Raw genomic sequence first — 57,671 nt, forward strand, 5'->3', positions numbered from 1 at the left:
CAATCTCTTCATAATTAAATTTTATCGACTTCACAAGATTATCTTTATCAGGGTATATATTTTCAAATGTTATTCCTAAATGGATAGTATTCAAGATTCAATAAAGAAAATAAAATTTAATAGACCTTTAGTCTCTGTACAAGATATAGTCGAATTCATAAAAAAGGGCGAAAAATATTTGAAGTCTGATGGACTAATAATTTCTGAGGAAGAAGAATTTGAGTTCCTTCAAGGTATAGTGTTAAGCCCAGATTATCAGAGAACATATAAATCAAATTCTACTGAAGAAAGCTCAATAATAGAATCTTTAATAGTAGGAATACCTATTCCAGAGGTTTTCTTGGTCGTTTCAAGTAGAAATGAAATGCAAATTAGGCATGTAATGGATGGTCAGCACAGGTTAAATTCTATTTTTAGATATGTAAATAATGAATTTCCTCTAAAAAATTTAGAAATACTCAAAGATGATGATCGTTATTTAAATAAAAGATTTAATGATTTGGAAAAGAAGGATAAAATAAAAATTTTAAGTAGTCATTTATCTATACTTGAATTTGAATCTTTTGAAAATCCTCAGGTAGAAATTGAGTTATTTAAAAGATATAACCGAAACACAAAACCTCTTGAAAATCAAGAAATTGAGATGGCGACCTATTTTTCAGATTCAAGTAAATATATAAGTAATTTTATAAATAGATTAATTTCCCACACAAATGAAACTAAAATGTCTAAAAGAATAGAAGATGAAAAAGACATATTACATAAGATCTATAATATTACAAAATCGAGAAGTGATAAACAAAAAAATCATCAAGAAATTTGTGTAATAATGTATATTTTGGAGAATGGGTTAAAAGAGGGATTAAGAGATGGATCTATGATATCTAAGATATTCTTGGAAGAAAAAGCATTATTGTATAAAAGGGGTGAAGGCGAAAACTTAGATATGTTAGTAGATAAATTTGATGAATTCAACAAAATGTTGCTTATTTTGAGTAGGGAAGTAGAATATCCCTTTTCATCAGAAATGATAGATAATAAGGAGGAAAAGAAAGTAATCAAATTTTTAATGGGAGTTGCTATAGTTTTGGCAGCTATTCAATATTATTATGACATGGATATAAAAAATCCTAACATGATATCGGAAGTAATGTCGATAGTACAAATTTCTCCTATTGCAAATCCTGAATATAAAGCATCCACTACAAATCTAAAAAATGTAATGACTTATCTGTTTAGCAATCATCAAATTCATTTGAGAGAATTTGAGTCATTAAGGCTAAAGGATGGCTCTTTAAATAGTATAGGTGAATTTCTTGGAGGAATTCAATATAACCTCATTTAGATAGAATACGGTGAACCGTATCAAAAATAACGGGGAAACTCATAAACCCAAAATATATTTATTTGATAATAATGATAAAATTTGGTGACTATAATAGAATAGAAATAATTTGAGGGGATGATCTTTTGGCCTTAGTTACAAAACTAGAAAAGGCAGAAATAAATGCTAGAGTTCATGGCGAAGTAGAAGCTGATTATAATATTGTTATTAAAGATGGTAAAAAGTATTTGCAAATTAATACTTATGGTTCAGAACACCGAAAGGAAAACAAGGTAAGTCAAACTATCCAATTTAATGAGGAATCTGCAAATCAATTAATGAGAATTATTAAGAAAGAATTAGGAATTAGTATATTTTAATTATTTGATTTGACTATTTCTTAACCAACTTTCATCAGAATAAGCAATATATTATTTAATCCTTTAAAAAATATCAACGAAACAATGTTGGTATTTTTTTTTCATTTCTTTTTTCTGAATCAGGTTTGTTATAATTATTATAGGAAAATTTTATGAAACGGAGTTTTACTATGAATGTAGTTATAACAGAACCTTCAGCAGCGCCAGTTATTAATGCGTTAAGATCAATTGGCTACAATGCGAGAACAGCGGTTGCAGATTTAGTGGATAACTGTCTTGATGCGAAAGCATCAACCATTAATATTAATTTTGAATATGGTGACTCGGATGGAACGATTACCATAAAAGATAATGGAAGCGGTATGAATGAGGAAATGATACAGACAGCAATGAATATCGGTTCAAAAGACCCTAGGGCGAAAAGAGGGGCCGATGAACTTGGCAGATTTGGGATGGGCTTAAAGACAGCATCGTTCTCAATGGGAAAGCGATTAAGTGTACTTACAAAATCTTCAGGTGTCTATCATGAAAGGTGCTGGGATTTGGATCATGTTTCAGAGTGCAACGAGTGGCAGCTATTCACTTCTATTCCTAAAGAAGTAAGATCGAAGATGGGAACAGTAGAAGGTGAAAGCGGGACAATCGCCTGTATTGATAAACTAGACAGATTCATGGGAGCTGGCGGCAAACGTACACTAAAGGAAATTAGTTTCTTTAAAAAGGTTTCCCGAATTAACAAGCACTTGGAATTTGTTTTCCATTCCATTTTAGAAAAAAATAAGGTCAATATGTTTATTAATGGGAAAGAAATTACCCCTTGGGATCCATTTTTGAAATCTCACCAGCATACTATTGAAGGTGAATTGCAAGTCTTAAGAATAAATGAAAATAGAATTAGAGTACAATATTTCATTTTGCCGCATGCCTCCCATTTAACTGAACCTGAATATAAACAAGCAGGCGGTTATAAAGGTTGGAGAGACCATCAGGGATTTTATATATACAGGGAAAATAGACTGCTGTATTTTGGAGATTGGATGGGGCTGTTTCCAAAGGATGCAGCATCGCAGCTTGCAAGGGTAAGAATTGATCTTCCGAATGAAGCTGATACCGATTGGCAGGTAGACATAAAAAAGTCTGGAATCAACTTGCCCGAAGAGGCAAAAAAAAGGCTCGAGACTATTTCTGCAATTGCTAGGAAGGTCTCTAAGGAAATATTCTACTTTCGTACCCAGGGTAAGACTCCAGACCAAACATTTAAAGGGAGTTTAAATACATGGGAGCAGTCAGGAAGAGAGGATGGCCCCCAATTTGTGTTAAATAGAAACCATCCAATTTTAGCAGAATTATTTAATAGGATGGATGATGAATCAGCCAAGCTTTTTAATTTATATCTAAAGTTCGTCCAACTTGGTTCTCCCAGTAATATTATCGATTCTCCGAAGGTACCGGAGGAATTTGTTCAAGAGGTATCTGACGCTCAGAAAGCGTTGGTCATCCAGTTTGCATCAACTATTGTAAAACTAAATGTGGCTAATAATGAAGAGCAGCTGCTTAATGTATTAATTACACAGCCAGCATTTGATGGACTTAACAGGGCTACCTTGAAAAAGATTGTAACGGAGGCAGATATAATTGAATGATATGGAATTTAAAACTCTTTTTGAAAAAACCTTCGCAACAAATTATTATAACGTTAAATCAGTTTCTAAAAGTCAGCAGGAAGCTGCTGAGAAGGCATTTGAATTAGCTAGAGTAATGGTTTCGGGTTTTGGAAACTTAGATGATAGCACATTTGAAATGTGGTCATTGGAAATGTTCAAAAAGTATAAAATTGGGGCAGATATTCCAAAGATAAATATTATGCATCTAAATAAAGGGAAAAGCTGGTATAAACCTGAAATGGTATCTAACAGTTTTTTTTGGACAAGATACCGCCAATATTTGACTCAAATAAAAGGCTGGCCTATGGAATCTGTTGAAGCTATTGATGATACTACTAATGAAATTATGAAGTCTCTTGGGAACCCAGAGTCAATGGAACCATTTGATAATCGTGGAATAGTTTTAGGCTTTGTACAATCTGGTAAAACAGCCAATTTTACGGGATTGATTAATAAAGCTTACGATGTTGGGTACAAATTAATTATTGTATTATCAGGGATTCATAATGATTTAAGAGCCCAAACACAGATTAGATTAAATCAAGAGGTCATTGGCACAATGGATAAGGAAGGCATGCCAATAGGAGTTGCGCAAATTTATCAAAATACTGCCAATCATATTATCACTTCCTGGACAACAGAAGAAAACGATATTAGTTCACAGCATGGCGGGATTAGGAATTTAAATTCTCCTACATTGATGGTAGTAAAGAAAAATAAAACTGTGTTAGAGTCATTGCGTGACCAGTTAATTTACCATCGTAATTTATATGATTTGGATATTCCAGTCTTAATCGTGGATGATGAAGCAGATCAGGCTTCAGTTGATACTTCTGATCCCAATAAAAATGAGGATCCAAAAACAATTAATAGGCTAATAAGACAAATATTAGAGATTTTTAACCGAAAAGCTTATGTGGGTTATACTGCGACTCCATTTGCTAATTTGCTTATAAGTACAGAAGCAAAAACCGATGAAGAGGGGCAAGACCTTTATCCGAAAGATTTTTTGGTAGGACTCCCAAAACCAAAAGGTTATTGCGGTCCGGAGGAGTTTTTTAATGTTGAGGAAGATGCGGAAGATAAAAGGCCTAGTTTAATACGCCATCTAAGAGTAGAAGATACTCAGATATTTACAACCATTAAGAAAAAAACGGATGCTGAAAAATTTGAAGAGGTTCCTCCTCAAATGCGAGAGGCGATCATGGCATTTCTGCTTACAATAGCCATCAGAAATTTAAGAGGGCAGAGGAATAATCATAATTCCATGCTTATCCACACGTCACGTTTCAAAGATGTACAGTCAAACGTTAAGGATGAAGTGGCGAGGACATTTGAGGCTATTTCTCATCAAATCCAATATAATCCCAAAAGTAAGGTGTTAACAGAAGTTAAATCACTATTTGAAGAAGATTTCCAGCTTACAACAAAGGAATGGCCGAAAGAAAATCCAATGTTCAGTTGGGATGAAGTGTATGAAGAACTAAAAAGAGTGGTTGATCTTATTCAAGTGTTCGAAATTAACGGGAACAGTAAAGATGCGTTGGCTTACAATCAATATAAAGAAAATGGATTAAATGTCATTGCAGTCGGCGGGGATAAATTATCTCGAGGATTAACACTTGAGGGATTGAGCATTACTTATTATTTCAGAAATACTTTAATGTATGACACACTTATGCAGATGGGACGCTGGTTTGGCTATAGAAATGGGTATATGGACTTATGCAGGATTTATACTTCAGAGGAGATCGCTTCCAACTTTGAGCATTTAGCTATTGCAATGGTGGAATTAAGGGAAGAATTTGACCGACTTGCACAAATGGGTAAGACCCCCTCCGAGTATGCAGTCAAAATGTTGAGTCATCCTTCCATGACCTTAACAAGTCCATTAAAGATGAAAAATGCAATTTCTTCAAATATTATCTATGGAGGGACACTGCAACAGACAAGGCTATTTGATACTAGTGAACAGTTCTATAGAACAAATATGCAGGCAACTGTAAGGTTGGTTGATAATCTTTCTTTATCAAAAACTAATTTTGGAAAAGGGAAGACCAGCTATTATGTAGATTCAAATGTTAAAGCTGAGATTGTTAAAGACTATCTTTCAAATTATGAGACTAGAGGGGATAAAGCGGATTCCCATTTGATGATGAATTATATCCAGCTTGCTAATGAAAATAGGGAGCTGCTTAACTGGACGGTAGCTGTTGTAGAAGGGGACCCTGCAGACAGATCGCAATTAGGAGAATATCCAGTTAATCTGGGGAGTCTATTTTTGGAATCAGCTGTAGGCCGTGGTAAAAATGTAGATGCACCAATAGATAAGAGTAATAATATTGATATAAAGGCCATCGTTGCGCCTAATCAAGAGTTTATTGATATTGATCCTGATAAAATAAAGGGCATAAGGAAAAGGGAGGAGAAACGGAAACTTCGTCCAAGAGAAAGAGGTTTACTGTTAATCTATCCGTTAAATCCGAATGTGGATGTTTTTAAGAGTCTGAATGTCCCCTTTTCAGACAACTTGGTCCCGATCGGTTTATCCATTTCATTTCCTTTTACTGATATAGATGAAACAGATGTTTACCAGATAAATAAGACTGTCCAATAATATTTTTATAAGGAGAATAGTTGTGGTAAACCTTAAAATAGAGTTTGAACAAATGCTTTCTGAGCTTGAAAAACAAGTAGATAATGAATTTTATAAACTAAATGTTCTTACCTATGAGGCTCCAGTGATATTCGCTGGGATTGATGCAGGAAATTTAAACAGGCTACTTTATATTGATTTGGGTCAATCCCCTTGGGATGAAGAACAACTAAAGGCCCTTCCTAAATGGAGGGGATTAACGTTAAAAACGGAGTACTTTGAGAAAATTTTCTCTTTGAAAAATCATCATTTTTTAATTATTCGGCAGGAAGATGAGCAAAGCACTGACATTTTTGACTCAGTGCTTCAGAATTTAGTTGATCATCTCGTAAGTAATAAGGATGAATCTTTATTTTCAAATATTTATAGTGTCCTCGACAGGTGGAGAGTCTTTTTCCAAAGGGGAGGATATCGAAAACTGTCAGATGAGCAGCAGAGAGGTTTATTTGGCGAGCTTTGGTTTATGAATGAATGGCTTGATAGGTTTCCTGGCCAGCCACCACTAGTAGTGGAACAATGGTATGGGCCTACTAAGGGAAGAATTGATTTTAAAAGTAAGAAATGTGGTTTAGAAATAAAGACAGTGGCAGAGAAATTATCAAAAACGATTAAAATTTCTAATGAGGAACAATTGAAACTAAGTGAAGCTATTTCAACGATTTATTTGTATGTGTGTTTCTTAGAGCAAAGTAAAACACATGGTATGTCTTTAGAAGAACTTGCAATTCAAGTAAGAAGTAAGATAGCTGACAGATCTGAAAGAATAGCCCTTATTTATAACGATTTTTTGACCGATCTTGGTTTTCGGGAAGAGGAATACGCGGATACATTATACTTTGTCGAAAAAATAGAGGTTTATGAAGCAAGAGAAAACTTCCCAAGGCTTCTAAAAGAAGATCTCCCAAGAGGCATATCTCATGTAACATATAATATAGATCTTACTCATTGTTCAGACTTTGAAATGGACCTGGAGAACATATATCAATACTTTAGAGTGGATGGGGAACGATGATTGAAAATAGGCAGCGAAAAGAATTTCTTATAGATTTTATGGAGGAATTGGAAGAAAAGGCTATAAAGGCAGGCAGCTATCAAATCCCTTTTTTAGATAAGATGCTTGGTTTTATGGATCGACCGGATGAACCTGAAATATTATTTCCTCCGTATTTAGATACAGCAAAAAATATTGCTATTAATGCTTATTCCTTTGATGAAGATAGCAATATCTTGGATTTATATATCGTAGATTACAATTTCGAGCAAAACGAAGATGATTTGCTTACCATCACAATGACAGCAATACAAGAATTTGCTACTAAAGCAAAACGATTTTTTACAAATGCTTCTGCATTAATCCAATCAATTGATCCCTCTTTACAATCGTTTGATTTAGCAAAATTGATAACAGATAAAATTGAAGTAATAAATGAAATAAATATATTTGTGATAACAAATTTATTTTATACCTCCAACAAACCTGTTGATCTTTCTATACCTGGGATTGAAACTGTTAATGTGCAAGTTTGGGATATTGACAGGGTTCAACAGTTGATTACTGCTGAGCAGGCTATCGAGACGGAATATATTGATTTTGAACGTGATTATGGAGAGTCGTTTAATATGATACTTGTCCCCGATCCAGTCAGTGGAGTTAAGAATTTTGATTGTTATGTTGGTTATATTTCAGCTGAATTATTATCAAAAGCATATGATGAATGGGGTCAGAAACTGGTTGAGCGAAATGTAAGATCGTTCCTCCAAGCCCGAGGTGGTACAAATAAAGGCATACGTGATACATTAAAGGATCCTTTTCAGAGGAAAATGTTTGTAGCTTATAATAATGGGATATCAACTGTTGCACGTTCAGGCGATATTGAGAAGATAGATGGTGGAGAAAACTTATATAAAATAAAGGCATTAAGTGGCTGGCAAATCGTTAATGGAGGTCAAACTACAGCTTCTATTCATCAAGCCTATAAAGACGGGATTAATTTAAAGGATGTCTTTGTACAAGCTAAATTAACCATTCTTCAGTCAAGTGAGTTCATGACACAGGATCAGCACCTATTAGAGGATGAAATGATTTCGCGAATATCACAATATGCCAATACTCAAAACAAAATAAATAAATCGGATCTTCTCGCGAATACTCGATTTATGTCTGACTTAGAAAAGTTTTCCCGTAATATATGGATTCCAGTATTTGATGGAAGGAAACCGGAGAGTAAATGGTATTTTGAACGCGCTCGAGGTCAATACATGGTGGATATAAACAGGCGGAAACGCGGCAAAGAACAAACTGAGTTTAAGAAACAATATCCAAAGGATAAGGTTTTGACGAAAGTAGATATTGCAAAACACTTTATGTCTTGGGATGGTTATCCACATGTATCCAGTAAAGGTGGGGAGGAAGCTTTTAAAAAGTTTATGGATTTAAATAAGAGTTTCTGGAATAACGAAGGAAATAATCAATCCAAAATAACTTTATCTTTCTATCAAAAGCTCATAGCAAGATCGATTATAAATAAGCTGGTTCAAGAAATTGTTGAGGATATGAATCTTCGAGGATATAAGGCGAATGTAATTTATTATACGGCAGCAATGCTAAATCATTTATATGGAGAACAAATTGATTTGGTACAGGTTTGGGAAGCTCAGTCTTTGTCCGACAAATGGGATGAAATAATTCGAATTATGGCTGATAAAACCCTATCCTTCCTTAGAGAATCAGCTGGTGAAAGAAATGTAACACAGTGGGCAAAACAAGAGGCCTGTTGGATTCAATTTAAGGAAAATTGTTCAAAAGAATTAAGTAATCTTATATAAGTGACATTGATACCCCTCGTCTATGTTTTAGAAGACGGAGGGTGTTTTTTGATGTTGAAAAAATTGAAAATATGTCTGTAGTCTATTTCTATATAGCTTTCTTATAGATGATACCAATTAAAAATACTAGTAGTGATGCTACATTTTTAATGGTTTGATGATATAATTGTAAGGTTATTATTTTTAAATTTAACAGGAACGTACGTTCCTTTTATGCTATAATAGATATTGACAGAGTCCTTTCTGATTCCTGAAAGGTATAAAAAAATTTCAAGAAGACTTCTTCTTGTAGAGGTGGAATATATAGTGTATAAACTACAAGTTATGGATCTTTTTGCAGGTGCCGGTGGTCTCAGCAATGGGTTTGAGCAAACAAATAAGTTTGAAGTGAAAATAGCAGCTGAAATTAATGAAAATGCAAGAAAAACTTATCAGCAGAATCATAAAAGTGTTACTTCATTTCCCAAAGATATTACTAAAATAGAGTTTAAAAACAAAAATGGGACCTTGAAGGATGAATATCAAGACATTGACGTAATTATTGGAGGACCACCATGCCAAGGTTTTTCTAATGCAAATAGGCAGAAGAACACACTTATTTCTTCAAATAACCAGCTTGTAAAAGAATATCTTCGAGCGATTGAAGATATTAAGCCAAAAGCTTTTGTTATGGAAAATGTAAAGACATTGGAATCAGAGAAGCATAAATTTTTTGTAACTGAGGATGAAGAGACAATACTATCTGAATTAGATGTTGAGTATTTTGATGAATATATTAATATAGGACCATTGACAAAGAACTCAAATAGCTTAAAATCTTTTTTAGTTAATTCATATAAAAATAAGGATGACTTAACCCCGTATTTATTAAATAAGGAATTGTTAACAAAATTAAATTTATTACTAAGGCATGCGAAAAAACAGTCAGAGAATGCATTAAAAGATTTCTTAAGTAAGGAAAATAATAATAAATATTTCAAGAGGATTTTGAGTAATAAATGGCAAGAAATGCACAAGAAATTTTTCGATGATGCCTATGAGAGCACCTGGAATGACCTCCATACAATCCTTGGAAAAATATTAGAAGATGATGAATTTAATATTAATGATCTTACAAATACACTAGGGGATGTCATCGAAATCCAAAGGATAATTAACAAAATATCCGAGATAATTCAAAACAACATTATGCTTTATAGGGATATTCTTGGTGATATTATTAATATCACAGGAGATAATTTTGAAATTTATATAAAATCTTACAACGTATTTAGTTATATAAAAGCAAAGGTTAAAAGTTTAGGATATAAGTTAAATGAAAAGCAATATATCTTTAATACAGCAAATTACGGTGTTCCGCAGGAGAGAAAGAGGCTTATTCTAATTGGCGTATTAGAAGAAGAGTTAAAGGTGGAAGAAGTTAAAATTCCTGAACCAATATTTGATAATCCAGGAGACTATAATAAGATATTTGATGCTATTGGAGATTTAGAAAAATTACCACCATCAACTTTTGTGGGTGATGATCAAATGCATAGGGGAGAGTTTAACTCATTAGTTGAAAATAATTTAAACCAATATCTAAACAATAATAGTAATAATATGGTCTACAATCATGTTAGAACAGAGTCAAGAGAGATGGCACAAAAAAGGTTTGAATCGCTAACTGCGGGACAAAACTTCCATGATTTGGATGACTCGTTGAAGTCGACATATAGTGATCATAGCAGAACCCAGAACACCATTTATAAGAGACTGGACTATAATAAGCCATCGGATACAGTTGTTAATGTTAGAAAATCGATGTGGATACATCCTAAGTTAAATAGGGCGATCAGTATTAGAGAAGCAGCTAGATTACAATCATTCCAAGATTCTTATAAATTTTATGGAACAAAGGATTCACAGTATCAGCAAGTTGGAAATGCAGTCCCACCATTAATGGCTAGATTTGTGGCAGAGAGTATACTAGAGTCACTTGGGATTGATATTAATGAAAAAATTAAAGATATTATAAATCCTAAAATGTTATGTAATAAATAGAATAAATTTCCTGGGAGCCAATTATTTTTGGCTCCCTTTTATTTGAATATACTGCTTAACCCCTCATAAAAGGTTTTAGAAGAATTATACGTAATTGTCACTTGTTTTTATTTTCTAATAAATAATGTTAGGGAAAATCTGGGGATTAATAAAACTATTTACTTATTAATATGTTAAAATTATTGTGAATATAATAATAGTTTTCAGAGTAACTTGAAACTGAATCATTCCTTCAAAGTAAAAAGTGAATACGCTTACTTATCCTTGCATTAGTAATGTATAAACGTATGAAATAAATAATAATGGAATCCCATTTATTTTGGGAATGTTGGGACGGTGAAAAAGTGATTACAGAAATAGTACAACCTATTGTTTCAAATTTTATTAAGTCTTTAAGAGATATAGGCTATACCTTTGAAGTAGCTGTTGCAGATGTGCTAGATAATAGCATAACTGCAAAAGCAAATAATATACAAATTGTTTGCATTCCAAATACCAGTACGATATTTACAATATTAGATAATGGTATTGGAATGTCTAATAGTGAGTTGATTGACGCAATGCGTTTATCTGCGAATGACCCGGATTCGCCAAGAGAGGGCTCAGATTTAGGAAAGTTTGGATTGGGGCTCAAAACTGCGTCCTTTTCACAGTGTAAAGATTTAACGGTATTAACAAAAAAGGATGGGATTGTTTCTATTAAGCAATGGGATTTAGAATATATTTCACGGGAAAATGAATGGCTATTAATAACCCCTGACATATATAAGTACAAAAATATTCCATTATTTGAGGACTTTATGAACCTAGAGAGTGGAACATTAGTCGTATGGCGAGGGATTGATACTTTTACGGAAGCCGACATCCCCCAAAAGTTAGATGTTTTACGGAGCCATTTATCTTTAGTCTTCCATTGCTTTTTAGAAGGTATTGTTCCTGGTAAAAATACATTAAAAATTTCTGTTAATGGCCAAATGTTGGAACCATTCAATCCGTTTAACCCAAAGCATATTGCTACACAGCAATTGGTATCGGAAAAAATTAAATACAATACTTCAGAAATAACGGTGCAGCCTTATATTTTGCCGCATCATTCAAAGCTATCGCAACAGGAATTTGATAAATACGCTACAAAAGAGGGCTATACCAAATCGCAGGGATTTTATTTATATCGTGCCCATCGTCTTCTGATTCATGGCACATGGTGGGGAATGCATAGAACAAACGATGCCCATAAACTTGTACGGATTAAAATAGATATTCCTAATAATCAAGATCACGATTGGGGTATTGATATTAAAAAATCATCAGCGAATCCTGTGAGTGAAATAAAGAGAGATCTAAAACGTATCATTCAGCAGGTAACAGTAAAGGGTTCAAGACCATTTACGGGCAGAGGTAAAAAGATTGAGGACAAGACAACCACTCGTTTTTGGGAGTTGATTGCAGATAATAAGGAAATTCACTTTGCTATCAATCGAGAGCATCCTATTATCAAAAATCTTGAAGATACACTAAGAGAAGACCAGCACCATTTATTAAATGTTATTTTAATGGGGTTAGAAAGCTATCTGCCACTCGATGCAATTGTAGCTCAGTTAAATACCAATCCGTTAAAGGTTAACCAGGAAACACTAATTAGAGAAAATGAGATAAAAATGCTAGTGGAAAATTGGCGTTCAAAGGGAATAAGTGAAGCGTTCATTAAGGAATTACTGAAGACGGAAGTATACAAAAACAAGGAGGGGTATTTTGAAAATGCAAACCAACATTGAGGTAAATCATCATACCATGTACAAACATGTAAAAGAAAAGATTTCAGGAACTCTCCAAGAACAAAGTGGTTTGCAGGAGGATACCATCCAAACAGTTATAGAAGAATGGAAAACATTAATCAAAGTTACACCCCCTCAGTACTTAAAGACTATTTTAGGAATAGCAGATGCTAATAATATACGCGAATTATCATCAGAGGAATGGAAATATCTCCAAAATGAAATGGAGCAATCCTTTAACGTACGAATCACCACTGGGATTCTTGTAACAGGTGAAGAGCAGAAGAATAGAGACACAACTTGGTGGACAGGCAAAAAACAGCTCCAAACTGATAATTATTATCTAACTAATTATATGATGTACATGAAACGTGATTTACCGCAAAAAGTACTGGAAACCATTAATGAAGATACTGATGCTATTATGAATAACTTAGCAGATCCTGATTTAGAGTCCTTTTCAAGGTATGGTATGGTAGTAGGCCATGTCCAATCAGGAAAGACCTCTAACTATGCTTCGTTAATTTGTAAGGCTGCTGATGCCGGTTATCGTTTTATCGTTGTTATTGCCGGCGGGCAAAATAACTTGCGTGACCAGACACAAGCACGACTAGATGAAGTGTTTGTTGGAGCAGATTATAACGGTGTCGGGCAATTAGCTGGATTTAAAAGAGAAAAAATGCCTGCGAGTTTAACCAATGCAAAAAATGATTTTAAAGTTGAAACTGCAAGAGCACAGGGTACTACAAACTTTGATAATATGAAGCAACCAATTTTAGTCGTGATTAATAAACATACGAAGACTTTAGATCATCTATTAAAATGGTTAGATATCCATTATAAGAATCAGGTGGATAAACCGATGCTGGTCATTGATGATGAATCAGATTATGCATCGATTAATACAAAAAAAGAAGAAGATCCAACAGTTATCAATGAGAAGATACGGCTTCTTTTACAGAAATTCAAGAAAAGTGCCTATGTAGCCTATACGGCAACGCCATATGCTAACATTTTCATCGATCATAATGCAAAAAATGATGGTGCAGGAAGAGATTTATTCCCGAGCGATTTTATATACGCGTTAGAAGCACCATCTAATTATTTTGGTGCAGAGAAGATTTTTAATAAAGACAATGAGAAGTATGTTGTAGAAATTCCCATTGATGAAGTTGTTTATGAGCTAGATGAGGACATTCTCTATCCACCAAATGAAATCCCTTTTGTCATTAAGCACAAAAAGGACTATGATAGTGAATTTAAAAAACTGCCCGAAAGTTTAAAGGATGCCGTTCGATTATTTGTTATTAATATAGCGATTCGTAATTTACGCAATCAAAAAAAGCATAATAGTATGTTAATCCATATTTCTAGATTTACTGGCGTTCATGTTAAGGTGAAAAAACTAGTAGCAAGTTACTTTGAGGATCTTAGAGCTGAAATTAAAGCATACGGTAACCTAGCGAATCCGTACAAGTATCCACATTTGAGTAATTTAAAAGATACATTTTCTACAAGATTAAAAGGCATCGAATTCGATTTTGGCACGATTTTAAAAGAAGTATGTATATTAGTAGACTCCATCCAAGTTGTAGATGTACATCAAAAAGCCAAAATACCTTTAGCATATCGAAAGGATATTCAATCAAATGTTATCGTAATTGGCGGGTTAAGCTTGTCCCGCGGTTTTACATTAGAGGGGTTAAGTGTTAGTTATTTCTTAAGAACGACTATTTACTATGATACCTTAATGCAAATGGGCCGATGGTTTGGTTATCGAATTGGATATGAAGATATTTGCAGGGTGTACTTAACGGATGATATGAATAAGAAGTTTGGTTTTATTATTGATGCTACCAATGAATTAGTCAGCCGCTTAAATGTTATGCGCGAAGAAAATTTAACACCGGAAGACTTTGGACTGGCCGTTCAATTGCATCCAGATAGTCTGCTACAGGTTACAGCCCGGAATAAGTCAAAATATACAGAAGATATGTATTTAGAGATGAACCTGGATGGTCAGATTAAAGAAACTAGATGGATCAGCAATATACCAGCAGACTTAGATGCAAATGAAATCCTGTTATCTGAAACGATCCAAGCCTTACAAAATGGCGGTTACGGGCATGTAGCAGCCGATAGTCATGTTTGGAAAAATGTTGATAAAGCGATTGTTCAACGATTCGTGGGAAATTACCGATTATATAAAAATGACCCTTTAGGATTAAAATCGAGAATGCCGATTGAATTTATTAAAGATTATATTGAAAGAGTGAATATAGACTGGGATGTAGTCTTATACAATGGTAAAGACGAGGCTGAACTCTTCCAGGTTGATTCCATACAAGTACATCGGCAATACCGGTCTGTAAAAGAAAAACAGGGGTATTACGAAGTAGCTAATAGACAGCTTTCACGTGCGAATCCGGAAAGTATTATCATGCCGGCCGAATTCAAAAAATTAAAATCACCTAAAATGCGCGAAAAATTGGAGAAACCAGTACTTTTCGCGCATGCGTTGGAACTTGAGGATACAAATAATAATATTAAAATAAATGCTGTTGGGTTTAGTATCAGCTTCCCAACCTCAATTGATCCTTTTGTTAACAATGTAAAAGTTCGAATTAATAGTGTGTATAAAAAGCAACTGGAAGAAGCGTATAAAGAAGAAGCTGATGAAGACGGTGTCTACGAAGATGAATAATCCCTGGTTACAATTAGACCGGCTCAGCCGGATAAGAGTTAAAGAATCAATCAAATACAATGCGTTTTGGATTGTGGATGCCTTCAATCAATATGGATTAATGATCCAATGTGATGAAGACTTTATGCAGCCTATCCGCGAGATTAAGCTGAATGGAATTCAGATACAGCTTGATCAATCTTCAACTCCGAACAAGCTGATTTTACTATTAAAAGAAACGAAGGACTGGGAAATTTTTTTAATCCTTTGCAATGATTTACTTAATGTTATGAAGCAACATGAAGAAGATATTATTGTAAATGTAATGAAGCGGTTAGAACGCTGGCAAAAGCTTCTTCGCAAATCTGCCTTTAAAATTATGTCCAAAGAAGAACAAATGGGCTTGTACAGCGAATTAAAAATTTTACGTGATTCCATTATTCCTGCCTATGGATATAGTGCCGGTATCCACGGCTGGGTTGGCGCACTTGGAGATAAACAGGATTTCCTTCTGGAGAACTTCGCAATTGAAGTAAAATCCTTTCGGATGACTTCAGGTAATCTTGTTTGGATTTCTTCAAAAGAACAATTGAATTCAGAAAAAAATCCTTTGTATCTATTTGCCTGTGCTCTAAATGAAGCAGGCAGAGGGGAAACCATAGCTGACTTGGTTAAATCAATTACAGAAGAAATTGAAAATGAAAGCCTTTCAAATGAGTTTATTGAAAAGGTTGAAGAGTATGGTTTTTTTACAGAAATACCGCAGGAATCTTTAACAAAGTTTCATATGGAGCAGGTTACCGGTTATGAAGTAAGAGATGGATTTCCTAAAATAGCCTTAAAACATGTTTCACCATTGATACCAAATATAAAATACAGCATTGATTTATCAAGCTGTTCACAATTTAAGGTTAGTATTAACTCAATTTTGTTGTAAAGGGAGATGGAAGTAATGATAACTTTAGAAGAGTTCCATCAAGACTTCTTACAATCTATCTTTTCTGATTCTGAAAGCCGCGGATTAATGAAAGCTCAATCATTTTTCGAATTAGTATGCGAGGATCTCATGCAGGTGGGGGACCTGACCAATAATTACGAAATGGCAGAGTTTATTAAAACAGGCTGCGAAGTTTATGGATATGATTTTGATGAAGATAGGAAAATATTCACACTAATTAACTTTCAATTTTTTCAGGATGATGCCATTGAAACATTAACCAAACAACAGGTAACGACAAAGTTTAATCGCTTGAAAAAATTTGCTGAGTTAAGCATTAATGGTCTTCATTATGATTTAGAGGAGACGTCCGATGCTTATTCTCTCGCATTTAACATTAATCGGCACATGCAAAACAATTTAATTGATAAATTTCGTTTTGTTGTCTTAACCGATGGAAAAATGTCTAAAAACATATCCCATATACCAAACGGATTGATTAAAGGTATCATATGCGAGCATAAAATTATTGATATAGACTATTTATACAGTATCTATAAATCTGAAAACAGCTCCGGTTCATATGAAATTGAATTGAAAATTCCCTTTCTCGAGGTGCATAACACATCCGATGAATATCAGTCCTATTTAGGGATTATGGATGGGGATCAATTATTTAAAATTTACGATGAATACGGGCAAAAGCTCCTTGAGCAAAACGTCCGTACCTTTTTGCAGTTTAGAGGCGGCGTCAATAAAGGGATAAAAAATACCATTCAATATAAACCGGATATGTTTTTTGCCTATAATAACGGCATCACGGCTACAGCTACACATGTGGAATCCGAAAACGGATATATCACCAAAATTACCGATTTCCAAATCGTAAACGGCGGCCAAACTACTTCTGCAATTTATGCAGCGAAAAAGAACTCGAAGCTGGATATTTCCAATGTTTCGGTACAAATGAAATTATCGGTTGTAAATAATATAGAGAAAAAGGGCGAATTTGTATCGAGCGTATCACAGTATGCCAATACGCAAAACAAAGTAAACAAATCTGACTTCTTCTCAAATAGTCCATTCCACAAAGAAATGAAGGATTACTCTAAACGTATTTGGGTCGCTACAAGTGGGGGTTCTCAGAAACGCACTCATTGGTTCTATGAAAGAGTGCGCGGGGAATATTTAAATGAACAGGCTTATTTAACGCAGGCTAAGAAAAAACAGTTCCAAATTGAGAATCCGAAGGATAAGCTAATCGATAAGACATTCCTGGCAAAAAGCGAAAATTCTTGGGACCAGAAACCACATATTGTTTCTAAAGGTGCCCAATACAGTTTTGAAGAATTTGCTAATTCGGTAACAGATACATTAGAGAAAAATGCGATGGCGATCACTGAGAATTATTTTAAGGATGCCGTGGCAAGAGTCATTCTATTCCGTGCAACAGAAAAAATTGTTTCTAAGGCTCCTTGGTATGAAAATGCATTCAGAGCTCAAACTGTGGCTTATTCAGTCGCATTGCTCTCTCATTCTATTCAAAAGAGGAAATTATTTTTGGATTTTAGCAGTATTTGGGATGAACAGCAATTACCAGTTGAGTTGCATGAATTAATGAAGATTATTACAAAGAAAGTTTACGAGAGGATTACGAATCCGCCGCAAGGGTCTGCTAATATCGCCCAATGGTGTAAAAAAGAGCAATGCTGGAACGATGTTCGTGGTCTTGAAATTGATCTATCACCGCTTAAGAAAATGGTTATCACTACTGAAGAAGCAAGGTATGAACAGAAAACAGGAAAGAAACAAAAAGAATTAGACAACGGTATTGAAATCCAAGCGTTTGTTATTCAAACTAATTTTGAACATTGGATTCAGCTATTCGGCTATTATAAAAATAATAATAACTTTAGATCTTTAACCATTACTCAAAGGGACATCTTAATGAAATATATCGGTGGCAAACTCTCTTTACCATCCGAAAAACAGTCGAAAGTACTCTACTCTTTATATCAGAAGGCTGCTAAAGAGGGATGGGAAGTATTAAATAGATAATACTGAATTATGTTTTTTGTATATAGAAAAAGATTATTACAAGATTGGAATAGAATCCTGTTTATTATAATCGTATTCTTCAAACTCCTTAGCAAGGGCATTTATTAATGCTGCTAACTTTAATAGATGCTCTTGGCTTGAGCAGAGTTAACTCTGTTTTTCACTTATAAATCCTGCTATTTTGTTTACTGTCTCATTGAAATCTTCTTTGAATTCGTGCTCCCAAATCCTTAATAGATTCCAGCCGTTTTCTTGATAGAATTTATTTACTTCTAGATCTCTGCTGATATTTCTCTCTAGTTTTTTCTCCCAATAATCCTTATTGGACTTCGGCATATTACCGTGAATAGGACAGCAATGCCAAAAACAAGAATCAATAAAAATGACAATTTTATATTTCTTTAAAGCAATATCAGGCTTTCCAAATAAATTGACATTCTTGCGAAAGCGAAATCCCATTTTCCAAAGTGCTTTTGTGACTCTATTTTCTAAAGCGGATTGTGACTTTATTGCCTTCATATTTTTTGTTCTTTGCTCTTTTGTTAAGTTATCAGCCATTAGGGTTCAGTCCAAAAATGTATTTAATATAAATATTGGTACCCATAATATATGGAAAATAAACAGATCCATTAGCAAAAGTATACTCATATTAAAAGCTTGATATTCGGTTAGTAAACATGGATATTCCTAAAGATTCAAGTATGAAATACTTTGAATACAGAAAAAGGATTGGCAAAATTTATATCGATTAAATACGGGGTATATTGAAAAATACGAAATAGGTGCCTGCCCCCAATCAGTAAAGCTTTAATGCAACTGGGGGCAAGCACTGTTTTCTGTTGTATGTCTATATTCAAAATTAACTTGACAGGCAGTGCACTTGAAATGTTTATCGCACTGCCGTCATATTACTGTTATATAAGTTTGAACACTCTCTCATACATTCAAGGTATAAACTTCTTATTTTTTCATTAGGGCATAATTTAAGATATGATTCGGTTTCTAATAGGGATATTAAAGGTTTCATTTCTTCATAATACTCAACATGCTGTTTGGTAGTTAAAATCTTTTGATATTTTTTTAGGAGTTTTAGATAAGAACGATCAATCAAACGGTATTCGCATTTCGCGAATTCTGTACGATAAAAGCTATGCATTTCACTTTCAAAAACTTCTTCTTTATTACTATTTTCTCCGAAAAAAATATGGGTTCCTGTAGAATGGTAAAGATATTCGCCATTTTTGTAATGTCTTTTTTCGATGCGGAACCTATGCCAGTTCCTGGCTTCATCAAAACGCACTCCTAATGTCGTTTGGTTGGAAATAATTGTAGGGTTAAGGTTCAATAAATATTGAAAGATTTGAACATTGGTTTCCCTTTCAGAAAGACTTGTGATCGAGCACCAACATAAATAGTTGTTGTCTAATGCTCCAATTATACAGACTTGTTTATCAGGGCTGAGATAGATGTCAAAATAAATGGATTTATCGTCAATTTTATAATTAGGAACGAAGCTATTATTTTTATTAACCAAATTATATTTTTCCATTTAGCTGATTCATCCTTTCCATTCCGACTTCTCGAACTTTGCCTATAATTATAAGTTTAATTGCCCCTCTTTTGAAGGCTATTGGCTGCCGAAAATAAAAAATTAAATTTGCTCCGTATTCCACCCTTTCACATGTTAATTGGGTTTATTTTCTGTGATCAGGAAAATAGGGACAGGGTTGCAGGAAAGTGGGTGAAAAAGGCGAATGTAATAGGAGCATAAGAAGCAAAATTGGAGGTATTTAGATGGATATAACAGAATTTTGGAAATTAGTCGAAGAATCGAAGGGATATGAGGAAGGTCAGGCGGAATGGCTGACAGATATATTGAGTAAGAAAACGGAAAACGAAATATTGGATTATGAGTTTATCTTCGAAAGTTATTTGAATGAAAGTTACCAATCACGACTTTGGGGAGCTGCTTATGTAATAATAGGTGGGTGTTCTGATGATTCTTTTGATTACTTTCGGGGCTGGCTGATCTCGCAAGGAAGAGAAGTTTATGAGCAAACAATAAAGAACCCTGAGTTCTTAGCTGACTATATTTCCGATGAAAATCTTGGTGAAGAAGAGGTTCCTGAATTTGAAGATTTCCTGTCTATTGGATTTGATGCCTATACGCTGAAAAAAGGCGGAGACCCAGAAGAATGGGATGGAGATTTATTTGATGAAATGCAAGATTTACTAGCTAACAAAGGATTAAAGTTTAACAATGATATAGAATTTGATTGGGAAGACGAAGATGATTTAGCCGAGATGTTTCCGGCACTATGGGAGCGGTTTGGAGAAGAACCATTGGGTTATTAAGATGGAAAGGATGCCTGACCCCCATTACGATCGGGTCAGCATATAATTGTGAAGTATATCGATGAGCGAACCGTTCGAAATGAAGAAGAACAGTTAATGCTTGCGATTTTCTACTATTCTTTTTATAATGCACATCCAGCCAATGAGCTTTGTTTAGCGGTTGAATGAGGAAATGCCATCATTTTTGGTACCGCGGGTAAATAAAAATATTCTCTAAGTTAATAACCCACCACTTAGTCTTTAAGACTTGAAGTGGGGGCTTGTGAAAGCCTATGTTGACTACCCTCAGTCCTTCGAGGACTACGTTGGTTAGGTCATGACACCTACGAATGCTCCCCAAGTTCGTAGCAACTGTCGTCTATGGTTAAAAGCTCTGTTGGGTAGGAGCGGTGCTGTAGACACAACAAGCCTTTCTAACATTGGGTATGGGGCATTTTACTCTAAAAAGGAGGTACACGTAATGTTCGTGTACGTATTAAATCATCATGGTAAACCATTAATGCCATGTCAACCAAGAAAAGCAAGGATGCTATTAAAACAACAAAAAGCAAAAGTGGTAAATCGTACACCGTTTACCATTCAATTACTTTATGGTAGCAGTGGCTACAAGCAATCTATTTCTTTAGGTGTGGATACAGGAACCAAGCATATTGGTGTATCTGCTACTACCGAAAAACAAGTGTTATTCGAAGGAGAAGTTCAGCTTCGTACTGATATACAGGAATTATTAGCCACTCGCTTGCAATTTCGAAGAACCAGAAGAAGCCGTACTACTCGTTATCGACAAGCTCGTTTTTTAAATCGCAAAAAGACGAAAGGATGGTTAGCTCCTTCGGTGCAACATAAAGTGGATTCACACATTAAAATAGTGAATTTGATTCATAAAATCCTTCCTGTGACCAAAATAACAGTAGAAGTCGCACAATTTGACACACAACTGCTTAAAAACCCTCTTATTGAGGGAAAAGCTTACCAACAAGGCAATCAAATGGGTTTTTGGAATGTACGAGAATATGTGTTATTTCGAGATAAGCATACTTGTCAACGTTGCAAAGGCAAAAAGAAAGATAAAATTCTTAACGTTCATCACATCGAAAGTCGAAAGACAGGTGGAGATTCTCCTGGTAATTTGATTACCTTATGCGAGACCTGTCATAACGAGATTCATCAAAAAAGTTTAGAGCATACAATCCAAAGAAATACGCATCCTTTACGGGATGCTTCACAAATGACGGTCATGCGTTGGTTTATTTACAACGACATAAAGGAAGTTTATTCGCATGTCACATTGACCTATGGGTATATCACTAAGAATGTTCGCATTACAAACAATTTGGCGAAACAACATGCGGTAGATGCTCGTTGTATTAGCGGTCATCCATTAGCGAAACTAACGAACACTACCTTTCAATTAAAATTTGTTCGGAAGAACAATCGTCAACTGCATAAAGCGACTATTCTCAAAGGCGGTAAACGTAAATCAAATAAGGCAGTACGATTTGTAAAAGGCTTTCAGTTGTTTGATAAGGTTGTTTACGAAGGGCGAAAATGCTTCATTTTTGGCAGAAGAAGTAGTGGCTATTTCGATATACGTTTATTAGATGGAAGAAAGATCCATACATCTGCCAGTTGGAAAAAACTCAAAAGAGTCGAACATGCAAGCACATTACTAATTGAAAGAAAAACAGGCGATTCCTCCCCGACTTACGCTATCGCTTAGAAGTCGGAGTCTCCTCGCTTTAAAACAGATGAAGCTCTTGCTATGCAAAAAATAAATGTAGTTAGGCAAAGGAGATGGGACTAAATGTTGGTTACTGAAGTGAGAGAAGATGAATACTTAGAATCAGTAAAACTGTCAATGTATGCATTTCAATATAAGATTGAGGATTCTGACTTACCTGCTAGAAAAGAACTGGTGAAAAACCATAAAATTTTAGGAATATGGGATGAGGACATTCTGGCTGCTAAACTTCATATTATTCCATTAAAAGTTCATATGAAAGATGATGAATGGAAAATGGGTGGAATCGCAGGTGTCGCTACATACCCTGAATATCGACGAAACGGTTATGTAAAAACACTCATTATCGATTCTTTAAAGCACATGCGTGAAAATGCTCAAATCGTATCGCTTCTACACCCATTTGCTATCTCTTTTTATCGGAGATATGGATGGGAAATATTAAGTGAGCAGAAAAAAATAACGATTGAAAATAAGGACCTGAAGTTTCTCGAAAGCCAGCAAGGTTTCATAAAAAGATATTCAAAAGAGACCCATAATGAGGAAATTGAAAAGATTTACCAACAATTTAGCATTCAACATACCGGAATGCTAAAACGCGAGACCAATTGGTGGAAGCATCACGTATATGATGAAGATTCGCAGCTTGCTGTCTATTACCATTCCGAGAACGAGGCTAAAGGTTATATTCTTTACAATGTGAAGGAAAGAAAAATGGATGTGCAGGAGATGGTTGCCATGGACCATGAAGCAAGAATCGGGCTATGGAATTTTATTTGCCAGCATGACTCCATGGTTGAAACCGTGACGATTACTCTTGCCAGTCAGGATCCTTTTCCTTATTTTCTGCCGCAACCCAAGGTGAAAATAGAGTTAAACCCTTATTTTATGGCAAGAGTTGTCGATGCTGAAGAATGTTTACGGAGATTTCCTTTTATACCCGGAAATGAGATGCTATTCCTTCATCTAGAAGATTCACATGCCCCTTGGAATAATGGAAGCTATTTAATTGGAAATGGCGAAATAAAGGTATTTAAAGAAAAAGCTGGTGGCCAATGTGTTCATCCTCCTAAAAAAGGGATTCGTTTAAATATCAATTCCCTTTCAGCCATTCTTTTTGGATATAAAAAACCGATGGAGCTTTTTGAAATGGGATACTTGAAAGGATCCGAGATGGAGATTGAGCTATTCGAAAAAATAGTCCCATCTATGAAATCATCATTCTTTGACTTTTTTTAATTCATTTATTCGGATGTATGCTTTTTTGTTTTTAAAAAAGAAAGGGGGTGAGGTAATCCTCTCCCCTTTCCTAAAACGAACAATAGAGCGAGGAGAAATCAAAGAAGAAAACCTGATACATATTGCCCATCTATTTCACTTTGAGTTCCTTGATGATGGAGATCAATCATATAATCAATTTTGTATTTTTTTAACACATTATTATGCAAGGCTTGGGTCTCTGGGTGTATTTTGGCAACATGGTCACGGTTTAAATCGGCACCTACAGCATTATAGCGAGTCAAATGCCTTCCGCCGTCAGCGACATAGTCATCAAGGGAAAAGTTGACATCACCCATAGCTCCATCAGCATTTAACATTGGTACGATCAGGATATTTACGTGCTCAAGAACTCCTTTCATTTTATTTGTTCCTAAATGTTTAATAAATTCTAAAGCACCTTCTGTCGTCAGTTGTTCATTTCCATGTTGCTGGGTTAAAAAGAGAATAGTCGGATTGCTAGGGTTTGACATATATTTCGCGAGGTAAATGTCACGGCCTTTAATCCCCCTCGATCGAAGACATTAAGATAATTTTATCCTTCGATAATCTGACGGTGTAAGACCAAACGTTTTTTTAAAGGTTTTACTAAAATGAGGGTAGTCACTATAGCCTACATGAAAAGCAACTTCATATGTTTTAATTTTAGTGTGTCCTAATAGTTCCTTTGCTTTTTTCATTCGTAAGTCAATAAGGTATTTTATAAAACCTATGCCCATCTCTTCTTTAAATGTGCGGCTAAAGTAGGCATCAGATACTCCAATAAAATTAGATACATCCTGAAGGGATAGATTCTCATAGGGAAAATGTTCTTCCATATATTGAACAGCTTTTAAGATATTTTGTCTTGAGCCAAGGTTTCGTGAGCTTTGAATGGTTTTAATCATTTGGTCAATAATTGTTTTCAGTTGGTTAAGGGATATTTCAATTTTGTTTGACCAGTGAAAATGATCTGGAACTTTCACTGACAGATTTTGCATTCGTTTCTTCATTGCTTTGTCTAAGAAAAAAAGGATGTTCTCAAGAAATTGTGAAAGAGGTATTTGTTGCTTTGTTTGATAATGGTTAAAAATGCTTTCTATCAGGTTACTTGCTTCTGTTTCATTTGCATTCCAGATATGTTCGGCTAATTGTTTCTTATAGGTTTCCAAAGTTAACACCCAGTCATTTTGTTGCGAGAAAGCTCGTTCATCTTCTTTTAATTTCGTATAGATTTGATCAAATGTTTTAATAAATTGTTCAGGTACAATCGGTTTTAATAAAAAATCGGTCACGCCATATCTAATCGCTTTTTGAGCATATTCAAAATCGCTAAATCCCGAAAGAATAATAAATATTATAGATGGAAATTTCTCTTTTGCTGACTTAATAAATTCCAGACCGTCCATTTCTGGCATGCATATATCCGTAATGACTATGTGTGGAGAAACGGAATCTAATAGTTGTAACGCCTCTTTTCCATCCTCGGCTGAACCTGCTGCTAAAAACTTGTTTTCCATAGATAGAATCAATTTTTTTAGGCTTAGATGAATCATATATTCATCATCCACTAGCATGACACGATACATTGTTCTTCCCCCTCTATATACGGTAACTTTAATTCAATCAGCGTGCCTGTCTCAGTTGAGGACTGTTTAATCAACAGCCCATATGGATGACCAAAGACGAGGCGAATTCGTTGATGGACATTCCACAACCCAATGCTTTTTCCTTGTGCATGGATTGGAATAATTTCTTTATTTTCAAAAGCCCGATTATAATCTTCCATGGTAGCCGGGTCCATTCCTTTTCCTTTATCTTGGATATGCAACACGAAATAGGATGATTTTTTTTCACCATGTATTCCGATATAGGTGGGCTTCATTTTATGATTTTGATATCCATGAAGAAAGGCATTTTCAATTAATGGCTGAAGTGTTAAACGAATGGTTCCAATCGCAGCCAATTCTTTTTCGTCTACTTGGATATCGACATGTAAATGGCGGAATCTTGCACACTGAATCTCTAGGTAAGAGCGAATATGGGAAATTTCCTTTTCTAGCGTGACCACTTGCTTTGCGTTTCCTAAGTTATACCGAAACATATGGGCTAAAGAGGTAGCGATTTTACTTATTAACTGATTATTTTCGACAATGGCGTGAGAATTGATGATCTCGAGTGTGTTATAAAGAAAGTGTGGATTAATTTGAGATTGCATCGCTTGCAAAGTCGATTCTTTTTGCTTCAATTCTAGCTCATGTTCCCTCAGTTTAGATATTTGGATCTCTTCATAAAGCCTTTTCAGTTCACTAACCATCTTAAAGAAGCTTTTGAATACTCCGCCAATTTCATCTTTTCGATCTTGAATACTAGAAATCTCAATATTTAAATCTCCGAATTCTACTTTCCTCATAAGACGCTGCAGGTAGGATAATGATTTGGTGATGGACAGAGAAAATCCTCCAACAACAGCCATCGCAACAATGAGAAGGATGATCCCTAAAAGAATGGTCTCAGTTCTTAATTTGATTAAATTACTAATGATTTGGTCCCGAGGAATTTCTGCAACTAAGATCCAGTCAGTCACATGGGAATGTTCATAAATAATATATTTTTTTACCTTATTTAAATTAGTCAGAAAGGCATTGCTTGTTTTGTTCAAATACTTATTCATAATATCTCTTGAAAAAGTAGAACCAAGTAATTTTTTATCTGAGTGATAAATGATTTGTCCCTTGTAATCTAAAATATATACTTTCGATTTACCGGTTAAGAGATTTTTACTAATATTCGAGATTTGATTTAGGTTGATATCAATAATCAAAAGCCCTTCGTACAGGTAGGAAATGTTGCTATGTATTTTTCTTGTAATGGTTAAAATAGGCATTGACCCAATCTGATGGAGTCCTATGATATTGAAATTATCCAGTTTATCTGTCGTTTGCAGAAGATCTATATTCCGTTTTCTAATTTCCTCCATATTTAATAGTTCTTTTACTCTTGTATAATCGTTGATTTGCATGTTGTTCTTACCAACCAGAGAAATGCCGGCTATATCCTGTCTGCCATAGATCATTTGGGAAAATAAATCCTTTTCTATGTTTTCAGCCAAGATGAAATAATCATAGTCACTAAGGCTTTTGCTATTAATAAAATGTTGAATTTGTGGATTATTGACCAAGGGGTAGGTCGAATTTTCCAAATTCGATATATACAAATCTAAATACTCATTCGTTTGCTGAATTAACTTTTGGTTGGACTGGATGGCTTCTTGTTCAATTGTCTTGGTGCTCGTTTCGTACCAGATCAATCCAAGAATGGAAATAGGTAAGCAAACAAAAACAAGGATGATAATAAAAAGTTTTTTATTTATTGAAGACGTTTTCATAAAAGAACCTTCCCTATGATTATTTTTGCCTTAGTTGTAAAAATATTAGAACAAAAAAACACAAGTAAGTAAAGAAAATTCATTCAATTCGGATAAAAAAGTCTTTAAAGTAATAAGTGTAAGCGGTTTAATAAATATTAAATAAAACTGGGGGATAGGGTAATGAAGGAAAAAAGTTGGATTTCAATAATAACAGTATTCGTTCTCATTCTTGTTTTAGCTTTATCTGGATGTTCTAACTCTGATAGTCAAAAAACAGGTGGATCTACAAAAAAGGATACTCCTAAATCTAACGACGAACAAGAAGTGACGATAAACTTGGGATTCTATTCAGGCGGTAAGTCTGATGAAAAAATGCAGGCGTTAATTAAAAAGTTTATGACTGCACATCCAAATATTAAAGTTACTTCTCAAAGTGCACCTTATGGTCAGTTTTACCAAAAATTAGATACCCAGATTGCTGCACAGGAAGCTCCTGATGTCTGGCTATCAGATGGAGTTTTAGTGATGAAATACGCGGAAAGAGGGGCCGTAAAAGATTTAACCGAATGGATTAATCGAGACTTAAACAAAGACGATTATTATGGATTAGATTTTAATAAAGATGCAAACGGGAAGTACTGGGCTGTTCCACAAGGAATCCAAATAGGTGTTTTATACTACAACAAGGATTTGTTTGATAAGGCACATGTTGAATATCCAAATGAAAATTGGACTTGGGAAGATCTTAAGACTGCTGCAGCGAAATTAACGCTTGATGCGGGTGGGAAAAATGCGAATGAGTCTGGTTTTAAAAGTAACAACATTTCACAATTTGGTCTAACATTCTTCAGTATCACAGAAGGCTGGTTCTCTGTATTAAAATCCTATGGCGGCGGTGTCTTGGATGAATCAATGAAAAAGTCAATCATTCATTCAGATGAGAACAAGAAAGCTTTTGAATGGATGGTTGATGGTATGAAACGAGGAATTCTTACCGACCCAGCCGATCTTAAGAGCTTTCAAAGCCCAATGGCTGTATTCCCAAGCGGTGCAGCGGCAATGAGAATTGGTATTTATGCGCGTGTGTTAGCGGCAAACGAAGCAGGCTTAAACTACGACGTAACCGTGCTGCCAAAAGGTCCAGAAGGAAAAAGGTTTGCTCCTGTTATCTCGAATTCATGGGTTATTAATTCAAAAGTTAGTGATGAGAAAGCAAAAGCAGCTTGGGAATGGATTAAATTCTGGGCGACAGAAGATGAGGTCCAAAAAGAGTGGGCGGAACTTGGTGAGGCAGTTCCAGTAAAGAAATCTGTTGCAAACTCAGATGTATTCTTGAAAGCGGCTGGTAATCCTGTGAACAAAAAGGCATTTTTAGATAGCTTTGAATTTGCAGGAGCATTAGACACGAATGCAGTTTGGGAAGAGTGGGTCGCTAAGTTTAATGAACATGCGCAGCGTGCTTTTCTAGGCGAATCATCTATTGAAGATTCCTTAAAAGGAGCAGATAAAGATATTCAAAAGATACTAGATGAGTTTTATAAAAAATAATCGTGAAAGCGGGGATTGGCGAAATGAGTAATACAGTCGTTAACAATATAGCAGCAGAAACAATCCCAACAACTAAAAAACGAAAATATTTTTCACATGAGGGGAGATGGGGACTTATTCTAGTCTCCCCTTATCTTATTCACTTGATTGTATTTGTTGTTGGGCCTTTAATCGCCTCATTATATTTTAGTTTAAGTAAATACGATATGTTAAATCCTCCAAAATGGGTCGGATTGGAAAATTATCAAAAGCTGTTTAATGAACCACTTTTTTATAAATCACTTTGGAACACGATTTACTTTGCCATTCTATTCGTCCCTGCACAAACATTCCTAGCATTATTACTCGCGGTTGCGCTTAATCAAAAACTAAAGTCATTAAAGCTTTATAGATTGGCACATTTTATACCAGTCATTTCATCATGGACAGTCATTATGTATGTAGCAGATGCAATTTTTAATCCGCGTTTTGGATTGGCAAACTCTTTCTTATTAAAATTGGGACTTGAACCTCAAAGATGGTTTAACGACGAGCATTTAGTCATACCCCTCCTAGTTTTAGTTGCAGTTTGGAAGGGGATCGGCTATATCATGATTATTTATTTAGCGGGACTTCAGAGTGTTCCAAATGAATTGTATGAGGCGGCAGAAATAGATGGAGCCGGAACGATTAGGAAATTTACTTCTATTACTCTTCCGTTAATATCACCGACTACTTTTCTCGTAATTGTGTTAAGTTCAATTACCACCTTTCAGGCCTTTGAGCAAATTTATGTAATGACCGGTGGAGCTGCGGATATATCGGCAGCAGGGGGGCCAAACAATGCCAGCTTAGTGCTTATGCTTTATTTATATCGTGAAGGCTTCTCCTTCATGCATATGGGTTATGCTTCGGCTATTGCTTGGATATTATTTATTATTTTGTTCACACTCACGATAATTCAATTAAAAATCCAAAAGAAATGGGTTCATTATGATTAGGCATAAAAGTAGGTAGTTTTTAGAGAAAGGAGATTATGAAATGAAGAATCAAAAGGTTTGGAGCAAAGTAACAGGATACTCCATTATTACTTTTAGTGCATTAATCATGGTCATGCCCTTTGTCACAGCTCTATTTAATTCACTTAAAACGTACAAAGAATTTACTGCCATACCTCCAAAGTGGATCCCTAGTGTGTTTCAATGGTCTAATTATTCCGAGGTTTTCAAGTTAGGCAATTTCTTTCATTATACTGTCAATAGTTTTACCGTTACAATCTTGTCGGTTATCGGAGCACTCATTTCTTGTTCAATGGTGGGGTATGCCTTTGCCAGGCTCAAATTCCCTTTTAAAAATACCTTATTTGTGATGGTGCTTGGAACCATGATGATCCCTCCTGTGGTCATAATCATTCCGCATTTTATTATTTTTAAGAATTTACATCTGCTAGATTCATTGACACCGCTCTGGATTTTGGAGTGGCTGGCACAGCCATTTGGCATTTTTTTAATGCGGCAGGCATTTATGGGAATTCCGAAAGAATACGAAGAATCAGCTAAATTAGATGGATGCAATCCTTTGCAAATCTATTGGAAAATTTTTATGCCCATGTGTAAACCGACACTGGCAACATTAGCGATTTTTACTTTTATGACCAAATGGAATGAAATTCTTGCTCCTATCATTTATTTAACCACTAATGAGAAGTATACCTTGCCAATTGGGATTTTATCATTGGGCGGTCAATGGGTTGGAAATGAACAGTATATGGTTGCGGCTGCATTAATTAGTTTAATCCCGATCTTAATCGTCTTCTTTTTCGCAGAAAAATATTTTGTCAGCAACTTCAATAATTCTGGAATTAAGTAATGGCAGTCAATATTCGATGAAGTAGAAGTGGAGGGGTTAATGATGGCTGATCAACAGAAGAAATGGCGTAATAAAATTAAGATGATCTTGCTCACTATAATCATTATTTGTTCGGTGGCAGTTAATGGTCCAATTAAAACAAAGGCAGCTTCAACGATAACGCTGGACTCACCACAAGAGGGGGCACAGGTATCTGGAGAAGCAGTACGGATCATGGGGACTTATACAAATGCATACGATGTTAAATTATTTGTCAACGGTGAAAAGCAGGTCGATGTCATGACGGATGACCAGGATGGTGACGATTCAGGGACATGGTATTACGACCTTAATACAAGTGAAATTGATGGGGATATCACGCTTAATGCAAGGGGGCTGGATGTTGATACTCGTTATGGGGTTTGGAGTCCGTCCATAACACTGCACATTGATAACTCAAAAGCTAATGTTCCAAAGGTCACTATTGTGAATCCTGGCGATGGAACGCAAGTTGCTGGAAGTGTGCCTATTCAAGTAAAGGCAGAGGCGAAGAGCGCCATTAAAACTGTCCAAATAAGAATAAACAGTGGACCTTGGCAAGAGGCAAAACGAACGGGCAATCATTATCAATATAAATGGAGTCCAACTCAGCATGAAAACAAAACATACAGTATCCAAGGCAGGGCCATCGATGAACAAGGCAATATTGGCGTTAGCTTCACAACTTATGCAAAAGTGGGTGAAGGGACAAAGGAACCAGTTGAATTAAAGAAGCAAGATCGTGCTATGTGGATTTGGGAGCCTGAAAGTTATAAACTACTGCTCAATCCAAAATCCAGACTTGTTCTAGATGCCTTTGCCAAAGATACGACTACTTTTCAATCAAATGCGGTTACGACTCTCTACTTAGCCGTTGGCGGTTTTGCCGGTATGGATATTTTTGAAGATACACCTGATAAGTTAAAAGATTTTATAAAATGGGCTCACGAAAATGGCTACCAAGTACACGCGTGTATAGCAGGCGGTACTTCGCCACAGTTTCTAGGAGCTTATAGTGCCTATCATGGTCATGCCATTCGTGAAATGGAGAAGGTAATCAACTATAATCTCGCAGCAGATAAAATGGAAGCGTTTGATGGGGTGAATGTTGATATTGAACCATACATTTCTCCAGATTTTAAAACAGATTATCCGTCCCTTCAAATTCAATATCTTAATGGGCTACAAAAAATGATCGAGCGAAGAAACGGAGCAGGGATTAACCTTCCGTTTGGTCCTGCAATTCCAAAGTGGTTTGATTCATCAGATACCGCAAAAGACATTACCTGGAACGGAAGTACTAAGTGGTTATCTGAGCACATTCAAGATATCAGCGATTATATATCTATCATGGATTATCGCGATACAGCAGAAGGGTCAGCTGGCATAATTGCTGGTGCTCAAGGTGAAATCGATTACGCCAAAAAAATAGGCAAACCAAATTCGGTCGTAATCGGGGTAGAGACACTGGATATTGCCAATAGTGGCGATCCTTCGACGATTACGTTTCGTGAAGAAGGAAGAACATACATGGAACAAGAGTTAGATAAAGTTTACTCCGTATTTGGTGATAGTGAATATTTTGGTGGTATTGCCCTGCATCATTATGATTCTATTCGAACTTTGCCTTCATCTTGGGGATTAAATCACTATGTCTGGGAGCCGCCTGTTGATACAGAAGAACCAACTGCTGTTAGTCACCCTCCAACTGCTGCTGTTAAAAGCTATCAAGAAATTGAACTATCATATGGAATGGCCTACGATGACACAGATATTGACCGATATATTATTTATCGAGGCACAACAAAAGATTTTACACCTGACTCAACTAATATTGCGGGATTAGCCAGAGGACAATCATTCCGTGATGTCGGGCTGTTACCGAATATAACCTATTATTATAAAGTAGCTGCGATGGATCTGAGTGGGAAAATAGGACCGATATCTAAAGAAACGTCTGCGACAACAGGAAATACCACATTGAAACCAATGATTCTTAAAAATATGAGTATCACTTTTCAAGCTTCAAAGGCATCTGCCTATATGGAATTAGTAGACAAAGAGACACTTACTCCTATTACCGATGCACATATTGAAGGAAGGTTTACCTATGCAGGCGGCAAATATGTAGGAGGATTGGTGAATAAAGAGGGGGCAATCAGCCTTTCATCTGAAACCATTTTGACAGACACACAAATTGGATTCGAACCGAGACGTGTTACAGCAAAAGGATATTATTGGGCTGCTGCCTATGATCAACCGCACTCGACTACGCTTTACCCAAAAGCAGGATTAAGTAATCTTACTGTCAGTGCTGGACCATTAAAGTTTTTACCGAATACAACAAGCTACACGGTTAAAGTTCCAAATGAAGTAAGCTCAGTACACGTTACACCAACAGCGGCTCAGTCGGACAGTGTGATCACAGTCAATGGCAAACAAGTAAGCAGTGGAAGTCCTTCACAGGAGGTAGTGCTGAAGGAAGGGAAGAATACAGTCTCACTCATTGTGGCAAACAGGGATGGCTCAACGGACATGTATACCATTCATATCGTTCGAGAAGGCCCTGTGGTTAATAAATTCTTTGCAGCTGATGATACGTATGTTTATGAAAATAGCCCTCAGGAGAATTTTGGCGCTGCAGAAGTTTTAGAGGTTGCTGATTTCCCAAGTGCCAATGGCGGTGGAGACCGGTTAGCGTATATGAAGTATGATTATTCTGCCTATAATAAACCGATTGATTCTGCTAAATTGTATTTTTACGTTCCGGAAAGTCTTAGTAAATCAGTAGAACTAGAGATTAATGGATATGTCAATAACCATTGGAATCAATCCACCATGAACTGGAATAATCGAATCGGTGGCGTTTCTGAGGCATTGGGAACGGTTCCTATTCAATCCGCTGATTGGTACAGTGTGGACGTCTCCGAGTTAGTAAGAAAACAGACTTCGGATAAGGTGGTTACCTTCAGATTCATGGATCCAAAGACAAAAAGTATGATTGTGAAAATAAATAGCAGCAAAAACAAGGAAAATCAGCCCTACTTAATACTCAATCCTTAATTCTATTGTTTAAGGGTTAATTGATACATGGCTTAGCAGGAAAGGGTTGGAAAATCATGATAAAATTATTCTTCCAAAAAGAGCTAGGTGATTTACGAGCAGGCGTCGAAATGCTTGCGTCTGACAGGAGATTTGTCCTGTCAGACGATGGTATTCCAATATTGGTAGAGCAAGGAAATGAAAGGGGAATTTTGGTATCCCTGGAGCAGCATCAAGGCCATATTCGGTACAACAAAAAGATACATTTCTTTCGTGCGTTAGGATTATTTCTTGAGCATGCAGTTCGAGAGGAATCCTTTAACATCATAGAAGAACCTCAATTTACCATGAATGGAGCTATGATTGATTGTTCTAGAAATGCAGTTTGGAAGGTGGAATCGGTCAAAAAATGGCTGCAATTAATGGCCATCATGGGCCTGAACACTTTGTTGCTTTACATGGAGGATACGTACGAAATACGTGATGAACCGTATTTTGGTTATATGCGGGGCCGGTACACCGCTAAAGAACTGAAAGAACTCGACGATTTTGCGGATGTATTTGGAATTGAAATCATCCCATGTATTCAAACGCTAGCCCATCTTTCCAGCTTTTTGAGATGGGAGATTAATAGTGAAATAAGAGATACAACCGATATCTTATTGGCAGGATCAGATAAGACCTATCAGCTTATTGAAAAAATGATTCGGTCAGCAAGCGAGCCGTTTCGCAGTAATCGAATTCATATCGGCATGGATGAAGCTCACTTTTTAGGGAGAGGAACCTATTTAGATTTATTTGGTTTTGAATCCAGTTTTCAAATCATGAGCAATCATTTAAAACGAGTGAAGGAAATAACAGATGATTACAAGCTGCATCCCATGATTTGGAGTGATATGTATTTTCGCTTAGGTTCAAAAGACAGGAATTATTATGACCTAAAGGCAAACATTCCAAATGAAGTGAAGGAGCAAATGCCTAAGGATGTCCAATATGTTTATTGGGACTACTATCATGAAGATGAAAGCTTCTATCAAACTTATATACAAAAGCATTTGGAGTTTAGTCCTCATCCTATTTTTGCCGGGGGTATATGGACGTGGAATGGCTTAACCGTCCATTACGATAAAACCTTTTCCTCTACAAATGCGGCCCTTGCTGCCTGTAAAGAAACAGGGATTAAAGAAGTATTTGCGACCTTGTGGGGAGACAATGGCGCGGAAACGGATCCATTTACTGCACTTTTGGGCTTACAGCTGTATGCAGAACATGGATATGCCAGAGAGTTTGACCAAGATAAATTAAAAGAAAGATTTAACTATTGTACGGGAGCTAATATGGAGGCGTTTCTTATGCTTGGCCAAATAGATGCAGCACCGGGAACGGCTCAGGATGTAGCTGAACGTCCACTCGAGACGGAAAACCCTTCTAAATATTTATTGTGGCAGGATCCACTTTTAGGATTATTTGATAAGCATTTTGAAGGGATCGACATTCAAATTCATTTTAAAGAAATGGGAAGTAAATTGGAACAGGCTAAAGATCTTGCTGGAGTCTGGGGAGAACTGTTTGATGTACCGATCCAGCTTTGTTCTGTGCTGGCACTTAAAAGTGAATTAGGAATAAACCTCAAGAAAGCTTATGATGCTCAGAATAAGAATGAACTGCAACATATCGCTTTACGTGTTCTTCCTGATTTAGAGGAAAGAGTCAAGAGGCTGTGGGATCTTCATTATAAACAATGGATGAAAACACATAAACCATTTGGCTGGGAAGTTTTAGATATTCGATACGGTGGACTTTTAGCACGAATACACACAGCGAATCAAAGGATAAAAGGGTATTTAGCTGGTGACATCACAACCATCTCTGAACTGGAAGAGAAGAGATTATCCTTTTTTCCAACAGCGAAAGGAAAGGGAACAGGAAGATGCAATCTCTACAGAATGATTGCTTCTCCTAATGAAATTTAGTATTCCCTCTATCATTGTGAAATAAAAGGAGTCAAAACCATGAAAATTGCAGCATTTAGTGGAGTTTTTCTTGACTATAGCATTCATCAGGCTATGGAAAATACAAAAGAGCTTGGGTTTGATGGAATCGAAATAGCCTGTAAAGAACCACATCTCTCTATAGAAACATCACGTCAAAGAGTAGAAGAAATAAAGAGTCTATCAAAAGCCTTCGATATAAAAATTCCTGCCTTAGCAGGTTATCTAGGCTGGTTCTCTACCTCAAGTGATAACGAATGTGAAAAATCGTTTGCTGAATTTCAGCAGATAGTAGAGTGGGCTAATATCCTGGAATCAGATATGATCCGTGTTTTCCAAGGCGGTCCTAATGCCTTCCTGGCTGCTGACTATCATTATGAAAAAGCTACCTACTGGCTCAAAAAATGTGCAGGAAAAGCAAAAGAGTATAACAAAAAAATAGTTTTAGAAATTCATAATATGAGTTTAGCAGAAACAGTGGAAAGCGGGCTAAAGCTGTTAAATATGATAAATGAAGAGAATGTGGGTCTTATTCATGACGCCGGTAACATGTACATCACCGATACGGATTACGGAAGAGACTCTGTTATGGGACTAGGAAGGCATTTATTTCATGTTCATGTTAAAGATGAAAAGAGGGTAGATAAGGCGGGTGCACCAGGTACATTCATTAATTTAACGAAACACGGTGAAGAGAAGTTCCTCCAGTGCAGGCTTGATGAGGGTGAAGTAAACCATCAGCCGCTTTTCGATGCCCTTAAGGAAGTGGGTTACGACAAATGGATCACACTTGAATGTGCAGCCCCCCATCCGCCGAAAGAACGTTTAGCCCACGATTTAAAAAAAGTTAAACAAATGCTCGAGAATGTTACTGTTACAAATAACCAAACAGTGAATTAGTTTGTAGGGAAGTGTTTAATATGAAATTTTCTATCATTGGATGCCAGCATGCTCATATTGAAATTTTTATAGAAGAAATGATGAAATTAGGTCATGAGTGTGCAGGTATATTTGAAATGGAAAATATGACTTTAGCAAGTAGGCTTGCAGAAAAATATCAAATCCCACTTGTCCATGACAAGATGATATTACTCGATGATTCCATTCAATTGGTTGGCTGCGCTGCTATTAATAATGAAAAAATAGATGTCATTGAACTTTGTGAAAAGTATCGGAAGCACATCATGATTGATAAGCCTGCCGTGACCAATCGAGAGGACTTGACAAGGCTGGAAGCGGTAGTGAATAGAGGAGCTATCCAGGTAGGGATGCTGTTAACAGAGAGATTTAGGGCTTCACTTTCTACATTAAAAAAGCAACTCGATGAAGGCGCAATTGGCGAACTTATTAGTATTTCAATGCGAAAGCCGCATTTATTAAACCCCAAGCAGCGCCCTTCATGGCATTTTTCGAAACAACAGTCCGGAGGAATTGTGATCGATTTATTTATCCATGATTTTGATTTACTTCGTTGGTTAACAGGTAAAGAAGTGAAATCGATTACAGGCTATATGGCAAAAAACATTCTTCCAGAGTATCCATCTTTCTTTGATACAGCTGGCCTACAGGTCATTATGGAAGATGGATTGGCAGCCCAGCTTTACGCTGATTGGTTTACACCAGAGAAGAGCTGGACCTGGGGGGATGGAAGAATTTTTGTTGTAGGGACAAAGGGTACCATCGAAATCCGCCTTGAGGGAGACCCGCTGGTAGCAAAAGATACCCTGTACCTCAAGGTTACGAGTGAACAAGAGCTAACAGCAATTGAAGAAGGTAGGATACCGATAACGATTACAGAGGACTTTCTTAATAGAGTTCGTGGGGAAAACAGTCTATTACAGCATGAAGATATTATTGCTGCAACAGAGGCGACAATTATGGCAGATGAATGTGCAGAGACTATATACCGCCTTAAAGAAAAAAGTTGATAATCTAACTAAGAGTTTGAATCCCTTACTACTTCGAAAAGGATGGATAACATGTTAGCGAACGGAAAAGTGGGCTTTGCGATCATTGGCTGTGGAATTATTGCTGATATTCATGCAAAAGGTATACAAGAAACGGAAGAAGCAGAGCTACTAGCGGTTTATGATGTGAAAAAAGATGCGGCAGTTGAATTTGCCGCAAAGTATCGTGCCAAAGTATTTGAATCTATTGAGGAAATATTAGAAGTGGCTGAGATAGATGTTATCTGCATCTGTACTCCGAGCGGCCTCCACATAGAACAAACCATTCAGGCAGCCAAGGGGAAAAAACATATTTTAGTAGAAAAGCCTATGGCTATTAAGCTTGAAGATGTGGATCGGATGATTCAAGCATGTGAAGAAAACGAGGTTTTTTTAGGTACGATCTTCCCGCGGCGAATGTCACCACAGGCCCAATATGCGAAACAACTAATTCAAGAAGGAAAGCTAGGGAAATTAAGTCTATGTTCGGCATACGTAAAACTTTATCGGAGTCAAGAATATTACGATAGTGCGGGTTGGAGAGGTACATGGGAAATGGATGGCGGTGGAGCGATGATGAATCAGGGCATTCACACAGTAGATATGCTTCAATGGTTAGTTGGTCCTGTATCCTCCCTATATGGAAAGGCTAAAGCAATTTTACGAGATATTGAGGTGGAAGATACTGTAGTCTCTACTCTTCAGTTTGAGAGTGGCGCTTTAGGAATTTTAGAAATTACTACAACCGCAGTTGAAGGAAAAGGGCAGAGATTTGAAATACATGGAGAAGAGGGAACATTAGAAATCGAAGAGGACACTATTACTAGGCTAGTCATAGAGGGTGAAAAAATAGAACTCCCGTCATTCGAGCCCTTCAAAGTGATTCCAGATGGCCACCGTATTCAAATACGTGATATGGCACTGGCGATTATCGAAAATCGTCAGCCAATCGTAACGGGGATGGATGGGAAACACTCATTGCAGATAATCCTTGGTACGTATGAATCCTCTCGCAGCCAGAAAGAAATCTTCTTATTATAAAAATTTTTTGAAACAGAATGGGGGTAGTCAGATGAGCTCTACTGTCCAACCAATAATAGTTGATAAAGTTGACGGGATAAATTTACATGTTTTTGATAATCGCTATGAGATGGGGGTAGCAGCTGCGAAAGCTGTCGCTGCAAAAATGAAGGAATTATTATCTCAAAAAGAACAAATACGTATGGTTTTTGCGGCAGCCCCATCCCAAAACGAATTTCTGAAAGCACTTATTGCAGAAGATGGACTGGATTGGAAGCGAGTAACGGCTTTTCATATGGATGAATATATCGATCTTTTAGAGGATGCCCCTCAACGATTTAGCACATTCTTAATGGAGAATCTATTCAAGCATGTCCTCCCGGGGGAAGTTCATCTTATCAATGGGTTACAAAATCCCAGTGAGGAATGCCGTAGATATCGTCAGCTGCTTTGCTCCGGTCCCATTGATATTATTTGTCTAGGGATTGGAGAAAACGGGCATATCGCTTTTAACGATCCTTCTTTTGCAGATTTCCAAGACCCTGAAGTGATGAAAGTGGTCAAGTTAGATGAAGCATGCCGCAAGCAGCAGGTGAATGATGGATGCTTTAAGCAGCTGGATGATGTACCAACTCACGCTCTGACTTTAACCATCCCAACCTTTCTGGATGCAGCGTCCTTATTTTGTATCGTGCCGGGTGAAACGAAGCAATCTGCCGTAAAACGTACACTATCAGAGCCAATCTCCACTGATTGCCCGGCATCTATTTTGCGAACACATCCGAATTGTCAGATGTATGTCGACAGAGATTCCTATAGGAGGGTTTCCGATGTTTAAGGGCATCCATTACCAAACGGGTGAAACGATTGCTATTTCTATTGAAGAGGAGACTATTTCTTCGATAGAAAAGTTAACAGAAGGAAATATTTCTTCAGGACTACCGATTATTGCACCTGGATTGGTCGATTTACAGCTGAATGGATATTGGGGAGCCGATTTCAACTCCCCTCCTTTTTCTAAAGAGGATGTTTATAACGTAACCACCGCTCTATGGAAAGAAGGGGTGGCCTCCTATTATCCTACAATTATTACAAATGAAGATTCTAAAATCGAAGAAGCGATAGGGACCATTTTGGAAGCCTGTGACTCGGATGAACTTGTTAATAAAAGTATTGCAGGGATTCATTTAGAGGGTCCCTTTATCTCGCCTGAAGATGGACCGCGGGGAGCCCATAATAAGAAATATGTCCAGAAACCGGATTGGTCATTATTTCAAAAATGGCAGAAGGCTGCTAAAGGGAAGATAAAAATACTTACCATGTCTCCGGAATGGCCTGGTTCCACAGAATTTATTAAAAAATGTGCAGACAGTGGTGTAACGGTTGCCATAGGGCATACCGCTGCAACACCGGAGCAAATCGAGGCTGCTGTGTCTGCGGGGGCAAGATTGTCCACCCATTTAGGGAACGGCGCTCACCTCATGCTGCCGCGCCATCCTAACTATATTTGGGAACAGCTGGCACAGGATAACCTTTGGGTCAGCTGTATTGCAGATGGGTTCCATCTTCCGGCATCAGTACTAAAAGTAATTTTTAAGGTGAAGAAAGAAAAGGCCATTCTTGTCAGCGATGCCGTCTATTTAAGCGGACTGCCGCATGGAACGTATAATACACACATTGGAGGAGCAGTCGTCCTTACATCAGAAGGTAAACTTCATTTAGCAGATAATCCTAATTTGCTTGCCGGTTCAGTGCAAATGTTGAAAAGTGGAATAGAATATCTCGTACAACAAGGCATATGCAGCTTTCCTTGTGCATGGAATGCCGCCTCTATACTCCCAGCGGCATTCATGGACTTGCCTGGTCAAAATGGGCTAAGTGTCAATTCAAAAGCTGACTTTGTGCTGATAGAGCGCCAAGCAAATCAATGGAAAGTCATTCAAACGGTTAAACACGGTACAATTGTTTATCAAGATGAAAGCTTTATAGAGAATAGACTTCATATCTAGGAAAAATCGTGCAATGTTTGATCCTATTATTGAATAGTGAATGGGCATCTTTTTTTAAAAATTAATTTTCCAAAATATCCCTCCTAACGGATGAAATATATAATTTAACCTTGATTGGCTTTCCGTCATTAAAGGTTTTTTCTATTTTCATAGTTTGGATGAGTGCAAAAATCTCGTTTTGAATCAAAATTTATAATGGTGTATTGTCAATATTAATTTGAGCCAGAGTAATCACTTCAAAAGTGAGCCACTTCATTTCAATGGACTGAATCATAGTTTCACTCCTTTGACATTTGTAAAGAAAAAGATTGGTTTAGATCGAGTACTCTTGTTCATTTATAAGCCAGTGGGTCACCGTCGGTCGCGACCATAATTGCAGCTTCTTTAGAATTGATTTTTCCGACTTTAAGTATATATGCAATTTATTAACTTTTAATATATTAATTGTTAATTTTTGGTCAATTTTTAAGAAAATAGAGTAGGCTGGAAAAGTTGAAAAGCCGGTAAAGGAAGTTCCAGCTGAAGAGGCGGTAAAAGAGGAAGTTCCAGTTCAAGAACCAGCAGCCGATGAGGTTGGTGATGTTGAAACGGACGTAACAACAGATAATCAAAGTACTGATACCGATTCTCCATCAAAAGAAGTTCATCATAAGCATGCTGAAAAGACAGAAGATAAAGCGTATGAAAAAATGAAAGATCACGATTCCGATTCAGCAGTAAAACCAGAGGATGACGAAGATCAGGATCAAGATGGTGACCATGATTCTGATTCTAAGAAAGCGGCTCATGATCACGAAGCTGTAGTGAAAACAAAAGATGAAGAGGCGGAGTTAACTAAAGCAGAATCTACTGAAGTTGTGACTGAAGAAACTTCAGAAGTAATTGAAGCTGCTATTAAAGAGTAATTTTTTTATGCAGGAGTCAAATTCCTGCATAAAACAAGAGACTCTGTCGCAAATGAAGCGACGGAGGCTTTATATTTTTCTAACCAGAGCCAGGCTTACAATAAAAAAATGCTAGGATTCAACATTTGGTCGGTCCTAGCACTTTTTTTATTTTCTACTCTTCATGATAATCTAGATTTTTAACAGTAAATTTATCAATGGTTTCACCGTCTGATGTAATGGTGGTGATGGTGATTTGATCTTTATCGACTTTGGCATGTAAGGAAACGGCGATGTTTTCCATGTTGACGAAGTCAAATTTTTCATCTGCGACAGCGTCATAGTGTTTTTTACCGGTTGTCCCGGCGACCACATATACCGTTCCGTTCGAATCTTCTTTCCCGTCTTTCAGCTTTTTCGTTCTGCCGTAGGAATGATCATGACCGGAGAATACGATATCTATCCCTAGTTCATCGACAACCGGCGGCAGTTTTTGTCTCATGATTTCATTCCCGCCAAACGGATTTGTGTAATAAGGTGGTTTGTGCGTAACAAGGATCTTCCAAGGTTTGTCTGAGTTTTTCACATCTTGCTTCAGCCATTCCAACTGCTTGTTCAGAACTTCGGTATTATCTGTGTAGCCTAAAACACTAATGTGTATGTTATTGTAATCAACCGAATATGTCCCGCCTTTGTCTGCGTCAGGTCCATTTTTGGGCGAGTTAAAGATGGCTTTTGCCAGCTGACCCTTCGCATCTCCCATGTATTCATGATTTCCTAGGGCTGCAACAAGATCGGTAGATCGGATATTATTGTATTGGCTTAAGGCTTTTAATGTATCATCCCATTGTTTGAATTTTGCGGATTCATCAATCAAATCGCCTACATGGATCATGAACGATAAGTCTTTTTTATTGAGATCCCCAAGTATTTTCGTAAAGTCGCTTAAATCAGCAGGCGATTGTGTGTCACCTAATACGGCAAATTCAAAGCTTTGCTTTCTTTTTAATGTGGTGAACTCTTGCAGCTCTGACCAATTCTCTCCATCTCCAACACGATACACATAGGTTGTCCCTTGTTGTAATTTCTTTAATGTTACTTCATTTTCGCGGACGATTCCATTTTTCACAGGATCTTGCTCACCGGAGAATACTTGGTCACTGGATGATCCGGTGATGGTTTCAAGTGACTGCTCACCTTTTTTGTCAAAATCCTTTTTTCGTGCAAATTGAATAACCGTTTTTTCTTTCGCTAAAGGGCTCGCCATCCATGTGAACCCTTTTTCTTTATAAGGGTCACCTGTGGGAGTAGAAATGATGTTTTTTATTTCATTCGCAGCTGCAAGCGGCGGATAGGTCTGCGTGTTCACTTTAAATGAGTACTTCCCATCCTTGACAGCATATAATTCGATTTTCTTCACATCATTTGTGATGGCATCGACACGAAGAGTACCTTTTTCATCTGTTTTCCCTATGAGAACAGGGGTATTGCTGCCATCTATGTCGGCGAAAATTTCCGCGTTATCCATTACTTCATTATTGGTATTTTTCACAGTCATAACAGCGGGCCTGCCAATTAAAATAGGCTCAACTGTTAGATCGAAAGCACCTTTTACTTCAACACTTGCTGGTTTCATTGAATACGTTGAAACGAAGTTATCTTCTTTTGGTATCGAGTAGCTTAAGCTAGCTTCTGCCATTTCATACGTTACCTTGCTGCCTTCTTTTGTCGATGCAGGGATTCGAAGCTGAACCGATGCTGCATCTGCGGCAGCCGCTGTTTCACCACTATTTACTAGATTCAATGTTAGAATTCCAGTTTTGGCATCATAGTTTGAGTTACTTGTACTAAAGCCATTTGAAAAAGTAACATCTTTCACTGGATAGTTTTTATCTACTTGCAGTTTAAGAGTAGAGCCTGAGATCTCAGATGAATTAGCAACTTTCACTACTAGGTCAAGCACATCGCCCAGCAAGGCTTGCTCTTGTTTTTTGACTAATTCAATCTTTGCTGAACCCGTGTTTACCGTAAAATAGCTCGTTTTAATGGCTTGGTTTCCGAATTTATCAGGGACCATAAGCATTACCTGATGTGTTCCATCCGCCCATTTTAACCCGCTTAAAGAGACGGATCCATCCATATCAAATGAAAAATGACCTTCTGCTTTGGAGTAGTCCTTGCCATCTATAATAATTCTAATTTTGTCCCAATCAATTCCCGTTTTAAAAGGGTCGTCTTCATATTCATTCACGTTCGCTTTCAGATTGACCGCATTTGTCGTGAAATCTTTCCCGTCCACGTTAATCGATTGAATCACTGGTGGATATAAGTCATCCAATGTTTCGCCATATACGGCTCTAATATTATCAATATAGATAGCACCTTTTGTCATTGGTCCGGTGATACCTGATTTCGTCGACATTAATCTGATTGCTTGTGTCCCCGATAATTTGAACGGACCTGTAAAAGTAGCTGGTATTTCTGCCTCAATATATTTCCAGCCCGTCCAATCAATCCCTGGTTTTTCTTGAGTGAGATTAATCGTTTGAGTTTTGCCGTTCCCGTCAACTATGTTCATTCTTAGCCAATAACCTTGTGCTTCCGGAGTTCCGTATACCCACATTCCAATGCTTAAAGGATTGTCCGGAATGTCGATATTCGAACCAGGCCCTGTATAGGCTCCAAGAGTGGTTCCTGTTTGTGCGCTACTTAAGTCAAAATCCAGTATTAATGACTGATTGCCAAATCTGACTGGAGCTGGATAGGTGGACAAACCAAGTGCCGCTTTTTCACCACGGCCGACAACGGATGGTTTCCAGCCACCGAGCCCTGCTTCAAAATCAAATAGAACTTCAGGCAGCTTTCCAACAGAAACTTTGATTTGTGCTGTAAGGCTTGTGCCCTTTAAGAGAGCTGTAATATTTCCTGATACCGTTTTGTTCCCTGTATGGAGCACACCAGCTTCATCAATGGTTCCCATTCCTTCAGGGATGTCAACCTCGATATCTTGAGCGTTCCAGTGTACATTTCGCTTTTGAAATTTTGTGATTAAGTTTAAATTGGTTTCACTGTTTTTAGCTGCGGTTAGCTCCGCTCCGGTAAAATACATCTCATCAGGCTGGGCAATTTCGATGATACTTTTTCCAACCTCATTTCCCTGATAATTCAAGCTGATTTCTAACTGACCTGTTTTCCCATTTGATAAAAACTTTCCATTCCCATCGATGGTGCCGAACGATTCATCCGACAATTTCCAGGTTAGACCGGATGCTGGCAAAGCGGCTGAAGCCATCGATTTGTCTCTTCCCATAGCAGTGAAAGAAATCGTTGAACCCGGTGTAAAGGATTGGTCATATGGTTCGATATGAGCTGAAGCAAAAAGATGATCGGATGGTTCTTTTGAGACGATTAGCCAAGAGTTGGCTACACTTCTTTCTGAACGGTCAGATGGTTGATTGTCTACTTCAAGTTTATCGCCGCCCAATTCACGGGTTGTGAAGGTAGAGGACCCGCCGCCATCAAGGTTAAGTGCATTGACAGCCCCTAAATCTATCATGAATTGTGCTAAATCAGGCATGGAGATTCCACTTGAATAAGGCTCCTGTCTTCCGTCTACAACGACAAAAAATACATCGCCATCTGCTCTAATTCCAACTGCTGTTCGGGGTTCTTTATCAGCTCCTGTTTGTGGAGTTTGATAGATTTGTCCATTTTTTACAAGGATGGCATTTCCGCCTAGCGCTTCTTGCAATTGATCTTTCATTCCCTCATATACAGTTGCGTCACCAATGATGGCTTCACCGGATTTTTTGATTCCGAAGAATTTATGTGTTGCTGCATTCTGTGCTTTCACTGCTTGTCCATCTTTATAAACAATGCCGAGTGGTTCACCTGTGGCCATATTATAAAAATCGGCATTCACGGCCGCCACTACTTGATGATTTTCGCTATTTGCTGCGCTGGCTTGCTGTCTAACAGGCTGCAGGCCAAATGCTGTTCCGTTATTAGGTGTACCTACTTCAATAGATACATTAGGATTATGTACATCAACATCCACTACAAAACTCTCAATCTTTTTTCCGTCTTTTCCTTCAAAGCTGTAGTGCTTTTCTAATACACCTGGAGCAAGACTAGCCTTAAATTCATTGATGGGTGTTTGAATTAAGGGTGAGCTTAAATTGAAGCCCCCAAAAGCTGATGTAAGACTAGGGGAAATCATACTACTTGCTATTGCAAATGACAGGGTGATGGGTAAGAGCCTTTTTTTCCAATTTCTCCTCATATGTACCTCCCAGGATTTTTGTTACATCGGCAAATTGTGGGCTATTATTACAATTACCGACGATAATTCCATAATATTGAAAGTTTATTAATCTATCATTAAATATATGTTAAGAATATTTGGAATTAAATAGGGTGAATGGCATAGGTAAAATGAAGTGCGCATCTAGGAAAAAAGCGGCCGAAACTAAGAAAAACTTCCCAGCTCGGTCGCTAATAAAGAGGACTTTTTCGTCTGTTAACATCGATAAACATTTAGGGTGATGATTATTTATGACGTTTTTTTCATTGGAATAATATTATGATCTGATTGTTGCTTTTTGCTTTTTTTTCGATATACGATTTTAGACAAGGTAACACTAAATTCATATAAAATGAATAGTGGTCCGATAACTAATAAATCTGACATAATATCAGGTGGAGTTATGAAAATAGCTATAAGAGTTAGTAAAAAGTAAGATATCCTTCTAGCTTTAGATAGAAACTTTGGATTAATGACACCAATTGAGGTAAGGAACATGGCAATGAGTGGTATTTCAAATAATAAGCCAAACGGCAGTGTTAAGTTTATGATGAATTTAAAATACTTTTCGGCAGTAAACATGGTTTCAAACTGGCCTTTAGATAAGGATAATAAAAAGTTTAGAACAATTGGATACAAAACAAAGTAACCGAATGAAAGCCCTGCTACAAACAAAGTAAAAAATCCCGGAATGTAGGCTAATGCTATTTTTTGTTCTTTCTTGGTTAGACCTGGTTTCACAAATAGCCACGTTTGATGGGCTGCAATCGGGATGGTAAGTGCGAACGCACTTACTCCCGAAATCATAAAAAATATTCGAAGGATGTCAGTTGGTCCTAGTACTGCTAACTCACGGTGAAAATCACGAATAAGCCATTCATAAATATCCTGAACAAAAATGAATGATCCAAATAAAAAAATGATAAAAGTGAGTAATGTAATGATTAATCGCTTCCTTAATTCCCCTAGGTGATAAACAAGCGTTAACTCTTGATTTTTCATATAAGGCTCTCCCTTTTTCCTTTTAGAAATAAAAGGAAGATGTAAGCTTCGAACTTACATCTTCGACACTTTTACTTAGAATCACCACGATCTTCTTTTTCCTCTGACATAATATCCTTTGCTGAGCTTTTAAATTCTCTTAATGTATTCCCAAATGCACGGCCAATTTCAGGTAATTTAGATGGCCCAAATATGATGAGAGCAATAATTAATATTAAAATTAGACCAGGTACTCCTATATTTTGTAACATGATGTTACCTCCATTATTAAACTATTGAAACGGATAAAATGAACAACATTTATCCTTTCACCGCTTTTTCCTTTTCTCCATTATTTAATGGTAAAGGATCCATACTTTGATCGTTCGCTGTTAAATCGATTCCATAGTCCTTTGCGAATACCATATGGGTTTCTACAAGAACGCCTTCTTTATTTTCATCTAAATTGAATACTCTCGCTCCACGAAGTCTGTTTCGATCAGCACCAGAAAGACCATACGTTCCAAAACCTGTATTACCAGCATAACCAAGCAAAATTCCATAATAGTTGCCACAGTAGGTGTTTACATGATCGTGTCCGCAGAAAACCCCCTTAACGTCCCCTCTGTCCAACATGGCTGAAAACAAACCGCCGTTAACCGGTCCTGGACATTCGTCTTCATTTCTTTCTCCTACTATATTATGTTTTGCTGCTGCACGATCATGGTTAGCTTGTGTTCTACTATCAACACTTCCATACCACATAAAACGATGTTCCCATAGAGGGATATGAATGAACACAAGTGAAGGTACTTTAAAACCGTATTGATTCTCAAGTTTTTTGGATTTCTCATAATACCAATTAACTTGATTAAAACGAAGCCAGTCCCAAGTAGGGTATCCTTTAAAATCCTGTCCGGCAATTTCTGCTGGTGCATATCTTCCGCTATCAAGAAGCCAGAGGTTGAATGCGGCATTATTGCCTTTTGAATTTTTTATCAAGAGGTTCATGTTTCCTGTTCCAGTAAGGCCCTTTTCTCCAGGTTCATTCATATTATATTTGTAATTCATATAGAACTTCAGCATGTCATTCTCATACATTCCACTTTGGGGTGAAGAATCTTCATCATGATTTCCAAATGTAACTGCCCATTTGATACCTCTTTGTTCCATAGGCTGAACTACATTATTTAAGGCTTGTTTCATCTCTAATTCAGAATCACAGCCCGCTGAAATATTGTCACCGTTAAGAACAACAAAATCCGGCTTCTCTGAGTCAAGAACCTTCTCCATAAGTTCAATCGTCCTGCGATCAATTCGTTCATCATCTTGAGTGTCGTTAAATTGTACAACTTTATACTTTCCGTCGGAGTTAAATTGAAGCTTAGCATTTCCTAATTCTTCGGCATGTACCTGGCTAGTAAATAAATCTCCAGGTAATCCAGTAGACGCAAGTGTTAATGCGAGCGTACTCATTCCTCCGATTTTCATAAAACTCCTTCTGTCTAACCCTTTGTTTAGATCCTGATTACTCATGAAAATTACCTCCCAATTTTTAAAAATTATTCCCCGTCATCTCTATTACATCGTAGGATAAAAATATTAATAGAGTATTAAGTAGGCTAGAAAGGTAAGTAAAATAAACAAAGAAAAAACAGAAAACAAATAAGCCAAATAAAACGGCCATATAGTCCTTTTTATGAAAATATTCAGATTACTTATAGTAGAAAAGATAGATGAAAAAGATGCTTTTTGATTTTGTTTTATTCTTCATTTTTGACTAATTTACAAAACTTAATATTTTCTTAGACTTTTTGTTATATTCAGTTCTTATGAGTATCCCCATAACTAAAGTCAGGGGTTTCGAAAGAATAGGCTTTAAAAGCCGCATTGTCTTTACGTGGGCTACCACAAGTCCCGCTAATACATCAGGCCGAGGCCTTCAGCTTTGCATGTTTTTTCCCCATTATGATGATTTTCTTTGGGGCTTGAAGGAACTCTTTTCTTTCAAGTCCTTCAAAAGCATCTTTTACATATTTTCGAACAATATTAAAGGCGCCATTTACATCTGCATGAATGAGAACTTTCGACCCTTTTATCTTGTAAAAAGCTCTACTACTCCGATACCCACTAAAATTAGAATGGGCACCATCTCCGAAAGTTGGAATGGGATCATAATTCAAGAAGCTAGACTTGCTGGTATAACTTTCTTCACGGTCGATGACTTGAATTCCTTGACGTTCAGCCTTGTATCGAATCATTTCAATGAACGTCGCATACGGAATTTGGATAAAGGTTTGCTTATTAGACTTTTTCATTTTGACCTCGGATTTCCAACCGACATTTCTTCCTATGATGATTGTATCAATGGTTCTTTCCAAAGCAATTTCCACCACTTTTGCGCTTGCTTTATGTAAATAATCCATGACGCGATTATTTCTTTTTCGATCTATGGAAATCAACCGCTTAGTGGTAAAAATTCCTTCTTTCGGACTTTTCCCATTCCTTATAATACACATGTATTTGGCTCTTAATTTGTTATAGTATTGATTGAGTGATTTTAATCCTGTGCCCTTGATAAGCAGCGGCTTAAGCCCCGTGTTATCGGCGATGGTTGCCAGGTTATCCACTCCTAAATCAATACCCATTACCCGTCTTGGTGTAAATACAAATTCATTTTTTTGTTTATCTGTTCTTTTGATTTCCTTTTCTTGTTCACCTTTAAAAACAATCTCTATTACATAGCGGCCATAGGACGGTACAATCCGAACCAGTTGCAATTTTCCTTCAGAACGAGCTATCTTACCTAGGTTTAATAGAAGATGGGTTCCTGGTAATTTCAATATACCCTCTTTTATTTCAGTAATTTGATTCGTTAAATAGCACGTAGTGCGGCCATTCTTCGGTTTATATTTTGGAATTTTCGGTTTACCGGAAAAGCTGGCTGGATTGATTTTATATTTCCTAGAGGCTTCAAAATAGCTTTTCCAATCATCGTATACATTCTTCATCGTTTGTTGATTGGACTGAGAGGGCATAGAGGTGTAATCAATCTGCTTCATGACCTTAAATAACGCTTCTACAAAGGCATATCCAATGAAAGACTTTTCTTGGGTTGGCATTTCGAAGAGTTTCAACTTTGGTTCTATTAGTTTTTCTTTTTTGTCTACTTTCTTAGGTTTTGCTTTTGCTCTTTCATAGTTTTTCAGGCGAATTTCATTCATTTGAGGCAAATAGGCTTCAATATCCATTAACACTTGAAGTTGATTTTCATTTCTTATTTCTTTTCTTAATGCTGTGTAAACCTGACGAATATAGTAATTGGTGATGTTGTACAAATTTTTCGCCTTAAAACATAGCGAATCACAGTAATCGAACAACTTATGTTCAGGATGAATTTGTATTTTATAGGAACGATACATAGCTTCACCTCTTTAAATAGGAACAAATGTTCTTTTCGTATTAATTATATCAGATCATGCTAAAATGTATAGTGAAATCACATGAAATAATCAACAAAAACACAGCTTATATCCCCATATTTAAAGCTAGGGGTTTTTCGCTGTTTTTTCGATAATTGGATAAAACAAAACAAATTAAAATGATGGGGGCATCGAGAGATTGTATGAATAAGCATGTAATTACAGATAGGTATAGAGTAATCATTAGGGAACTTGAAATGAAAAATAAAATTAATGTGGTGGATTTAGCCATTAAATTAAACGTCACACCAGAAACGATTCGAAAAGATTTAAGCGTGCTTGAGGAGAAAAGGAAACTGCGCAGAATTCACGGTGGGGCTATTCAATATTTTGGTTTGATTAAAGAACCTCATTTTAATAAAAAAATCGGCATCGCTCATAATGAAAAAAAAATGATAGGGGAAGCTGCCGCAACTTTCATTATGGATGGAGAAACGATTGCTCTAGATGTAGGGTCAACCACCTTACATATTGCAAGGTCAATTAAAAACTTAAAAAATATCACGATTGTCACCAATTCATTAGCAGCAGCGGAAATCTTAAATGATCGATTAGAAAATCAACTATTTGATGGCAATGTAATCGTCCTTGGAGGAACAACCAATCCACTGCAACGATCAATCAGTGGACCATTAACCAATCAGTTATTAGAACATTTTTATTTTGATAAAGCATTTATTTCATGTGGGGGAATTAGCAAAGATGGAATATGTGATTTTAATATTGATAAAGCAACTGCATCTACAATTATGATGAAAAGATCAAGAAGTGTTTATGTTGTAACTGATTCTTCTAAAATTAATCAGAAGGCTCTTTTTCATATAGGTTCATTCCCATCAATTGAATGCGTGATTACAGATCAAGATATGCCCGCTGATTGGTCAAAAGATGCTATGGTTAAAAACGTAAAATGGATAAATGCAGGTGTCATGCATGAAAATTAATTAGCATGTTCAACTTGAGCAAAAGGTGCCTGACCCCCGATGGAGTAACGCTTTAATACACCGGGGGTCAGGCACCATATTCGAAAATATTTTCTCTTAATAATGATAACATTTTTTTAGCAGATTTCTTATTAAGCAAATTTAAACAATATTTTAGGAGGGACACATTTTGCCAACTTTAAAAGAAAAAATAATAGAGTTATTAAAAGTTGATGATGGTTTCACGGATAGAGAAATAACGGACAAAATAATGGGGCATGGAAAACCGCAGCAGAATGTGAATATAGCGTGCAGGGACATAGAATCTAGAGGAATGATTCAACGTGTTAAAAGAACTGACGGAAAAATTGGGAATTATTTAACTGACTCCAAGATTAATAATAATGAATCTCACTTCATAGAAAAGCAAACCGTTGGGATGTCCGAAGATGAGATAAAGGAGATCATAAATAATGACCTGATTTCTAAAGGATGGAAGACGAATGTAGCATGGGAAAAGGTACGGGGGATTGCAGTATTTGGTCAATATTAATTGAAGGTATCCTTTTATTTGTTGGAAGTATATTAATAGTGATTGCTTCTGATAAAAAACATTCAAATAAGAATTTATGAACAATACGTCTAAACAGTAAATGATTACGGCCACCGAACTGTACCAGTAATGACATAATATTTACCAATGAATGACAATAGATTTATTACCGAATGACAGTTTATTTACCAGATTGAATATTTTCGTTTAGATTGAATGACCTTCACGGAAAAAGCGAATACTTGTCTCGGCCTAATCGAACATGTATCTCTCATGAAAAACAACCTCTACAATGAGATGACACTGATTATACAGTGATCTTCAGCAAACGGGCCATTTAATGGAGTACAGGGCAGGAATATTTTGTGGGGAAGTCGAAGTTGTTTTATCGAATAGCAACTACGGTATCGAATTTTTGAAACTATTTGAACATGATGGCATTCACGAAATAAGGTTCACGAATATTCCAATAGTAGAGGGTTTACGAAGTGTTGTTCTTAACAAATACCCGAAAACCCAATTTCACATTTTCCTATACTGTGACTTTTCTTTGTTATCATGAACTGTGACAAGGTGTTTTTTGTTAGGAAGGAATTTGTAACTTTTTAATAGAATAATTATGAAGATGATCAGATAATAAATTTTTACACATAAGGAGATAAAACTATGGAAAAAAACAAATTACTAAGAATGGACAATGTCGGCATCGTTGTAGAATCCCTTGATAACGCAATCTCTTTCTTCGAGGAGATTGGCTTGAACCTCGAAGGGCGAGCCACTGTCGAAGGTGAATGGGCTGGTCGCGTAACCGGATTAGGTTCTCAGTGCGTAGAGATTGCTATGATGGTTACCCCAGATGGCCACAGCCGACTTGAACTTTCGCGATTTCTCACCCCACCTACTATATCAGATCACCGGACTGCTCCTGTAAATGCCCTCGGTTATCTACGCGTCATGTTCACCGTTGAAGACATTGACGAAATGGTATCCAGACTCACTAAGTATGGTGCTCAGCTCGTTGGCGAAGTGGTTCAGTACGAGGACTCGTATCGGCTCTGCTACATTCGTGGAACCGAAGGACTTCTAATCGGTTTGGCGGAACAACTCGGTAACAAATAAGTAAGTGACGTTTTATAAAAAGCCTTTACTGAAATATACATTACTGAAGTAAAAATTGAAACAGAAAAGCAGTGTGAAAGTATCTCGAAGAAGTCGGGTACGTCATATAACACAGCATTCACGCTGCGGGACTCTCCGAGCCCCTTGGTCGCCAGGAGAAGAAACAGGGAAGCCAGATTCAGGCGACAACCCTGCGAGCCTAAGAACTTCGTTCTAAGTCTCGCAGGGTTCGTGAATGCGAAAACGTTATATGCCAATCCGTCTCGATTTGAAGAAAATTCTTATTCAATAAAAGGGCGCAATTCTGCAGTAAGAATTGTGCTCTTTCTTTATGTTAAGGGCCATGTTCTCATACTATTTTTTATCATTTTCATTGTTTTCTTTTTCATGTTCGGCTATTTTTTCATGTATCTCTGATTCGATTGCTTCTACTTGTTCCTCCTCAAGCTTTTGTTTAGGTTGTGGATGGAACCATTGGATTTCGCCTTCATGGTCAAAGCCTTTGAATTGTTCTCCTTGAACCTGTAAAGTAAATTGATGGCGTTCATGTATGCTCTCTTCAAATATATGTGTTAATTCAAAATCTTTGATAGGGCTTGCAATCCCGTGTTGGGCCATTAAGTCATGTATGGTGGATTCTATGGCCGTCACTTTACTTTCATCAATCATTTGTTTTGGGTGTGGATGAAGCCAATGGATTTCATCATCATAAAAATGCCCCTTAAACTCGTTTCCCTTCACTTTAAAGGTGAATGCGTACCGCTCATGAACACGATCCTCAAAAACTTTTTCCACTTCAAAATCTTTAACCTTATGACTTTCACTCTTATCTTCAGACATATATATCCTCCTTAGTGAATGTGTTCCATAAGTATGCATTTAACTTGAAATCCGGATCAGATGAATACGCGAGAACAATGTCCATTTGTTTGTTTTCCAAAGTGGAATAGATAGGACTGATTTTCATATGTAATTTCCCTTCTCAATTTAGTGCATACCATCTTTTTTACTATTCCCTGTTAATGACAGATAAAACCAAATTAGTATATAATATAGGCTATTTATTTTTAGAAGGCTATTACTAGAAAACTGGGTAGTGTCAAAAGTTCTATAAAAACTCTCTAAGGTGGCTAAGTTTTATCCCTTAGTTCAACCTAACTAGTTTTTTGATTTGGATTTTTCATGGAACTACTCTGGATTTTAGATAGGGAAGTAAATAAGTAAAAGAATCCTGGAAGAATGATTCCCGTACCAACAATCAAATATATTTGACGTGTGGATAAGTCTAATAAGCTAGTTGAAGCAAATAAAATACCTAAAGGCATAGTAATACGAAGAAATAATAATCGAACTGCACTTAATTGAGCTAATCGATCTCTTGGAGCATCTCGTTGGAAAATGGCTGCACTTTGAGAATTAAAAAGAGGAAACAGAAGTCCACCAGTTAGCTCACAAATCCATGCAATAGGAACCGCATGAACAAAAAACAGGAGTACGAACGAAAGACCTCCTCCAACCAAACCGAAGTACATTGTTTTATACGTTTTAGACAACTTCAAAAGTAAGACTGTTCCAATGGCATAACCGACTGGGAAAGCGCCTGAAAAAATCGCATATTCCCAATAATGACCCCCTAAATCCCCTCTTATAAAAGGAATATTAATAACCATCGTAGCTCCAACCGCAAATTGTACGATTGAAGAGAGAATCGTGAGACGTAAAAGATGTCGATACTTGAAAAATATCTTATAGCCCTCTTTTATTTCTGCCCACCAAAACTTCTTTGTCCAAGTTGCCACTTTCTCCTTACTTGACTGTGGAATACGTGAGAGTGCAATATAGCTAACAATGAACATAGCAGAAGAAAAACCATAGATAAAATGCATGGGACTGACTAACAAAAGTAAGGAAGTAGATCCGGGAGCTATAAAACTCATAAGTCGAATGGTTCCATCCAATAAACCATTTGCTTCGACAAGCTCTTCCCTTTTACAGATTTCAGGTAGAAGTGAAAAAGATAGACTCGCGTAAATCGGCTGCATCAATCCTAGAAGGCATTGCAGAACGACTAATCCGAAAATAGTTCCCACGTCTGTACCAATTAAATAACCAACTAGTGGAAGAATGTAGGCTCCCCCACGAATTAACTGTATGTTTCGAAGCATTTTTTCTTTTACAACATGGTTTAAGAAGGGCGCACTTATACCTTGCAAAATTAAAGAAGGAATAAAATAAATAAGCCAAAGTACACCCATCCATTCCTTTGATCCTGTTAGTTCATACAGCAACAATCCATTAATGATCCCTCCGGCTGATCCACCAAATTCTGATACGATTTCACCTATCCAAAGTGCTTTAAATGACTTAGAGAACTTCTTCATATATGAACTCCAAGGTACTGAGTGAGCTGTCCAGAAAAAGCATTGATCTGCGGTAGATTTACCGAATAGATCCCCTTATCAACACGAATAAACTTTGCTGCTTTTAATATAGAAAGCTGGTGGTGTAGTGTTGTTTTAGAAGTATTAAACTGAACGCTCATTTCTTGAAGCGATAACGGTCCCTTAAGAAGCTGGTAAAGCAATTTCAATCGTAGTTCATCCCCTAATGCCTTGTGACCACGAATTAATTCATTCGATGGAACACCTGGCTCCATCAAATATTCTTCCTTCAAAGGATAAAAGAAGAGTTTAGTATCAGGTGTACGTTTTTCTAAGATCCACGGACGATAAGATACATGTGGAATTAATTTGACAGTCCAGACAGAGGGTTCAGGATGATACTTGATTCCACCAGTAATTTGTTCGATTTGATCAATAGGATTTGTGATATCTAGTGAGCTGTATTGTTTCTGCTCAAAAACAAGTGCCTGAGTCCACTTCTTCCACTCTTCTTGTTGGCTTACCCACTTCTCCCACTCAACCAATGTATTGTTGAGTAGGTCGTAAATTTCTTGATGTGAATAATGACCAAGATCACGAACATATCCAGCTAAGTAGTCATGAGTATCAAAATATGTAGCATACTTCTCAAATAATTCACCTCGATGATGTTCAGTGGCTGTCGCTTTTCTTATTGGCTCAGTATTTCGATTCTTGTAAGGTAAAAGTGTTTCATAAAAACAATCAATTGGAATTTCTAAGAGACGATTCAAAAAATCTTGAACAGATGAAGAGGATAGTTTGTTTTGAAGCATAATCAGCGCATACCAGAAGTTGGTTTCCTCAATCACTTTTAAATGCTTTATTAGTGATGTAGGCATTGAGTCTTGCTCTGATATCCACTTTTCATCTAAATCGAATGTATGTCGAAGTTTTGTATGTGTATAGCCTGCAATACCTAAAATAACTTCCCAAACTGGTGACGATTCAACTTTAAGAGAGATTGTTTCAACAGGTTGAGGTAAATAATACTTCATACATTTTCCCCTTTTTTAGAATATTTAATTATATTCTAAGTTAATTGAATTTAAAATTCAATATTTTTCGAATCACTTTGAGTTATTCCATAATAGGGCGCAATTCTGCAGCAAGAATTACGCTCTTTCTTTATGTTAAGGGCCAGATTGTTGAAGAATCATGAACAGTAAACATACTGGTTAAATATTGTTTGTGAAAAGTTACACTTAAGCTATCGAGGTAGGATAAAGGTTTTCTCATGATTCAAAAAAATTTATTTTCCCTTGACTCTTACGTGACGTAACGGTTTATAGTGAAGATACCGGTAAAAATTCTCGCGAAATAAGGGGGTGGTTATTTTAGTTTCAGGTAAGAAGAAATGGAAGACAGGGGAACTTGCAAAGTTAACAGGTTTAACGATTCGGACCTTGCGGTATTATGACCAAATTGAATTGTTCTCACCGTCAGACTATTCAGAATCAGGATATCGCCTATATAACGCCACAGATCTTTCGCGGTTACAGCAAATTCTTAGTCTAAAAGATTTAGGATTAACGCTAGAGGAAATTAAATCGATCCTTGCCGACGATACGTATAACCCAATTGAAGTGGTGACTCTTCAAATAGAACGTTTAAGAGAAAATATAAGAGTTCAACAGAAGCTGTTAAAAGATTTACAAAATGTATCTGAGATTTTGCAAACGAAAGAGACATTGACGGTTCAAGATTTTACAAATTCAATTGGAATGATGAAAAAAAGTCATGAAAATTATTTTTACGGGCGCCAAAAGAATATTGAGCGCCAATTTGATCGACTTGGCGAATTCCTTTCTAATCATCCGTCTCACCAAAAAAGGAGGAAGTGAGAATGAAAAAACACTTTGCAACACACGATACCTTTGTTATTGAAAGGGTGTATAATTTCACACCTGAAGTGGTATTCGCTGCATGGGCGGACCCAGAGCTTAAAGCAAAATGGTTCACTGAGGCGGAAGAGTTTGATTTTCGAGTGGGTGGACAAGAGATAAATCATGGCGGCCCTCCAGGAGGTCCTGTTTACACATTTAAGGCTCACTATCAGGAGGTCATTCCTGACCACCGTATTGTCTATTCTTACACCATGGATCTTGATGAAACGCGGATTTCCGTATCTGTAGCAACGGTCGAGTTTAAACAAATTGATGAAGGAACACACCTGATTTTTACCGAGCAAGGCGCATTCCTAGACGGCCATGATACAGCTGCAGTTCGTGAGCACGGGACAAGTATTTTGCTGGATCAGCTTGGTGAACAGTTGAAAAATAATCAAGAGTTAAGAGTATCCTCTGGGGTATCGAAGATTATTAACTCTCCTGAGCCAATCTCTGATCGTGAGATTGTCAACACACGTATCTTCAATGTGCCAAGTGAAATCATGTTCAAAGCATTCAGTGACCCGAATCATTTGGAAAAATGGTGGGGACCCAAGGGCTTTACTAATACGTTTCATGAGTTCGATATGCGACCAAACGGTATTTGGCGTTTCATTATGCATGGA

General features: G+C 36.8%; 42 protein-coding genes and 1 pseudogene (1 of these 43 running past the window's edge). 30 read left to right on the plus strand and 13 right to left on the minus strand.

Translation table 11 applies throughout. From position 1 onward, the window contains the following. Positions 1 to 79: 79 nt before the first annotated feature. From ACIQXV_RS26345 to ACIQXV_RS26395, 11 genes are all read left to right on the plus strand, one after another. Positions 80 to 1,345, plus strand: a complete 1,266-nt coding sequence (locus ACIQXV_RS26345) for a DUF262 domain-containing protein (RefSeq protein ID WP_402964259.1) — start codon at positions 80 to 82, stop codon at positions 1,343 to 1,345. Positions 1,346 to 1,470: 125 nt separating this feature from the next. Then, positions 1,471 to 1,704 carry a hypothetical protein gene (locus ACIQXV_RS26350; protein WP_402964262.1) on the plus strand — a complete coding sequence of 78 codons (234 nt, stop codon included), beginning with the start codon at positions 1,471 to 1,473 and terminating at the stop codon, positions 1,702 to 1,704. 170 nt (positions 1,705 to 1,874) lie between these two features. Then, positions 1,875 to 3,347 carry an ATP-binding protein gene (locus tag ACIQXV_RS26355; RefSeq protein WP_402964265.1) on the plus strand — a complete coding sequence of 491 codons (1,473 nt, stop codon included), beginning with the start codon at positions 1,875 to 1,877 and terminating at the stop codon, positions 3,345 to 3,347. 1 nt (position 3,348) lies between these two features. Then, positions 3,349 to 5,985 (plus strand): Z1 domain-containing protein, encoded by a 2,637-nt coding sequence (locus ACIQXV_RS26360; protein WP_402964401.1) that lies wholly within the window; start codon positions 3,349 to 3,351, stop codon positions 5,983 to 5,985. Positions 5,986 to 6,007: 22 nt separating this feature from the next. Further along, a complete protein-coding gene (locus tag ACIQXV_RS26365; protein ID WP_402964268.1) occupies positions 6,008 to 7,036 on the plus strand; it encodes a PD-(D/E)XK motif protein in 1,029 nt (342 codons plus the stop codon). Then, a complete protein-coding gene (locus ACIQXV_RS26370; RefSeq protein WP_402964271.1) occupies positions 7,033 to 8,850 on the plus strand; it encodes an AIPR family protein in 1,818 nt (605 codons plus the stop codon). Before ACIQXV_RS26365 ends, ACIQXV_RS26370 begins: the two co-directional genes overlap by 4 nt. Before the next feature lie 306 nt (positions 8,851 to 9,156). Beyond that, the gene (locus tag ACIQXV_RS26375) at positions 9,157 to 10,893 is read left to right on the plus strand and encodes a DNA cytosine methyltransferase (RefSeq protein ID WP_402964274.1); all 1,737 of its coding nucleotides are present in this window, start codon (positions 9,157 to 9,159) and stop codon (positions 10,891 to 10,893) included. 344 nt (positions 10,894 to 11,237) lie between these two features. Beyond that, positions 11,238 to 12,668 carry an ATP-binding protein gene (locus ACIQXV_RS26380; RefSeq protein ID WP_402964277.1) on the plus strand — a complete coding sequence of 477 codons (1,431 nt, stop codon included), beginning with the start codon at positions 11,238 to 11,240 and terminating at the stop codon, positions 12,666 to 12,668. Beyond that, on the plus strand, positions 12,652 to 15,372 hold the full coding sequence (locus ACIQXV_RS26385) for a Z1 domain-containing protein (RefSeq protein ID WP_402964404.1): 2,721 nt from the start codon (positions 12,652 to 12,654) through the stop codon (positions 15,370 to 15,372). The genes ACIQXV_RS26380 and ACIQXV_RS26385 overlap by 17 nt, the downstream gene beginning before the upstream one ends. Continuing rightward, positions 15,365 to 16,288 carry a PD-(D/E)XK motif protein gene (locus ACIQXV_RS26390; protein WP_402964280.1) on the plus strand — a complete coding sequence of 308 codons (924 nt, stop codon included), beginning with the start codon at positions 15,365 to 15,367 and terminating at the stop codon, positions 16,286 to 16,288. The genes ACIQXV_RS26385 and ACIQXV_RS26390 overlap by 8 nt, the downstream gene beginning before the upstream one ends. Positions 16,289 to 16,303: 15 nt before the next feature. Continuing rightward, the gene (locus ACIQXV_RS26395) at positions 16,304 to 18,346 is read left to right on the plus strand and encodes an AIPR family protein (RefSeq protein WP_402964283.1); all 2,043 of its coding nucleotides are present in this window, start codon (positions 16,304 to 16,306) and stop codon (positions 18,344 to 18,346) included. Between the two features lie 147 nt (positions 18,347 to 18,493). Here ACIQXV_RS26395 and ACIQXV_RS26400 read toward each other — a convergent pair whose 3' ends face one another. Further along, positions 18,494 to 18,904 (minus strand): very short patch repair endonuclease, encoded by a 411-nt coding sequence (locus ACIQXV_RS26400; protein WP_402964286.1) that lies wholly within the window; start codon positions 18,902 to 18,904, stop codon positions 18,494 to 18,496. Positions 18,905 to 19,235: 331 nt separating this feature from the next. Further along, entirely contained in the window at positions 19,236 to 19,895 is a 660-nt protein-coding gene (locus ACIQXV_RS26405) for a hypothetical protein (RefSeq protein ID WP_402964289.1), read from the minus strand. 245 nt (positions 19,896 to 20,140) lie between these two features. Here ACIQXV_RS26405 and ACIQXV_RS26410 point away from each other — a divergent pair, with 245 nt between their 5' ends. The 3 genes from ACIQXV_RS26410 to ACIQXV_RS26420 all read left to right on the plus strand — a co-directional run bounded on the left by ACIQXV_RS26410 (position 20,141) and on the right by ACIQXV_RS26420 (position 23,681). Beyond that, positions 20,141 to 20,701, plus strand: a complete 561-nt coding sequence (locus ACIQXV_RS26410; protein ID WP_402964292.1) for a DUF4240 domain-containing protein — start codon at positions 20,141 to 20,143, stop codon at positions 20,699 to 20,701. 460 nt (positions 20,702 to 21,161) lie between these two features. Next, the gene (gene iscB / locus ACIQXV_RS26415; protein ID WP_402964295.1) at positions 21,162 to 22,421 is read left to right on the plus strand and encodes an RNA-guided endonuclease IscB; all 1,260 of its coding nucleotides are present in this window, start codon (positions 21,162 to 21,164) and stop codon (positions 22,419 to 22,421) included. Between the two features lie 84 nt (positions 22,422 to 22,505). Continuing rightward, on the plus strand, positions 22,506 to 23,681 hold the full coding sequence (locus tag ACIQXV_RS26420) for a GNAT family N-acetyltransferase (RefSeq protein ID WP_402964298.1): 1,176 nt from the start codon (positions 22,506 to 22,508) through the stop codon (positions 23,679 to 23,681). Positions 23,682 to 23,782: 101 nt separating this feature from the next. Here ACIQXV_RS26420 and ACIQXV_RS26425 read toward each other — a convergent pair. The 3 genes and pseudogenes from ACIQXV_RS26425 to ACIQXV_RS26435 form a co-directional block, all read right to left on the minus strand. Then, a pseudogene (locus ACIQXV_RS26425) lies at positions 23,783 to 24,226 on the minus strand (M14 family zinc carboxypeptidase); the annotation flags it as partial. Between the two features lie 18 nt (positions 24,227 to 24,244). Next, complete coding sequence (locus tag ACIQXV_RS26430) at positions 24,245 to 25,288, minus strand: response regulator transcription factor (protein ID WP_402964301.1); 1,044 nt, start codon at positions 25,286 to 25,288, stop codon at positions 24,245 to 24,247. After that, entirely contained in the window at positions 25,270 to 27,087 is a 1,818-nt protein-coding gene (locus tag ACIQXV_RS26435) for a sensor histidine kinase (protein WP_402964304.1), read from the minus strand. Before ACIQXV_RS26435 ends, ACIQXV_RS26430 begins: the two co-directional genes overlap by 19 nt. Before the next feature lie 162 nt (positions 27,088 to 27,249). Between ACIQXV_RS26435 and ACIQXV_RS26440 the strand changes: the two genes are divergently transcribed. The 11 genes from ACIQXV_RS26440 (at position 27,250) to ACIQXV_RS26490 (ending at position 41,396) form a co-directional block, all read left to right on the plus strand. After that, positions 27,250 to 28,617 carry an ABC transporter substrate-binding protein gene (locus tag ACIQXV_RS26440; protein WP_402964307.1) on the plus strand — a complete coding sequence of 456 codons (1,368 nt, stop codon included), beginning with the start codon at positions 27,250 to 27,252 and terminating at the stop codon, positions 28,615 to 28,617. A gap of 23 nt (positions 28,618 to 28,640) precedes the next feature. Beyond that, entirely contained in the window at positions 28,641 to 29,597 is a 957-nt protein-coding gene (locus tag ACIQXV_RS26445) for a carbohydrate ABC transporter permease (protein ID WP_402964310.1), read from the plus strand. A 40-nt stretch (positions 29,598 to 29,637) separates the two neighbouring features. Then, entirely contained in the window at positions 29,638 to 30,465 is an 828-nt protein-coding gene (locus ACIQXV_RS26450) for a carbohydrate ABC transporter permease (RefSeq protein WP_402964313.1), read from the plus strand. Between the two features lie 42 nt (positions 30,466 to 30,507). Continuing rightward, positions 30,508 to 33,546: a CBM96 family carbohydrate-binding protein gene (locus ACIQXV_RS26455; protein ID WP_402964316.1), complete on the plus strand. Its 3,039-nt coding sequence runs from the start codon at positions 30,508 to 30,510 to the stop codon at positions 33,544 to 33,546. A 56-nt stretch (positions 33,547 to 33,602) separates the two neighbouring features. After that, positions 33,603 to 35,498: a beta-N-acetylhexosaminidase gene (locus ACIQXV_RS26460; protein WP_402964319.1), complete on the plus strand. Its 1,896-nt coding sequence runs from the start codon at positions 33,603 to 33,605 to the stop codon at positions 35,496 to 35,498. A 39-nt stretch (positions 35,499 to 35,537) separates the two neighbouring features. Next, positions 35,538 to 36,416 (plus strand): sugar phosphate isomerase/epimerase family protein, encoded by an 879-nt coding sequence (locus ACIQXV_RS26465; protein ID WP_402964322.1) that lies wholly within the window; start codon positions 35,538 to 35,540, stop codon positions 36,414 to 36,416. Positions 36,417 to 36,436: 20 nt separating this feature from the next. Beyond that, on the plus strand, positions 36,437 to 37,444 hold the full coding sequence (locus tag ACIQXV_RS26470) for a Gfo/Idh/MocA family protein (protein ID WP_402964325.1): 1,008 nt from the start codon (positions 36,437 to 36,439) through the stop codon (positions 37,442 to 37,444). A 51-nt stretch (positions 37,445 to 37,495) separates the two neighbouring features. Continuing rightward, entirely contained in the window at positions 37,496 to 38,503 is a 1,008-nt protein-coding gene (locus ACIQXV_RS26475) for a Gfo/Idh/MocA family protein (protein ID WP_402964328.1), read from the plus strand. A 31-nt stretch (positions 38,504 to 38,534) separates the two neighbouring features. Then, a complete protein-coding gene (locus tag ACIQXV_RS26480; RefSeq protein WP_402964331.1) occupies positions 38,535 to 39,320 on the plus strand; it encodes a glucosamine-6-phosphate deaminase in 786 nt (261 codons plus the stop codon). Continuing rightward, positions 39,313 to 40,491, plus strand: a complete 1,179-nt coding sequence (locus ACIQXV_RS26485) for an N-acetylglucosamine-6-phosphate deacetylase (RefSeq protein WP_402964334.1) — start codon at positions 39,313 to 39,315, stop codon at positions 40,489 to 40,491. The genes ACIQXV_RS26480 and ACIQXV_RS26485 overlap by 8 nt, the downstream gene beginning before the upstream one ends. Before the next feature lie 689 nt (positions 40,492 to 41,180). After that, the gene (locus ACIQXV_RS26490) at positions 41,181 to 41,396 is read left to right on the plus strand and encodes a hypothetical protein (RefSeq protein WP_402964337.1); all 216 of its coding nucleotides are present in this window, start codon (positions 41,181 to 41,183) and stop codon (positions 41,394 to 41,396) included. A 154-nt stretch (positions 41,397 to 41,550) separates the two neighbouring features. Here ACIQXV_RS26490 and ACIQXV_RS26495 read toward each other — a convergent pair whose 3' ends face one another. The 5 genes from ACIQXV_RS26495 to ACIQXV_RS26515 all read right to left on the minus strand — a co-directional run bounded on the left by ACIQXV_RS26495 (position 41,551) and on the right by ACIQXV_RS26515 (position 50,081). Beyond that, positions 41,551 to 45,657, minus strand: coding sequence for a phosphodiester glycosidase family protein (locus tag ACIQXV_RS26495; protein ID WP_402964340.1), 4,107 nt, complete (start codon positions 45,655 to 45,657; stop codon positions 41,551 to 41,553). 270 nt (positions 45,658 to 45,927) lie between these two features. Continuing rightward, the gene (gene tatC, locus ACIQXV_RS26500; RefSeq protein ID WP_402964343.1) at positions 45,928 to 46,680 is read right to left on the minus strand and encodes a twin-arginine translocase subunit TatC; all 753 of its coding nucleotides are present in this window, start codon (positions 46,678 to 46,680) and stop codon (positions 45,928 to 45,930) included. Between the two features lie 71 nt (positions 46,681 to 46,751). After that, on the minus strand, positions 46,752 to 46,931 hold the full coding sequence (gene tatA, locus ACIQXV_RS26505; RefSeq protein ID WP_066093027.1) for a twin-arginine translocase TatA/TatE family subunit: 180 nt from the start codon (positions 46,929 to 46,931) through the stop codon (positions 46,752 to 46,754). Positions 46,932 to 46,980: 49 nt separating this feature from the next. Then, complete coding sequence (locus ACIQXV_RS26510) at positions 46,981 to 48,195, minus strand: metallophosphoesterase family protein (RefSeq protein WP_402964347.1); 1,215 nt, start codon at positions 48,193 to 48,195, stop codon at positions 46,981 to 46,983. A 392-nt stretch (positions 48,196 to 48,587) separates the two neighbouring features. Then, positions 48,588 to 50,081 carry an RNA-guided endonuclease InsQ/TnpB family protein gene (locus ACIQXV_RS26515; RefSeq protein WP_402964350.1) on the minus strand — a complete coding sequence of 498 codons (1,494 nt, stop codon included), beginning with the start codon at positions 50,079 to 50,081 and terminating at the stop codon, positions 48,588 to 48,590. Between the two features lie 203 nt (positions 50,082 to 50,284). Between ACIQXV_RS26515 and ACIQXV_RS26520 the strand changes: the two genes are divergently transcribed. From ACIQXV_RS26520 to ACIQXV_RS26530, 3 genes are all read left to right on the plus strand, one after another. Next, a complete protein-coding gene (locus ACIQXV_RS26520) occupies positions 50,285 to 51,085 on the plus strand; it encodes a DeoR/GlpR family DNA-binding transcription regulator (protein WP_402964353.1) in 801 nt (266 codons plus the stop codon). Between the two features lie 169 nt (positions 51,086 to 51,254). Continuing rightward, positions 51,255 to 51,617 carry a hypothetical protein gene (locus tag ACIQXV_RS26525; RefSeq protein WP_402964356.1) on the plus strand — a complete coding sequence of 121 codons (363 nt, stop codon included), beginning with the start codon at positions 51,255 to 51,257 and terminating at the stop codon, positions 51,615 to 51,617. 666 nt (positions 51,618 to 52,283) lie between these two features. After that, a complete protein-coding gene (locus ACIQXV_RS26530; protein ID WP_402964359.1) occupies positions 52,284 to 52,736 on the plus strand; it encodes a VOC family protein in 453 nt (150 codons plus the stop codon). Between the two features lie 354 nt (positions 52,737 to 53,090). Here ACIQXV_RS26530 and ACIQXV_RS26535 read toward each other — a convergent pair whose 3' ends face one another. From ACIQXV_RS26535 to ACIQXV_RS26545, 3 genes are all read right to left on the minus strand, one after another. Further along, positions 53,091 to 53,576, minus strand: coding sequence for a hypothetical protein (locus tag ACIQXV_RS26535; RefSeq protein WP_402964362.1), 486 nt, complete (start codon positions 53,574 to 53,576; stop codon positions 53,091 to 53,093). Between the two features lie 314 nt (positions 53,577 to 53,890). Continuing rightward, entirely contained in the window at positions 53,891 to 55,117 is a 1,227-nt protein-coding gene (locus ACIQXV_RS26540; RefSeq protein ID WP_402964365.1) for an MFS transporter, read from the minus strand. Beyond that, positions 55,114 to 56,154 (minus strand): ArsR/SmtB family transcription factor, encoded by a 1,041-nt coding sequence (locus tag ACIQXV_RS26545; RefSeq protein WP_402964368.1) that lies wholly within the window; start codon positions 56,152 to 56,154, stop codon positions 55,114 to 55,116. Before ACIQXV_RS26545 ends, ACIQXV_RS26540 begins: the two co-directional genes overlap by 4 nt. Before the next feature lie 330 nt (positions 56,155 to 56,484). On the opposite strand from ACIQXV_RS26545, the gene ACIQXV_RS26550 reads away from it, so the two are divergent. Together ACIQXV_RS26550 and ACIQXV_RS26555 are read left to right on the plus strand one after the other, a co-directional pair. Continuing rightward, a complete protein-coding gene (locus ACIQXV_RS26550; RefSeq protein ID WP_402964371.1) occupies positions 56,485 to 57,000 on the plus strand; it encodes a MerR family transcriptional regulator in 516 nt (171 codons plus the stop codon). 2 nt (positions 57,001 to 57,002) lie between these two features. Then, positions 57,003 to 57,671, plus strand: partial view of an SRPBCC family protein gene (locus tag ACIQXV_RS26555; protein ID WP_402964374.1) — the 5' portion only. Its footprint extends 273 nt past the window's final position; only the first 669 of its 942 coding nucleotides appear in the window; it begins with the start codon at positions 57,003 to 57,005; the stop codon falls past the right edge of the window.

Source organism: Neobacillus sp. NPDC097160 (genome assembly GCF_044762155.1).
Lineage (GTDB): Bacteria > Bacillota > Bacilli > Bacillales > Cytobacillaceae > Neobacillus.

Excerpts from the sequence above, each read along its gene's own strand:
- ACIQXV_RS26345 (WP_402964259.1), top strand. The coding sequence starts at position 80 with ATGGATAGTATTCAAGATTCAATAAAGAAAATAAAATTTAATAGACCT.
- ACIQXV_RS26355 (WP_402964265.1), top strand. The coding sequence starts at position 1,875 with ATGAATGTAGTTATAACAGAACCTTCAGCAGCGCCAGTTATTAATGCG.
- ACIQXV_RS26360 (WP_402964401.1), top strand. The coding sequence starts at position 3,349 with ATGGAATTTAAAACTCTTTTTGAAAAAACCTTCGCAACAAATTATTAT.
- ACIQXV_RS26370 (WP_402964271.1), top strand. The coding sequence starts at position 7,033 with ATGATTGAAAATAGGCAGCGAAAAGAATTTCTTATAGATTTTATGGAG.
- ACIQXV_RS26385 (WP_402964404.1), top strand. The coding sequence starts at position 12,652 with ATGCAAACCAACATTGAGGTAAATCATCATACCATGTACAAACATGTA.
- ACIQXV_RS26390 (WP_402964280.1), top strand. The coding sequence starts at position 15,365 with ATGAATAATCCCTGGTTACAATTAGACCGGCTCAGCCGGATAAGAGTT.
- ACIQXV_RS26395 (WP_402964283.1), top strand. The coding sequence starts at position 16,304 with ATGATAACTTTAGAAGAGTTCCATCAAGACTTCTTACAATCTATCTTT.
- ACIQXV_RS26400 (WP_402964286.1), bottom strand. The coding sequence starts at position 18,904 with ATGGCTGATAACTTAACAAAAGAGCAAAGAACAAAAAATATGAAGGCA.
- ACIQXV_RS26405 (WP_402964289.1), bottom strand. The coding sequence starts at position 19,895 with ATGGAAAAATATAATTTGGTTAATAAAAATAATAGCTTCGTTCCTAAT.
- ACIQXV_RS26410 (WP_402964292.1), top strand. The coding sequence starts at position 20,141 with ATGGATATAACAGAATTTTGGAAATTAGTCGAAGAATCGAAGGGATAT.
- iscB (WP_402964295.1), top strand. The coding sequence starts at position 21,162 with ATGTTCGTGTACGTATTAAATCATCATGGTAAACCATTAATGCCATGT.
- ACIQXV_RS26420 (WP_402964298.1), top strand. The coding sequence starts at position 22,506 with ATGTTGGTTACTGAAGTGAGAGAAGATGAATACTTAGAATCAGTAAAA.
- ACIQXV_RS26430 (WP_402964301.1), bottom strand. The coding sequence starts at position 25,288 with ATGTATCGTGTCATGCTAGTGGATGATGAATATATGATTCATCTAAGC.
- ACIQXV_RS26435 (WP_402964304.1), bottom strand. The coding sequence starts at position 27,087 with ATGAAAACGTCTTCAATAAATAAAAAACTTTTTATTATCATCCTTGTT.
- ACIQXV_RS26440 (WP_402964307.1), top strand. The coding sequence starts at position 27,250 with ATGAAGGAAAAAAGTTGGATTTCAATAATAACAGTATTCGTTCTCATT.
- ACIQXV_RS26445 (WP_402964310.1), top strand. The coding sequence starts at position 28,641 with ATGAGTAATACAGTCGTTAACAATATAGCAGCAGAAACAATCCCAACA.
- ACIQXV_RS26450 (WP_402964313.1), top strand. The coding sequence starts at position 29,638 with ATGAAGAATCAAAAGGTTTGGAGCAAAGTAACAGGATACTCCATTATT.
- ACIQXV_RS26455 (WP_402964316.1), top strand. The coding sequence starts at position 30,508 with ATGGCTGATCAACAGAAGAAATGGCGTAATAAAATTAAGATGATCTTG.
- ACIQXV_RS26460 (WP_402964319.1), top strand. The coding sequence starts at position 33,603 with ATGATAAAATTATTCTTCCAAAAAGAGCTAGGTGATTTACGAGCAGGC.
- ACIQXV_RS26465 (WP_402964322.1), top strand. The coding sequence starts at position 35,538 with ATGAAAATTGCAGCATTTAGTGGAGTTTTTCTTGACTATAGCATTCAT.
- ACIQXV_RS26470 (WP_402964325.1), top strand. The coding sequence starts at position 36,437 with ATGAAATTTTCTATCATTGGATGCCAGCATGCTCATATTGAAATTTTT.
- ACIQXV_RS26475 (WP_402964328.1), top strand. The coding sequence starts at position 37,496 with ATGTTAGCGAACGGAAAAGTGGGCTTTGCGATCATTGGCTGTGGAATT.
- ACIQXV_RS26480 (WP_402964331.1), top strand. The coding sequence starts at position 38,535 with ATGAGCTCTACTGTCCAACCAATAATAGTTGATAAAGTTGACGGGATA.
- ACIQXV_RS26485 (WP_402964334.1), top strand. The coding sequence starts at position 39,313 with ATGTTTAAGGGCATCCATTACCAAACGGGTGAAACGATTGCTATTTCT.
- ACIQXV_RS26490 (WP_402964337.1), top strand. The coding sequence starts at position 41,181 with ATGAAAGATCACGATTCCGATTCAGCAGTAAAACCAGAGGATGACGAA.
- ACIQXV_RS26495 (WP_402964340.1), bottom strand. The coding sequence starts at position 45,657 with ATGAGGAGAAATTGGAAAAAAAGGCTCTTACCCATCACCCTGTCATTT.
- tatC (WP_402964343.1), bottom strand. The coding sequence starts at position 46,680 with ATGAAAAATCAAGAGTTAACGCTTGTTTATCACCTAGGGGAATTAAGG.
- tatA (WP_066093027.1), bottom strand. The coding sequence starts at position 46,931 with ATGTTACAAAATATAGGAGTACCTGGTCTAATTTTAATATTAATTATT.
- ACIQXV_RS26510 (WP_402964347.1), bottom strand. The coding sequence starts at position 48,195 with ATGAGTAATCAGGATCTAAACAAAGGGTTAGACAGAAGGAGTTTTATG.
- ACIQXV_RS26515 (WP_402964350.1), bottom strand. The coding sequence starts at position 50,081 with ATGTATCGTTCCTATAAAATACAAATTCATCCTGAACATAAGTTGTTC.
- ACIQXV_RS26520 (WP_402964353.1), top strand. The coding sequence starts at position 50,285 with ATGAATAAGCATGTAATTACAGATAGGTATAGAGTAATCATTAGGGAA.
- ACIQXV_RS26530 (WP_402964359.1), top strand. The coding sequence starts at position 52,284 with ATGGAAAAAAACAAATTACTAAGAATGGACAATGTCGGCATCGTTGTA.
- ACIQXV_RS26535 (WP_402964362.1), bottom strand. The coding sequence starts at position 53,576 with ATGTCTGAAGATAAGAGTGAAAGTCATAAGGTTAAAGATTTTGAAGTG.
- ACIQXV_RS26540 (WP_402964365.1), bottom strand. The coding sequence starts at position 55,117 with ATGAAGAAGTTCTCTAAGTCATTTAAAGCACTTTGGATAGGTGAAATC.
- ACIQXV_RS26545 (WP_402964368.1), bottom strand. The coding sequence starts at position 56,154 with ATGAAGTATTATTTACCTCAACCTGTTGAAACAATCTCTCTTAAAGTT.